The following is a 52024-nucleotide window of genomic DNA, read 5'->3' as shown; positions in this document are numbered from 1 at the left end:
ACCCCCCGGGGCGGCGCCGCCCGCGTCGCCGCCCACCCGCCGCCGCCCCCGCCCGGGGGCCGCGCCCCGCCCGCCCCCCGCGCGCTCGCCCGGGCCGCCGGCCGCGGGCCCGCCCCCCACGGCCCGCAGCAGCCGGCGCAGCGCGCGTTCCGGGGGCACCGCCTCCCGCCGGTCGCTGTGCCCGTGCAGCTCGACGAACAGGCAGCCGTCCGGGTGCTCGCAGCGCAGCGCCCGCGCGGCGCGCACCGCGAGCGCGGTCTTGCCGGCGCCCGCGACCCCGTCCACCGCGGCCACCGCGGGGCCGCCCCGCCCGGTGAGCAGCGCCAGCTCGTCCTCTCGCCCGACGAGCTCCCCGACCTCCGCGGGCAGCTCGTCGGGGACGCGCCGCGCGGAGGGAACCCGCACCCGTCCCTCGTCTCCCGCCTCATCCCGCGGACCGAGGCCCAGGGCCGCGTCGTCACCGCGCAGTACCGCCTGGTGCACGCGCCGGAGCCGGTCGCCCGGCTCCACCCCGAGGTCCTCCACGAGCCGGCGGCGCAGGTGCGAGTACGCGGCCAGCGCGTCGGCCTGGCGGCCGCTCCCGTACAGCGCCCGCATGAGCAGCGAGGCCAGGGCCTCGCTGTGCGGGTGCTTGGGTATCAGGGCGTGCAGCTCGCCGACCGCGTCCACGAACCTGCCGAGCTGGAACTGGCATTCGACCTTCTCCTGGAGAAGGGTGAGTCTGCGCTCCTCCAGCCGCAGGCGTTCCGCCTCCGCGAACGGCCCGGGCAGCCCGGCCAGCGGTTCGCCCTGGAACAGCCCGAGAGCGCCGTCGCAGGCGCTCGCCGCGGCCGCCAGATCGCCGGACCTCCTCGCGGCGGCCGCCTCGTCCGCGGTCTCGTCGAGGCGCATCACGTCGACCGCCGTCCCCCGGCTGACGAAGCGGTAGCCGCCCCGCTCCCGCGCGATCACCGACTCCTGCGCGTCCTCGCCGAGCGTGCCCAGGCAGCGGCGAAGCCGATGGACGTACACCGGCACGATCTTGTCTCCGGAGCCGGGCGGCTCGACGCCCCAGACGCCGTCGAGCAGCTCCCGCCGGCTCACGGTCATGTCCGGGCGCAGCAGGAGCGCGGCCAGGAGGGCCTGCTGCCTGAGCGGGCCGAGGTCGAGCCGGGTCCCGCCGCGCCAGGCCCGGACCGGGCCCAGCACGGTGAATTCGAGCGGGCGGGGGGCCGGGTCCGGCATCGTGCCCGAGGTCATCGCCATCGCCATCATCAGACCGATCTCTTCGAACTGCTGATCAGGGGCGGTCCGCGCGTATGAGGGAGCGTCGCGAACCATGGCATAACTTTGTAATGGGTAGGTTATTCCTATGGGATGACGCGGTGCGGCGATTGGTTCGGACCGTCGGCGTGGCGATCGTCACGTCACCGCGCGGGGCGCGGCCGCCGGCCCCGGCGGAGCGCCGGCCCCCGCGCGACGGCCCCGGCCGTCTCGGCGTCCAGCAGCGCCTGCCCGGCCGAGCGCTCGGCGGCCTCGCGCTCGTCTCCGAGCCCGACCAGCAGATTGATCACATGCGGGCCCAGGACGTGCAGCACGCCGCGGCCCTCCTGGCCGAACACCCCCGTGGTCTCCAGCAGCACGTAGCCGTGGATCATGCACCAGATCTGCCCGGCCACCAGGACCGGGTCGTCCCGGCGGATCCGTCCCGCGTTCATCGCGCGCCGCACCTGCCTGGGAAGCAGGGCGAAGGCGTCGTTCAGCTCGGCGGCGGTCGCCGGGGTGCCCTCGGCGGTGAGGTCGTGCCCGAACGACGGCAGCGCCCCCGGCGAGGCGAGCCCGAACATCAGCCGGTAGCGCTGCGGGCTGGCCGCCGCGAACTCCCGGTAGGCCAGCCCCAGGACCAGCAGGTCGGTCACCGGGTCGTCGGTGTCGGGCACCTGCAGCAGGTGCCGCTCGAAGCGCGCGAACGCCTCCCGGCCGAGCGCCTCGTACATCCCGGTCATGCCGCCGAAGTGCGTGTAGACGGCCATCGTGGACGCCCCGATCTCCGCGGCGAGCCCCCGGGCGTTCAGCGCCTCGGGCCCCCGTTCCTCCAGCAGCCGCATCCCGGCCTCGACCAGCTTCTCGCGCGTCCCCGCCGACGTCTTGGGCATGACAATGTTATAGCGCGCCTGGAACAGTCCAGACTCACCTGAACGGCCATGTCTTTCTGGTGTGGCGGTATCGGCGCTCCCCGCGGGGTCAGGCGGTGCCGGGAACGCCGGCCCGCTCGGTGGGCATGGTCGGGACGACCGTGAGAAAGGCATCGGCGATCTCCTGGTACCCCGCCGCGGTCGCGTGGCCGTCGGCGTCACTGCACTGGTACGTCCACGTGCAGATCCGGGCCACGCCTCGGGGGACGGCGCCGTACGGAGGGGCCGTCACCTCGGTGAGGTCGTGCCCGGCGAAGGCGCCGTTGACGTCCGCGACCCGGAACCCGGCGGCGAGGTAGACGCCGTGCTCGTAGGCGTTGAAGGCGTCGACGACCGGTATGGAGGCGAGGGCGGCGGCCTTGCCGCCCGACACCCAGGACGCCAGGCCGGGGTTGTAGTAGTTCATGGCGGCGTAGGCGGGCCCGCCGCCTCCCGCGAGCCGCACCCGCGTGGTGATCTGCGGCAGGTTGGCGACCAGTGAGCCGACGCCCCGCACCGCGCAACCCGCGTCGACGCTCCCGCCGGGCAGGCAGCCGTTGGTGTCGTTGGCCCCGATGTCGAGAGTGACGTACCGGACGTGGCCGGCGTGCGTCTTCAGAAAGGCCTCGGCGGCCTTCAGTTGGGAGCCCTCCGCGTATCGGCAGATTCCGCCCTGGAGCATCGTCGTGGTGGTCTCCCCGGGACACCCGAGTTTCACCAGTTTCAGCCGGGGATTCCGGGCCTTCAGCGCGGCATGGAGCCGGTCGGTATACCCCTGGCCGGTCGGGCCCGTCCCGGCCTGGACGCCCACGGACAGCGAGTCGCCGAGCGCGAGGTAGTACTCCGGACCGCTCGCCGAGGCGACGGGCCCCACCAGACCCGTCCCCACCACAGCGGCGACCACGACGGCGATCGATCTGACCAGCCCCATCCCCGCTCCAGCGACCTCGGCTTGAGCGCACCCCACCCGGCGCGCGCGTGACCACGCTAACAGACATCAATGTTTATTTGAAGGGAGCCTGGTGCCGTCCGCCGCCGGAGCCGGAACGACCGTCAAGGCTCGGCGAGGCCAGTGATCCTGGTACGGAGGTCGGCGACCAGGGTCGCCGCGTGAGGGCCCGCGGCGTGACGTGCCGAGTCGACGCCGTCCGCGACCGCGGCGAGCGGGTCGGGGTTGGTCGCGCGGTGCAGAGTGAGCAGACCCACGGGTGCTCGCCGCCGTCGAGCTGGGAGCGGCGGGCGCGCAGCTGGGCGTCGGCGGTCAGGGCACGGGCGGCGAGGTCAGTTCCAGAGCACCGAGCAGGCGTTCGACCAGCAACGGCGGCAGCGTGTCGAGCGCCTCACGCACCGGCGATCCGTCCGGGGCGGGCCGGACGCGGAAGTGCGCCCCGCCCGCTGGGTGCGGCCCCGCGCCGTCGGCGACGGTCTTCAGCCGGCCGAGCTCGGCCGCCGGTGCCTCCGGAATCCGACCGACGACCAGCGGCATCGCCGCGGCGATCGGCCCGGCCGCTTCCTCGACCAACGCGTCTGGAAACTCCACCACGACACCTCCGGCGCTCAGGCGTGGAGTGCGGCGGCGAGGCGCTTGGGGGCTGAGAGCCGCCAGGCTTCGGTGACGAGTTCGCGCAGTTCCTCGGAGTCGACGGTGGCCAGCTTGACCTCCACCCATGCGAAGCGCCCGCTGGCCCAGGACGGGGCGAAGGTGCCGGGGTCTTCGGCGACGAGGGCGGCCTGCTCCTCCCGAGTGGCTTTGAGCAGGACGAAGCCTTCGCTCTCGTTGAGGTAGCAGAATCCCTTGCCGCGGACCCGGAAGCCGGTCAGATCCGAGAACGCCTCGCGCTCGGTGACCTCCGGCAAGGCGAGCACCGTACGCAGGAACTCCTCAGCACGCATGCCCGAAGGTGTACCAGCCGGGTAGGACGATTCATCGCCGGAGCTTCATCGGAGAGGCTCGTAGAAGGAGTCGACGGCGGCTTGGCCGGTGTAGTTCGGACCGGCCTGGTCGTCGGCTCCGAGGTAACGGTAGGGGAACCGCACCTGCCCGTACCCGTGGCGGGAGATACGGCGGCGGACGGAGTCGTAGACGAACCCCTGTGCGCGCAACCGGGCCGTGAGGCGACGGCCGGCCGGGGCGCCGTCCTCGCGGCGGACCGAGCGGGCGTCGAAGTTCGCGACGAACCGGCCGTGATCGGTGAGCCACGACGCGGCACGGCGAAGGACGCCGAGCTTGTCGCCCACGTAGTGCAGCCCGTGCACACAGGTGATCAGGTCGAAGCGGCAGTCGGGGACCCATTCGGTCACCGAGCCGCTGACCAGGCGCAGCATCGCGGGGCCGGGGCCCGGGACGAAATGGTCCACGAGGTCGAGACCGGTGATCTCAACCCGTCCGGTCATGCCGCGATCGGTCAGGAGGACGGCCGCCTCGGCGGGCGCCCGTCCGCTCCCGCAGCACAGGTCCAGCCACCGCATGGGCCGCGAGGCCCCGGCGCGGGCGCTGATCTCGGCCAGGACGTCCACGCCGAGTTCTCTGCCGTAACCGTTGGAGCCGCTGAGCGACCGCTCGCGATTCATCGTGCAGTTCGCCACGACCGACGATCTCGCCAGTTCGCCATCATCGAGCAACCGCGTCACACCGGCATTGTGACCCACCGGCGCCCGCCCCGTCCGCGGGCGGACCTCAGCCGCGGCGTCGGTGGGACGTGGCGATGCTCATGTCGTTTCGGGGCTGAGAGCTCTCGCTATCGATCGTCGGGCCGCGATGCGGGCGGGGACGGCCGTGAGCGCGGCCGTCGCGGGCAGGGCGGCGAGCGCGGCGGTGAGCAGCGACCACGTGGGCGGCCACACCGTGTTCGGGGCGCTGAAGGGCAGGCACAGCAAGAGGCCCAGGAGGACGCCCGCGAAGGCGCCGGGCAGGGTCGGCAGCAGCTGCGCCGTGGACAGCCCGGCGGTGATCTGCCCGGGCGTGGCGCCGAGGGTCCGCGCGACGGCCATGGTGTGGCGGGCTTCCTGCGCCGTGGTCCAGGTGACGGTGACGGCGTTGACGGCGGCGAGGACGATCAGCGCGGCGGTGACCCCCAGGATCACGTGGTGCTCCTGGGCGTTCCGCAGATCGTTCGCCATGGAGGAGCCCGGGTAGCCCCATCTGCTCCAGCAGGGCGGCCGCGCGGCGCCGGGCCGCGCGCGGCGAGTGCCCGGCGAGGAGCGCGGGCAGTTCCACGTTCTCCGCCGCGGAAAGCTCCTCCACCAGGTGGAAGGCCTGGAAGACGAAGCCCACCGACCGGCGCCGCAGCCGGGCCAGGGCCCGCTCGCCCAACGCGTCGATCCGCCGCCCGGCCAGCCACGCCTCCCCTCGGGTGGGCCGCTCCAGACCGCCCAGCATGTGCAGGAGTGTGGACTTCCCGCAGCCGCTCGGCCCCGTCACCGCCAGCGCCTGCCCCGCCGGGACGTCCAGGTCGACCTCATCGACCGCCCGGACCAGGCCCCTGTCCGTGCTCCTTGCTGAGGCCGCGGACCCGCAGCACGGCGCCGCACTCGTTCATGCGTCCCCGGATTCGTTCTCGGTTCTCGACCAGACGCGTTCGCAGGCCGCCAGCCAGCGCAGGTCCGCCTGCAGCCGCAGCGCGACCCCTTCGAGCAGCAGGCCGGAGGTCGAGCCGTCCGGCTCGGCCAGCGCCGCGCGCTGCACGTCGCCGAGGCGCCGCAGCAGCTCCCGGCGATGGGCGTCCACCAGCTCCACCGGATCGGCGAGCCGCGCCGCCGCGGCGGCGGCGAGCTTGAGATGGAACTCGGCGAGATTCGGCCTGGGCCAGCTCACCTCGGCCAGCCAGGCGGCCACGCGCCGCTGCCCGTCCGGCGTCAGCGCGTACATCTTGCGGTCCGGCCGGTCCGGCGCCCCGCCCGTCCGTTCGCAGACGACCAGTCCCGCCTTCTCCAGCCGGGCCAGGGTCACGTAGATCTGGCCCGCGTTCATCGACTCGCCGAGCGGCCCGAGCGCCCGCCGCAGCCGCTCGCGCAGGCGGTACCCGTGCGACGGTTCCTTCGCGAGCATCGCCAGCACCGCGTCCTGCACGCATCACCCCTAACGGCTAGCTAATAGATAGCGGTTAGCCGTTGCGAGCGTCAAACGGAGGCCCGCCTGAGGGAGCCTCCTCGGCCGCTACTGGGTCCTCGGGTCGTGCGTGGGATCGGCGTACATCCTTGGGCACCCGCGTCCTGCCGCGTCGGCGCGCAGTTCGTAGTGCCAGGGTTCGTTGGCGTAGACCTGGCACAATCCGTACTGCGCCCCGTGTCTCGACAGCCATTTCGCGGCGTCGGTATGCCCGATGTCGACCGCCTTTCCTTTCACGTGAAGCGATTTCGCCGCCGTGGCCACCCATCGGGCGGCCGCCTCCTCGGATCCGTATTTGGAGACGGCGTCGCGGAGAAGCCGATTCTGGTACGCCGGGGAGCGCCAGCCGCTGTTGACATAGAACGTGGTCCTCTCGCCCGCGGCGTCCGTCGCGGCCCGGCGAAGGGCCTTGAGGAGATCTGGATCCAGCCTGGCCACGGCCGGGAACGCGTCGTTGAAGACCGTCACGCCGTCCGGGACGACGCCGTCGGCCTCACCGATCGCGGCGGGGCGTGCGCGGCGCGTGGGCACCTTGCCGGGCGCGGTTCTCCGGTCACCGCGAGGACCGTCCGGGGATGGGGCGGCGGACGGCGGAAATGACCGGGCAGGGGAGGGCGATGACTTCTGCGACTGATAGCCGAGCGCCGGTGCGATCATGGCTATGGCGACTATCAGGGCGATGCCGATGTACCGGAGAACCGCGCGGGATTCTTTTCGCGTCGAGGGTGGTAGTGATGGCATTCTGCCAGTCAAGGCAGTGAGGCGTTGCCATGCCGTATGGGGTTTTCGATATGCCGACGATATGCGTCGGCGGCTCAGCGTTTCGGGGGGCGGTCCCTCCGGGGCCGAGGCGTCAGAGGAGGTCGGCCACCGCCGCGTGCAGGTCGAGAAGGCCGGGGATCTGTTCGGGCGGGCGTCGGCCCATGCCGCATTCGGTGGCGACGCCGAACGTCTTCACCGCCCCGCGGGCCGCGTCGATCCTCGCGCGGGCGCCTTCGAGTCCGTCCGTGACATGCACGAGCCCGAGGAACAGGGTGGTTTCCGCCGGTAGCGGCAAGGTCGACAGCGGCGCGAAGTACGCCTCGTCGGCGCGGTCGCGTGGCACCGGCATGTGCACCCAGTCCAGGCGCCGCCCGAGGCCCTCGGCGAGGCCCTCGGCGACGGCCGCGAGTTTGGACGTGTCGGCGGGTTCGACGAAATGCTTGTGCTCGAAGTCGCCGTAGCAGAGGTGGTATCCCAGTTCGACCTCGGTCGGCACCGCGTTTCCGAGCCGTACCAGTCGCGTCAGGGTCTCGGTCAGGCGGGACGGATAGTCCGTGCCGTACCAGGCCGGATAGACCCCTTCGAAGACGGCGAACTCGACCGCGGTGTCCCACTGGACGGCCAGGTCCGCGGGCGGGACGACGGCCAGGATCTCCTCCAGCTCGGCCAGCAGCCGGGCCTCGTACGCGACTTCGAGCTCCGCGTGATGCGCACCGATGAACGCGGCGACCACGGCGATCGGTGTCGGCAGGCTGACCTGGAACCGCACGTCCGGCGGGATGACGCCCTCCGCGCGCAGGCGGGTGAAGACCCGCCACGAGTCGAGCGCGGCCGCCGAATACCCGAGCGGACCGAAGGCCACCGACGCCGGGTCGACGCCGGGCTTCGGCTGGACCCGCAGGGAGGGCCCGTACTCCGGGCCGGGAGGCGGCACCGTCTCCAGATCGGGGTGCGCCGAGAGTTTCGCCAACTGCCAGACGACCCAGTTGTCCCGCTCACCCGGTTCGCCGTCCGGGATCCGCCGCACGCGGCCGTTGAGGGTGGTCGCCACCGCGCGGAACACGGTCTCGGAATTGGCCAGCGGCACGCTGCCGCAGAGGTGCACGCTCGATTTCACGGATGTCACTCCAGATGGGGCAGGAGGAGGGTCAGCGAGGGCTTGCGCCGAGGTTGATGGGCAGCGACAGCGGGCCCACGGTGAAGAAGGACGGCGAGTAGGGGATGTCGTCCGGGTCGATCGCCAGGGTGAGGTCCGGCAGCCGCCGGTACAGCGAGGCCAGCGCGAGCCTGCTCTCCAGGCGGGCCAGCGGCGCGCCGATGCAGTACCGGGGGCCATGCCCGAAGCCGAGGCTGTCGCCCTGCTCACGGTCGATGTCGAACCGGTCCGCGCTCTCTCCGTACCGCTCCGGATCGAGGCCGCTCGCCTGGTACACCACGCCGACCGCGCTGCCCTTGGGGATGGCCACGTCCGCGATCACCACGTCGGTGAGCGTGAAGCGGAAGCTGGTCATCATCACCGAGTGGCGGTACCGCAGTGTCTCCTCGACCACGTCGCCCCAGCGGTCCTCGGCCGCGGCCACCGCCAGCTGGTCGGGATGCGCGGACAGCGCGGCGATGGCGTGCCCCAGGAGGTGGACCGTGGTCTCGTGGCCGGCGACCAGCATCAGCCACAGCACGGCGACCAGTTCGTCGGTGGTGAGCCTGTCGTCCCGGTCACGGGCCTGGACCAGGCCGGAGGTGAGGTCGTCACCGGGGTCCAGCCTCTTGCGCTCCGCCAGCTCGTACAGGTACGCCATGAGCGCCTTCTGGGTCTCGAACGCCTCCTCCGGAGGGGTGGTGTGCGCCAGCAGGGCGGCCGTCCACCTGCGCAGCCGGGCCCGTTCCGGCTCCGGCACGCCGAACAGTTCGCAGATCACCGCCATCGGCAGCGCCTCGGTGAAGGCGGGCACCAGGTCGACTCCGTCCCCGGCCGCCACCACGTCGTCCAGCAGCGAGTCGATGAGCTCCTGGATCCGCGGCTCCATCTCCCGCACCCGGCCGGGGGTGAACGCCTTGCCGACCAGGCCCCGCAGCCGCCGGTGATCGTCACCGTCCTTGGTGGACAGGTGGTCGCCCTGGACGATGGCGCGCAGCGGCCAGTCCTCGGGGATCGATCCGTCGTGCAGGGCCGGCCAGTGCTTCGGGTCGCGGGCGAAGGTCCTGTTGTCCCCGGCGAGGATCTCGCGCGCGGCTCTGTGGGTCAGCGCCAGGTAGGCCGGCACGCCGCCGGGGAACGCCACCTCGACCACGGGCGCGATCTCCCGGAGCCGGATGCAGGTGTCGAGCGGGCTCTCGTCGAGAGCAGGGAACGCGGGCAGGCTCATCGTCAACGGATTCCCCTTCGTCTCACACCCGCCGTCAGCGGCCGGGCCCCGAGTATCTCCGGGGCGCGGGTCCACCGGACAGATCCGCAGGCGGATCCTGCCCCGAACCAGAAGTCGGACGGCACGAAAACAGAGGTTCGGCGGGCGCCGTGAGGACTTGACAGCGACCGTGCGGGGACGTTGGGTTACCGGGCATGTGCGGGCTCACAGCGGAGGTAGGCCCATGCAGTTCCACTCCTGGACCACCGACGACACCGACGCCTGGCGCGATCTCAGCGACAGCATCCTGCCGATGGATCACCGCTTCCGGAATCCGGGGAGCTGGCATGCGGACCTCACCGCCCAGGAGAGCGGCGGCTACCGGCTGCTGTACTGGGATCAACGCGGGGATCGGATCGCCGTCCGGACGCCCTCGCACGTCCGCAACGTCCCTGGAGATGAGCAGTACTGGATCGTGATGCCGCGCAGCGGCGTCTACACCGTCAGGCACGGCCGGGACGAGACGCAGGCCCCGCCGGGGCACGCCTCCGTGATGGGCATGGACGAGTCCTGCTGGCTCTCGGTCCCGCAGTCCCAGGCGTACGCGTTCCAGGTCCCGCGCTCCGAACTCGACAACCACATCGGCTCGCCGGCACCGCTGCGGCTCGTCCTCGATCTGAACACCGGCCTCGGCCGTATTCTCAGCAGCCTGATCGAGAGCACGCACGCCGAACAGGACAACCTGTCCGCCCACGAGTTCCACGCGGTGTGCGATCGGATGACCGAGCTGTTCTGCATGATCGCTCTCAGGGACACGCGCCCGCCGGAAGCCCACCTCACCGACGTCGCGCAACTCGTCCGCGAACACGTGCGGAACCATCTCGGCACCGGGAAGCTCCCGCTCACCGCCGTGGCCCGCGCGCTCGGCTGGTCACCGCGCCACCTGCGCAACGCCCTCCACCAGACCGGCACCACCTACCGCGACCTGCGCAACGAGGAAACGCTCCGAGCCGCCCGGGACGCCCTCCAGGACCCGGCCCAAAGCGACATCGGCATCAGCGACATCGCCGCCCGCGCCGGCCTGACGGCCACGTGGTTCTCCTCGGCCTTCAAAAGCCGCTACGGCGAAAGCCCGCGGGAATTCCGCCGCCGCAGACTCGCCGAAATCGCCGCTCAGGAAGGGCTCAGCGACCTCCGGGAGGCGCGGAGTACCGGCAGCGGACCACAACCGGAGCACGCCCGTCGCGGCCGCGCGCTTTAGCGACTCCCTCCTTGGCGCCGGTCACAGGTCGTTGCCGGCGTAGGAGAGGTTGAAGCTCTTGTTGACCAGCGGGAAGTCGGGGACGATCGCGCCGGCGAGCGCGACCGGGAGGGCCGGCCAGTTGAGGAACGACGGGTCGACGATCCGGGCGCGGGTGAGGGTGCCCCCGGGGGCGAGTTCGACGCGGTGGACGATGGTGCCGCGCCATCCTTCGACGATGCCGACACCCGACACGGGCTCGTCCGGCGGGGTGGACGGCGGCCAGTAGGACACCGCGCCGGGGTGCATCCCGAAGGCCAGGTCGTTGATGATCGCGAAAGACGCGGTGATCTCGCGGGCGCGGATCCGGAAGCGGGCCAGCACGTCGCCGGTCGTGGCGGTCGGGACGGTCAGTGCCGGACGCAGGTCGGTGAACGGGTGGTCGCGGCGGGCGTCGGCGTCGATGCCGCAGGCGCGCGCCACGTAGCCGAGGGCGCCCAGGTCGCGGGCGGCCTGCGCGGTCAGGGGCGCGGTTCCGGTGAACCGGTCGGCGATCACGGTGTGGCGGAGCGCCAGCTCGACGAGTTCGGCGATGTCGGCCTCGACGGAGCGCAGCGACCCCGGGGCGGGGACGACGCGCAGGATGGCGCCGCCGAGGACGACTCCGCCGCGCAGCAGCCGGTGGCCGGTGACCAGGGCGTTGAGGCGCAGCAGTTGTTCGCGCACGCGAGCGAACTGGGCGTTGAGGACGGAGTGGCCGACGTCGTTGCAGAGGGCGCCCAGGTCGGTGACGTGGTTGTAGAGGCGTTCCAGTTCGAGCAGGATCGCCCGCATGCGCTGCGCGCCCGGGGAGACCTCCAGGCCGAGGGCGTCTTCGACGGCCAGGCAGAAGGCCAGGGTGTGGCCGACGGTGGTGTCGCCGCTGACGCGTTCGGCGATCGGCACCGCGGCGTCGGGAAGCCGGCTCTGGAAGAGCTTCTCCAGGCCCTTGTGCACGAACCACAGGCGGGCCTTCAGCTTCAGGACGGTCTCGCCGACGACCGAGAACCGGAAGTGGCCGGGTTCGATCAGTCCGGCGTGCACCGGTCCGACCGGGATCTCGTAGACGCCGGGGCCTTCGACCTGGACGAACGGGTAGGGCCCTTCCGGGTCGCCGAACCGGGGCGCCGCTCCGGCGTCGTCGCGCATCGGATACCAGCCGCGGGGCCAGTGGTGGTGGCGGACCAGGCGGCGCGGCAGCGGATGGTCCCTCGGGACGATGCCGTACAGGTCGTGCATCTCGCGTTCGAAGCGCCCCGCGGGGAAGCTGATGCGGGCCAGGCTCGGCAGCACCGGGTCGGACGGGTCGAGCCGGACGTGCAGTTCGGTGCGGCGATCGGGCTCGTCCTCGACGCCCCTGCCCTTGGTGAACAGGTACACCGCGCGCAGGGAGTCGGGGTCCTGGTGCGCGGCGGCGAGGGCCAGCCGGAACCCGTCGTCCAGCAGGGCGGCGGCGCGTCCGGGCAGGTCTTCCGCGTCGAGGTCGGCGGTGGCCCGGTCGGGGCGGGCGGCGGAGGCGCCGGCCGGCGGGTCCGCGGGCGGGTCGGCGGGCACGTCGGGCGGGGGGTTTCCGGACGAGTCCATCAGTGTGCTCCCAGGATGGCGGCCGCGTGGTCCAGAAGGGGGTGCAGCGGCCGGACGGTGACGCCGATCGCGGCGCACGCCACGAGGCCCAGGACGAGAGCCGAGGCGACCGCCGCTGGGGTCCGGGACGGGAAGGTGGCGGCGCCGGGGCCGGTCTTCGGCGCGCCCAGCAGCATCCGCCCGGTCCGGGCGGTCAGGGACGCGGTGACGAGCAGCAGCAGGACCAGCGCGGCGGTGACGGCCCAGCCGAGCCCGGCGGCGAATCCGGCGCGGAAGATGCCGATCTCGCTGGCGAACAGGCTGAACGGCGGGAAGCCCAGCAGCGCGAGGACGGCCGCCCCGAACCCGCCGGCCACCAGCGGGGCGCGGGAGGCGAGCCCGGCGGCGGCGTCGATCCGGCTGCTGCCGACGGCCTGCTGGATCTGCCCGGAGGCCAGGAACGCCGCGGACTTGGCGAGGCCGTGCCCGAGGATGTGCAGCAGCACGGCCGTGACGGCCAGCCGGGAGCCGACCGCGGCGCCGAGCGCGAGCAGACCCATGTGCTCGATGCTGGAGTAGGCGAGCATCCGCTTGTAGTCGCGCTGGGCGAGCAGCAGCAGGGCGGCCAGCGTCAGCGAGGCCAGCGCGACGATGAGCAGCAGCATCCGGGCGAACCCGGCGCCGAGCGCGACATCCGCGATCACTTTCACCCGCAGCACGGCGTAGAAGGCGACCGACAGCAGCACGCCCGACATCAGCGCGGAGACGGGCGCCGGCGCCTGGCTGTGCGCGTCGGGCAGCCAGGCGTGCAGCGGGGCGAGCCCGGCCTTGGCGCCGAAGCCGAGGACGAGCAGCGCGACGGCGATGCGGGTGACGCCGGGGTCCAGCTGCGCGGCGTGCGCGGTGAGCCGCGTCCAGTCCAGCGCGCCGGAGGCGGGCACGTGGGCGTGCCGGGCGGCGAGATGCAGCAGCGCGATGCCGAGGAACGCCAGCGCGATGCCGGTCGAGCAGATCACCACGTACTTCCAGGCGGCCTCGGTGGCGTTGCGGGTGCGGCGGTGGCCGACCAGGAACGCGGTCACGATGGTGGTGGCCTCGACCGCGACCCACAGCACGCCCAGGCTGGCGGCCAGCACCGCCACCGCCATCGCCGCGACGAACGCCTGGGTGAGGACGCCGTACCGGCGAAGGTCGCCTGCCGTGGCGTGCCCGGCGGCCTGTTCGGCGCGCAGGTACGCGGGGCTGGCCAGCATCGCCGGCAGAGCCACCGCGCCGATCACGATCAGCATGAACGCGCTCAGCGCGTCCACGCTCAGCAGCCCGCCGAGGCCGGTGCGCGGCCCGTCCGCGGACCGGACGGCCAGCGCGACGCCCGCGGCGAGCAGCACGGCGGCGGCGACGGCGCCCGACCACGCCGTGCCGCGCCGCCACCCCAGCGCCGCGTAGGCGCCTGCGGCCAGGACCGGCGCCCCGACCGGAACGATCAGCACGAAGGTCATCAGTCCCGCAGCTCCCGTAGATCGTCCAGATCGGTGTCGCCGAACGCGGCCCGGATCCGGGCCGTCAGCAGATGCAGCACCAGCACCGCCAGCAGCACGTCGAGGGAGACGCCGCCCTCCACGATCAGCGGGACGCCCGACGTGGTCAGGAACGCCACGGCGGTGATGCCGTTGTCCACGAGCAGGAACCCGACCACCTGCGACAGCGCGCGCCGCCTGGTCACCAGCACGAAGAAGCCGACGAGGACCACGGTCAGCGCGACCGGCACCGCATGCGCCGCCGGGGAGGGGTCCAGCGCCACCACCGGGCGGGTCACCGCGTAGGCCAGCAGCGCCAGCAGCGCCGCCACCACCAGCGAGGCGGCGACGTTCACCAGCGGCTCGGCCTCCCGGCCGCCGCCGCCCGCGGCCAGGGCGCGCCGCAGCAGCCACGGCAGCACCACGGCGCGCAGCGACCCGACCGCCACCGCGAGGCCGACCACTTCCGCGTCGCTCTCGTGGACGCCCAGTACGGCGACCAGCACGCCCAGCGCCGCCCCCTGGAAGGCGAACAGCCGTACGATCGCGACCAGGTCGCGGCGCCACAGCACCAGGACGCCCGCGAGCAGGAACGCGCCGCATGCCAGGTCCAGGAGCTGGACGTACAGGGTGTCGCTCATGTGCCCACCAGGAAGAAGGAAGCGGCGACGGCCAGCAGGGCCATGACGAAGGAGCCGGCCAGCAGTTCGGGCACCCGGAACATACGCAGCTTGGCCATGAACACCTCGCCGGCGGCCAGCGCGCCGCCCAGCACGGCGACCTTCGCCGCGTACGCCGCCAGCGCGACCGGCAGCATCGTCACCGACGCTCCGGCGATGCCCCAGGGCGCGAACAGGTTGGCGAACAGGCCGAGCAGGAGCGTCAGCCGCATCGCGGACGCCCACTCCACCAGCGCCAGGTCCGGGCCCGCGTACTCCAGCACCATCGCCTCATGGATCATCGTCAGTTCCAGGTGCGTGGCGGGGTTGTCCACCGGGATCCGCCCGGTCTCGGCGATGGTCACCACCGCCAGCGCGATGGCGGCGAGCAGGCTCACCGGGGAGACGACCCGCTGCGGCTCGTCGAGCGTGGAGCTGACGATGGCGCCCAGGTTGGTGGAGCCGACCCGCACCGACAGGGCGAACGTCGCCACCAGGATGGTGGGTTCCGCCAGCGCCATCACGGTCATCCCGCGGCTGGCGCCCATGCCGCCGAACGCGGTGCCGGTGTCCAGGCCGGCCAGCGCGAGCGCGACCGTGCCCAGCGCCAGGAGCGCGGTCACCGCGAAGAGGTCGGCGGCGCCGTCCAGCGGCGACGCCGTGGTCGCGATCGGGATCACCGCGGCGATCACCAGCGCCGTCCCGGCCAGCAGCAGGGGAGCGACCCGGAAGACGGGCCCGGTCCCCTCCGGTGTGATCGGCTGCTTGCGCAGAAGCTTGCGCAGATCCCGCCACGGCTGGAGCACGCCCGGCCCGGCGCGTCCCTCCATCCGGCTCCGCGTCTGCCGCATCAGCCCCACCAGCAGCGGCGCACCCGCCCCCACCAGCACCACCTGCGCCACCGCTCCGGTCGTGCCGGCCACCGTCACGCTCACCGCAGCACCGCGAGAACGAGCAGGACGCCGGTGAAGGCGGAGAAGCCGTATCCGACGTAACGGTGGACGCTGCCGTTGGCCAGTGGCCGGGCCGCCTGTCCCGTCCAGGCCACCGCGGCGAGGACCGGGCGGTACAGCCGATGCTCGATCCGGTCGCCCACCCGGGCCCGGTAGGTGACGCTGTCCACCAGGTACGCCGCTTCGGCGACCGGGGTGACGTCCAGATCGGTCTCGGGCGCCAGCACGTCGTCGAACACCCGTTGCAGCGGCTCCGCGAACGAGGTCGCGGTGTACTCCGTCCGCGCCGGCATCGGCCCCGCGCCGCAGTCCCACGGCCGCGCACGCCGCCGCGCCGGCCGGGAGGAGACGCCGCGCAGCAGGGCGACCAGACCGATCATCACCACCAGCAGCGCACCGGCGATCATCGGCGGGGAGATCGTGCTCGGCAGACCCGCCAGGCGCAGCGCTCCCTGCCCGGTCACCGCTCCGGGCGCGGGGGCCGCCACCGCGACGGCCCGCGACAGCCCCGCGGCCACCGGGCCGGGGACCAGCGCGAGCCCGGCGCAGCAGGCGGCGGCCAGGGCCATTCCGGCCACCATCGACGCGGGGCTCTCGCGGGCCCGCTCCGCCGCGGGCGTGCGCGGCCGGGCCAGGAAACCCGTCCCGAACGCCTTGACGAACGTCGCGATCGCCAGTCCCGCCGACAGGGCCAGCACCGCCACGGCCAGCGGCATCGTGACCGCCGCGAGCGTCCCGCCCGCCGGCAGGGCGTGCACCAGGCTCTGCAGGAGAAGCCACTCGCTGACGAACGCGGTGCCCGGCGGCAGCGCCGACGCCATCAACGCCCCCACACCGAACAGCGCGGTCGTCGCCGGCATGGGCGAACGCAGCCCGCCCAGCGCGTCCAGGTCGCGGCTGCCGGTGGCGCGCAGCACCGACCCGGCCGAAAGGAACAGCAGCGTCTTGAAGCCGGCGTGGTTGACCACGTGCAGCAGCGCGGCGGTCAGGGCCAGCGCCGCGAGACCGCGCGCACCGGAGGAGGCCGACAGGCCGCAGGCCCCGACGCCGATCAGCACCACGCCCATGTTCTCGCAGGTCGAGTACGCCAGCAGCCGCTTCAGGTCGGTGGCCACCGCGGCCTGGAGGATCCCGTACAGCGCCGAGACCGCGCCCGCCGACAGGGCCAGCAGCCACCACCAGGCCGGCCCGCCGCCCAGCAGGTCCAGCCCCACCCGCACGATCCCGTACACGCCCAGATTCACCATCGCCGCGCTCATCAGCGCCGACACGTGGCTCGGCGCCTCGGGATGAGCCCGCGGCAGCCACACGTGCAACGGAACGATGCCCGCCTTGGACGCGAACCCGGCGAACGTCGCCACGAACACCGCGCCGCGAACCGCCGGCGACAGCCCCTCGCCCGCCGCACGCAACCGCGCGAACGTCTCGCCGTGCGCTTCGGCCGCGAACCCGGCCAGCCCGGCGAGGACGGCCACCAGGCCCAGATGCGTCATCACCGCGTACCAGAGCCCGGCCTCGGCCACCGCCGCCCGCCGCCGATGCTCGGCCACCACCAGCAGCAGCGAGGTGAGCGCCATCAACTCCCACGCCACGAGGAACGTGCTCACACTCGCCGCCGCCGGCACCAGCAGCATCGCCGCCACGAACAGCGGCACCATCGCCTGGGTGATCCGGCCGTCCAGCCCGTGGCTCTCGAGCTCGGGACGCGCGTACCCCACTCCGTACACCGCCGCGCACACCGCGACCGCGCCGGTGACCGCCAGGAAGACCCCGCTCAACGGGTCGATCGCCAACCAGACCCCCGCCAGCGGCAGGACGTCCGGCAGCCGCTCTTCCCAGGGGTGGCCGGCCATCGCCGCCACGCCCGCCACGGTCGCGGCGACCCCCGCGGCGCCGGTGCCCGCGCCCACCACCGGACGGCGGACCCGCCGCGACAGCGTGGTCCCCGCGGCGGCGGCGAACGCACTGGATCCCAAAGCCGCTGTGAAGGCGGCGCCCGTCAGGCTCATCGGCCGGTGAGACCCCGCAGCGCCGCCACGACCGCCTCCGGCTCCGGCGGGCATCCGCGGACCTCGACATCGACGGGGACCACGTCGCCCACCGCGCCGACCACCCCGTACGCCTCGGCGAAAACCCCGCAGTTGCGAGCGCAGTCGCCGACGGCCACGACGACCTTCGGTTCCGGCACGGCCTCGTACGTGCGGCGCAGCGCCATCTCCATGTTGCGCGTCACCGGCCCGGTCACCATGAGCGCGTCGGCGTGCCGCGGGGACGCCACCAGCCGCGCCCCGTACCGCTCGGCGTCGTACACCGGTCCGAACGCCGAAGCGATCTCGACCTCGCACCCGTTGCAGGAGCCCGCGTCCACGTGCCGGACCTGCACCGAACCGTCCAGCGCCCTCGCGGACGCCGGTGCGGCGGCCTCAGGACGCTCGGGCGCGTCCTCGGCCACCCGCCCGGTCTTGCGGATCTTGCGCAGCAGATCTTTCACGAGGTTCCTCTGTGTGAGAGCCCGGAGGGCATCGGCCCGCAGAGAGGTTTACCTCCTGCGCAATTGCCAACTTTAGCAACTCCTTAGCATGCGAACGCACGGGCCGGGGGACGAGACCCCGCTCCTGAGCCGGTCGCGGTCGGTGTCCCCCCGGCGCCCGGGCTAGCCGTGCGGGGACTCCTCGGCGCCGACACCCGCCGCGCGCAGGCCGTCCAGCAACTCCGCCTGCCCCGACAGCACCCCGGTCAGGATCGCCCGAGCGACCGCCAGCAGCTCCGCCACCCGGGGACTGGTCAACGAATAGATCACCGTCGACCCCTCCTTGCGCGACACCACCAGGCCGGCCCGCCGCAGCACCGCCAACTGCTGCGACAGATGCGCCGGCTCGATCCCCACCTCGGGCAGCATCTCGGACACGGCATGGTCGCGCTCGCTGAGCAGCTCCAGCACCCGGATCCTGGCCGGATGCCCCAGCGTCTTGAAGAACTCCGCCTTCAACTGGTACAGCGGCGCGCTCACAGTGCCCATCTCCCTTCGCCGGCCTCGGTCCGGCAGCATCATCAGGCGGCCGGATACGGCACGCTTGCCGCACCCCGCCGACGCGCGGCCGTCGGGGCGCCCAAGGTGACCACATTAGCAATTGCTAATGTCAGCAAGACGTTCAGGTCGCCATGGACCGCTGCGCGAGGCCGCCGGCCGACGCCGCCGGGGACGTGCGCGAACGCGGGCCGAGGGGCGGGGCGCCCGGTTCAGGTCACCAGGCCTCGGCGGTAGGCATAGACGACCGCTTGGACGCGGTCGCGCAGGTCGAGCTTGGTGAGAATGCGGGAGACGTACGTCTTGACGGTCTCCTGGCTGAGCACGAGAGTCGCGGCGATCTCGCTGTTGGACATGCCGTCGGCCATGAGGCGCAGCACCTCCATCTCGCGGGGGGTGAGGGCGTCGTCCGCCGGCGTTCCCTCGACGGGACGGATCCGCGCCGCATACCTGCCGACCAGCTGCCGCGTCACCTCGGGGGCCAGCAGCGCGGCGCCGGCCGCGACGGTCCTGATGCCGTGCAGCAACTGCGCCGGCGGGGCGTCCTTGAGCAGGAAGCCGCTCGCCCCCGCGCGCAGCGCCTGGTACACGTACTCGTCCAGGTTGAACGTGGTCACCACGAGCACCTTGACGGGGTCGGCCACCCCGGCACCGGCCAGCATGCGGGTCGCCTCGATGCCGTCGAGGACCGGCATCCGGACGTCCATCACCACCATGTCCGGGACGAGCCGGCGGGCGAGGTCGACGGCGGCGCGGCCGTCGCCGCACTCGCCCACCACCTCAAGGTCGGGCTGCGCGTCGATGATGGTCGCGAACCCGGTGCGGATCAGCGCCTGGTCGTCGGCGACCAGGACCCGGACCGGCGTGCTCACGAAGGACTCCCCGAAGGGATGCGGGCCCGCACGACGAAGCCGCCGTCCGGCCGCGGGTCCGCGGTGAAGTCGCCGCCGAGGGCGCCGACCCGGTCGCGGAGCCCGGCGAGCCCCCGCCCGCTCCCGCCCGGGGGCGCGGCCGGCGCCCCGGAAGGGTCGGTGCCGACCTCCACGCTGATCTCCTTGTCGCGGTAGTGCACCCGGACCACGGTACGGCTGCCGCGGGCGTACTTGAGGGCGTTCGTCAGGGACTCCTGAACGACCCGGTAGGCCACGACCTCGGCGCTGCCGGACGTCTCCGCCGGCTCGCCCGCCGCGGTGAACTCGATCGGCTGCCCGGCTCGGCGCGTCTGCTCCACGAGCGCGGGAAGCTCCCCGACGGACGGCATCCTGGCGTCCGTCCCGTGGTCGGGGTTGAGCAGGTCGAGCAGATGCCGCAGGTCGGCGATGGCCCGCCTGCCGGTGTCGCTGACGGCGCTCAGCGTCTCGTCGAGGCGGTCGGGGGCGGCGGTCAGGTACTTCGCCGCCTCCACCTGGACGACCATCGCCGTCACGTGGTGGGTCACGACGTCGTGGAGCTCGCGGGCGATGCGGGTGCGTTCGGCCGCGCGGGTGGCCTCGGCGACGCGGCGGCGGCGTTCCGACTCGACGGCCCGGGTGGAGCGCAGCCACGCCCCGACGCCCCACGCGAAGACGGCCCCCAGGTAGAACGTGACGAAGCCGTCCAGGCCTTCGGGGGAGCCGATCCGGTCGAGCGCCACCGCCAGCGGCACGTACGCCGCGGAGAGGCCGGCCGCGACGGCGTACCGGCGGCGCTCCAGGTGGGCGCCCGCGCTCACCAGCGCGAACGCCAGGGCGCTGCCCGCGAACAGGTGGTAGGCGCGGAGCTGGTCGGCGGCGAACCCGAGCGACACGAGGACGACGCTGACGGCCGGCCAGCGCCGGCGCACGGCGAGCGGGAGGCAGGTCAGGAGCATCACCGGGACGGCCAGCGCGTCGAACGGGCGGGCCGGGAGATCGCCGACCTGCGTCCCGTGGGCCTGGAGGGCCGGGACGAACGACCCGGCCGCCAGCAGCAGCGGGAACGGGAGGTCCCGCGCCGTGACGTCCAGCCGCCGCCACAGGTCCCGGCCCCGCCGGATGTCGATCACTGGGCGAGCGTAGCGGCGGCGGGGGCCCGGGAGGCCCGGTTCCGGCGGACGATGGTGCCGCGCCGGCGCGCCAGCCACATGAACACGATCGTCAGGACCGCTCCCGCGCCGACCGCGTACAGGCTCCCCTCCGGGCCGAACTCGCCGCCGCTGAGGAGGGTCGGGCCCGAGGTCGCGCCGTCGAGCAGCCCGTCCGGGGCGTCCTTGCCGGAGACGTCGGTGCCGAAGATCCCGGCCCCGGCGAAGTTCCAGGCGAAGTGCAGGCCGATCGGCACCCAGAGGTTGCGGGTGGCCACGTAGGCGGCGGCGAGCATGCCGCCGGCCTCGATGGCGATGGCGAGCGCGCTCCACAGATCGGCGTTCGGGTTGGGCAGGTGCATCAGGCCGAACGCCAGGCCGGTCAGCGCCAGCGCCGCCCAGGTGCCGGTGCGCTCCTCGATGATCCGGAACAGGACGCCGCGGAACATCACCTCCTCGGACACCGCCGCGGCGGCCATGAAGCCGAGCAGAGCGACCGGGCCGGTCGCCGAGCCGAACCCGTCGATCCGGTAGTGGCCGAGGAACGCGATGTTCACGATGACGGCGCCGAACATCGCGAAACCGATCAGCATCCCGCGGGTGAGGGCGCCGGCGGCGCCCTTCAACGCCAGCTCGTCCGGTTCGCGGCGCTCGGTCCGCCGCACCACCCAGCGGTACGTGTACAGGCTGACCAGCGCGGCCGAGGCGCCGAGGACGAGCGTGAGGGCCGGGTTCCACAGCACGCCGTTGACGCCCGCGCCGCCGGCGGCGGCGACCACCACGACGACCACGAGCTGCTTCAGCAGTCGCATGTTGACTCCTTCAGGGGGTTCCGCGGCCATCGCGCCGCGGCGTCGCCCGAAACGCTAGGGATCCGCCCCCTGCCGGATCTTCACCGTGCGGTGGACACCTGCGGGTAGCTCGCACGGGGGACAAGCGCCGCCGAACGCCGGGGCGGTCGCGACGTGGACGCGGCCCGCGTCAGCGGACGTCGTCCTTATGTAAAGGTCATCGATGTTCCCGCGGACGCCGCTGTTTCTGAAATCACGTGATCGTTTTGAGTGCCGACAAAATGCGTTCGCTTTGCGCCGACCATCTGGGGCAGCATGGATGCGCGGCGGCGTGGAGGGCGGGGTGGCAGTGCTACGAGGTGGGTCCAGAGGCGGCAAGTCGGCCCGGCAACGCGCGGTTCTGCTGGCCCTGCGCTTTTACGGCGATGTACTGCGCCGCCAGTGGCGCATCTCGCTTCCGGCGCTGACTTTGCCCGCGCTGGGCAATACCTGCCTGTTCTACCTGACCCCCCTGATGGTGGCCGCCCTGGTGGGCCACCTGGCCGAAGGCGGGGAAAGCGATCTCGCCGCCCTCCTGCCCTACGTCCTCGGATTCGCCGGCCTGATGTTCGCGGGCGAGGCGCTGTGGAGGGTGGGGCTGCACTTCCTCAACCGGACGAACAGCCGGGGCATCGAATGGCTGGCCAACGCCGGCATGGACGAGTTGCTCGCCAAAGACGCCGCGTTTTTCCATGACAACTTCGCCGGGTCGCTGACCAAACGGATACTGAGCTTCTGCGGCGGTTTCGAAAATTTCGCCGACACCCTCACTTTCTCGGTCGTGGCCAACGTGATCCCGTTGTCCTTCGCCTCGGTGATCCTCTGGCGGTATCACCCGCTCCTGGTCGTCGTCCTCCTGGGTCTCATCGTCTTCACCGGCTTCCTCGTCGTCCCGTTCATCCGCCGCAGGCAGGCGCTGGTGGACAGGCGCGAGGCGGCGAAGGTGAGGGTCTCAGGCCACATCGCCGACGTGCTGACCAACATGGAGACGGTCCGTGCGTTCGCCGCCGAGGAGCGGGAGGCCGTCGAGTTCCGCGGCCGGGTCGCCGAGCAGAACCGCCTGGCACTGCGCTCCTGGGACTACGCCAACCTGCGGGTCGACACGATCGTCGCTCCGATGTCGATCCTGACCAGCGCCCTGGGGCTGCTCGTCGCGGTGGCGCTCCGCGGCGGCCTCGGGGTGGAGGCCATCGTGGTGACGTTCTCCTACTACACCAACGCGACGCGGATCATGTTCGAGTTCAACCAGATCTACCGGCGGATGGAGAGCACGCTCACCGAGAGCGCCCAGTTCACCGAGCTGCTCCTGACGCCGCCGACCGTCGTGGACCCGCCCGACCCGCAGCCGCTGCGTCCGGTCGACGCCTCGGTCCGCTTCGAGCGGGTGCGCTTCGCCCACGGCGGCGGCGCGCCCCTGTTCGAGGGCCTGGATCTGGAGATCCCCAGCGGCGCCAAGATCGGCTTGGTGGGCCGGTCCGGCGGTGGCAAGACCACCCTCTCCCGGCTGCTGCTGCGCCTCATGGACGTCGACGGCGGCCGCATCCTCATCGGCGGCCAGGACATCGCGCGGCTGCGCCAGCGCGATCTGCGCGACATGATCGCGTACGTCCCCCAGGAGCCCGCGATGTTCCACCGGTCGGTGCGCGAGAACATCGCCTTCGCCCGGCCGGGCGCCACCGAGACCGAGATCCTCCGAGCCGCGCGGGCGGCGCACGTCACCGAGTTCGTCGAGAGCCTTCCGGACGGGTTCGACACGCTGGTCGGCGAGCGGGGCGTCAAGCTCTCCGGCGGCCAGCGGCAGCGCATCGCCCTCGCCCGCGCCATCCTGCGAGACACCCCGATCCTCCTCCTGGACGAGGCGACCAGTGCGCTGGACTCCGAAAGCGAACTCCTCATCCAGGAAGCCCTGTGGCACCTGATGCGCGACCGCACCGCACTGGTCGTCGCACACCGTCTGAGCACGGTCGTCCGCATGGACCGCCTGGTCGTGCTCGACCGCGGCCGCGTCCTCGAAGAGGGGTCCCACCGGGAACTCCTCCAGTCCGAGGGCGCTTACGCCCGCCTCTGGCACCACCAGTCCGGCGGCTTCCTCACCGCCGAAGCCACCCCGGAGACCTTGCCCGCAGCCCACCGAGACCAGAACTCCCAACCGGTGACCGGCTGAGCGGGACCGTCCCGGCGATTGACCTTGGAGTCGACGCGCGGGCCTAGCCGGTCTCCTCGACGCCGAGCGCTTGCACGATTCCCTTGGCCACCATCGTGATGATCCCGGGGTAGTAGAAGACGACCGCGATCACGATGCTGAGCACGATGAACTGAACGAACCGCGTGATCTCCCGGGTGAACAGGAAGAACAGGGCCACGATCCCGATGATGACCAGGAACAGCGGCCCGAAGATATTGCGCAGCCAGTCGGCGAGCTGCTGGGTGTTCGGGTCGTTCGGCCCGGCCAGTACCACGGCCGCCTTCACGCCTTGCATCATGTCGTCTCTGCTCCCTGCCCGGCTCCTGTGATCGCTACCATCTCACGCGGCCAGGGGTCCCACCGCGCAACCGGGTCCGCGTTGACCTCGGTGCTCGACGGGGCCTCGCCGCACGGCCGCCAGGCGGGGTCTCGAGCCGCGATCGGGTGCTCATGATGACGCGTTCGCTCGCGTCCCCGGCGACCGTGCCGAGCGGCGGTGGCGCCTACCGCGCCCGCACCATCGGGTCGTTTCGCCACCGTCGAGCCATTGTCCGATCCTCTCGCGTGTCCCGGACCCATTGTGCGCCGTTGGCCGTTTCCGGCAAAGCGCTTCGGGGCCCGGCGTCGGCGGCCGGTCGTACGTCGCATCATGTCGGCACGTGAACCGGATGAGGTCCACCCATCAGTCGGTAACACTAGTCCCGATCGGCGCGGATCTGCTCGGCCAAATCCGCCACAGGGCGGTTCATCCCCGGCACGCTGCGGCGATGCCCGCCACATCATCGAACGCCCGCCCGCCAGAAGAACCTGTGGAGGACGAGACGGCAGTCGGTAGGGTCATGTGATCATGATCTTTGGCCCGGCCGTCGACGTTCGTCCGCTGTTCCCGCGCGAGCGGCAGGCCCTGCTCGGCCTGCTCCGCACCCTGAGCCCGGCCGAGTGGGCCACGCCCACCGTCTGTCCCGGCTGGGACGTGCACGACGTCGTCGCTCACGTGCTCAACGACTACATGCGGCGCCTGTCGGGCAGCCGCGACGGGTACGGCGGCGCGATATTCGCCGATGACGAGACGCTTCCTTCCTACCTGGCACGCACCAACGAGGAGTTCGTCAGGGCGTCCCGCCAGCTCAGTCCCCAACTGCTGATCGAACTGCTGGATCACCTGGGGCCGCGTCTCGACGCCGTATGGGCGGCGCAAGACCTCCAGGCCCCCGCCGACCTGAACGTCTCCTGGGCCGCCACAGACATCGACAGCCCCGCCTGGCTGGACATCGGACGCGACTTCACCGAGTTCTGGGTCCACCAGCAGCAGGTGCGCGACGCCGTCTCCGTCCCGGGCGCCGAAGAACCCGACCTCATGGCCCCGGTCCTGGACGTCTTCGCGCGCGGCCTGCCGCACGCCTTGCGGATGCACGACCGTCCCGAAGGCCACACCGCTCGGCTGGAAGTGCTCGGCCCGGCAGGCGGCCGGTGGGACGCGGTCCGGCAGGACGGACGATGGCAGATGGCTCGGCCCCACGGGGAGCCGACCGCATGCGTCGTGATGGACCAGGACACCTTCTGGCGCCTGGCGACCAGAGGCATCACCGTGGAGGAGGCCCGTCAGCGATCGACGACGAGCGGCGACGCGGAACTCACCCAGGCCATCACAGCCCTCCTCGCCGTCGTCGCCTGACCCCAGCGCCACGCCGCTCGACAGCGAGGACGATGGCCCAGCCACCGGGCTGGACCATCGCTGGTGGGGCGTGTCAGCGCCCGGCTGCGTCGAGCAGACGGGCGGTGATCGCTGCCGGGCCGGACTTGGTCTCGGGCGTGACGGTGACCTCCGCACCCCTGTAGACCAACGTCACGGGCTCGTTGGACGCTTCGGCCTCTTCGAGCGCGTCGTGCGCGACATCGTCGAGGTGCACTTTCGGGTCATCCGGCACTTCGATTCGTTTCGGCATATGCCTTCCGTCCTCCATCTGGTTTTCCGTGGCGCCCTTTCTGATGTTCCGGGCGCGCTCCGCGGTTGACCGTCCGAGCCGGGCGGGAGGGGGCAAGGTACTCACGAGGCGGTTGCGCCGCACGTGCATGCTGCTCCGCCACCGCGGCCGCCTGCGGACCCGGGGGGCAAGGCCCTGAATATGGTGGGCGTGTGGCCTTCGAGGAGCGGTTGGAAGCGCACCGGGTCGACCTGACCGGCTTCTGCTATCGCATGCTCGCCTGCGCCGCCGAGGCCGAGGACGCCGTTCAGGAGACCCTGTTCCGCGCCTGGAAGAACGCCGATCGCTTCGATGAGAGCAGAGCCGGTCTGCGCACCTGGCTGCACAGGATCGCCACCAACGTCTGCCTCGACATGACCCGTAGCGTCCAGCGGCGCGCGCTCGCGATGGATCTCGGCCCGTCCTCACCCGCCGGCGCTTCCCTCGGCGCGCCGTTGGGAGCCGCTGCCTTCGTGCGACCGATCCCCGACCGGCTCGCGCTGCCCTCTGACGGCGATCCGGCCGAGCTGGCCGCGGGCCGCGAGACGATCCGGCTGGCGTTCGTCGCCGCCCTGCAAGTTCTGCCGCCGCGCCAGCGGGCCGTCCTCATCCTGCGTGAGGTGCTCTGCTGGTCGGCGGAGGAGGTGGCCGGGCTGCTCGACAGCAGCCCCGCCGCGGTCAACAGTGCCCTGCAGCGAGCGCGTGCAGCCATGTCCGCGCGTCGCACGCCGGGCGGGAGCGGCGAGATCGACGAGGACCTGCTCGGACGGTACGTCAAAGCGTTCACCTCCTACGACGTCGACGGCCTGGTGTCGCTCCTCCGCGAGGACGCCACCATGTCGATGCCGCCGTTCGCCTGGTGGCTCAAGGGCCGGGAGGCGATCCGGGCCGCCCTGGCGGGTGCGGCCGGTGCCTGCGCCGATGACCGGCTGATCCGCACGGCGGCCAACGGATCGCCGGCGTTCGCGCAGTACCGGGACGGGAAGGCGTTCGGCCTGGCCGTCATCGACTTTCGCGACGGACTGATCACCAGCACGACGACCTACCTGGATCCGTCCCTGTTCGCGTTGTTCGGATTGCCGATGACTCCTGAGCCGCCGTCCCGTATGTAGTGCATGACCGACATCGTTCCCATGTGGCATGATCAGCGCGGCAAGGGAGACCCCGTGGTGCTCCTGCACGGCGGGCTGACCGACGGCCGCTCCTTCACCGGCAATCTCGACGGGCTCGCCGACACGTTCGAGATCTACCTGCCCGACCGCCGCGGACACGGCCGCACACCCGACGCCCCCGGTCCGATCACCATGGAGCTCATGGCGCGGGACACGATCGCGTTCCTGGAGCGGGTGGTCGGCGGCCCGGCCCGGCTGGTGGGCTACAGCGCCGGCGGGACGGTGGCGCTGTGGGTGGCGATGCGCCGCCCTGACCTGGTCGAGCGCCTCGTCCTCATCAGCACGGCCTACGACCTGGACGGACTGATCTTCAAGCCGTCGGCGGACGGCGAGATGCCCGCCGAGCTCGTCGACGCCTACGCCGAGGTGTCGCCCGACGGCCGTGACCACTTCCCGGTCGTCCTCGGCAAGATCGCGCACGCGGCCGCGACCGAGCCGAGGCCGGACCCGGCCGAGCTGCGCGCGGTGACGGCCAGGACCCTCGTCCTGTCCGGCGACGACGATCTGGTCACCCTCGACCACACGGTGGCGCTCTACCGCGCGCTGCCCACCGCCGAACTGGCCGTGCTGCCCAACGCCAGCCACCTGCTGCTGATGGAGCACGCCGAAGCGGTGCGCGCCATGGTCCTGGCGTTCCTGACCACTGACGCATCTCCGACGTACATGCCCATCGCACGAACCCACCGCAGCGCCCCCGAAGCGGGGTAGCCACAGAAGGTGACGGAGTGGAGCCAGGGCATACCTGGCTCCACTCCGTTGTGCGCCTCTCCCTTATGGCAGGTCAGGCGCGACTCCAGAGCTGGTTGCTGCCGTTCCAGCAGGAGTAGAGCTGGATCGGGGTGCCGTTGGCGCTGCCGGCGGCGTCCAGACACAGGCCGGACTGGACGCCGACGATCGATCCGTCGGAGTTGAGACGCCACTTCTGGTTGTCGCCGCCCCAGCAGCTGTAGATCTGGACCTTGGCGCCGTTGCCGGTCCCGGCGGCGTCCAGGCACTTGTCGCCGTAGACCCTGAGCTCGCCCGCGTCGGTGGAGGTCCACTGCTGGTTGGTTCCGCTGTGGCAGTCCCACAGCTGGAGCTGGGTGCCGTCGGTCGTGCTCGCGTTCGGCACGTCCAGGCAACGGCCCGAACCGACACCCTTGATCGTCTTGCCGGAGCCGGTGGGGGGAGACGAGGTGCCGTTGAGGGCGTTGAGGACCGAGGTGTAGGCGGCCTTCTTGTTGCCGTTGCCGTCGAACAGCAGCGGCGTCTGCTCCGAGCGCCACGAGTCGGTGTCGCGCACGCCCCAGACGGTGATGCCGAGGCAGCGCGAGACGGCCAGGCAGTCGTTGGTGACGTTGGCGTAGGTCGTGGCCGAGGCCCCCTGGATGTCCAGTTCGGTGATGGCCACATCGACGCCGAGGGCGGCGAAGTTCTGCAGGGTGGTGCGGAAGTTGCTGTTGTAGGGGCTTCCGCTGTTGAAGTGGGACTGGAAGCCGACGCAGTCGATGGGCACACCGCGCTGCTTGAAGTCGCGGACCATCGCGTACACGCCCTGGGTCTTGGCCCAGGTCCAGTTCTCGATGTTGTAGTCGTTGTAGCAGAGCTTGGCGGCCGGGTCGGCGGCGCGCGCGGTGCGGAAGGCGACCTCGATCCAGTCGTTGCCGGTGCGCTGCAGGTTGGAGTCGCGGCGGCCTCCCGAGCCGTCGTCGGCGAAGGCCTCGTTCACGACGTCCCACTGGGCGATCTTGCCCTTGTAGTGGGCCATGACTCCGTTGATGTGGTCGATCATCGCCTGGCGCAGCGTGCCGCCGCTGAGGCTCTGCATCCAGCCGGGCTGCTGGGAGTGCCAGGCCAGGGTGTGGCCGCGCACCCGCTTGCCGTTCTGGACGGCCCAGTTGTAGACGCGGTCGCCGGAGCTGAAGTTGAACTGGCCCCGCTGGGGCTCGGTGGCGTCGATCTTCATCTCGTTCTCGGCGGTGACCATGTTGAACTCGCGGGATGCGATCGTGGTGTACGCCGAGTCGTTGAGCCTGCCGGAGGCGATGGCGGTGCCGAAGTAGCGGCCGCTCTGCGCCGCCGCGGCGCCCAGCGTGCTCTCCGCGGCGACGGCCGGCGAAGGCGCCACCAGAGCGGCGGCCGCACTGAGCACCCCGAGGGCGCCTGCGAAGAGGGCCCGCTTGCGGATCCCGGACCTGGGCATGGCATTCGTACGCACGTCTGTTCCTCCATGAATGAACGAGGGGTGGGAGCACGGAACACAGCCGTGTAAAAGACGCCGCGCTCCATCACAGGAACGCACACACCACCAGGGCGTCGCGGACTCAGTGTGTGAGTCCCCGCAGATTCCGTCAATAGTTTCCATATCTTTCACGGCGCCGTATGCGTGATCTTTCGGCCGGGCAGGCGCTCGAAACTTTTCGAAGTTCCCGGGCCCTTGACGATGCCTTTCCGCCTGTTATTTACTCCGGCCACCGCCACCCCCCGACCGCCGATGGAGAGAAGGTCCCGCCCGACAGAAATTGTTAGCGCTAACATCCACGCCCGACGAAAGGAAGAAGGCCATGTTGAGGACCGGTGCGGTGCTGGCATCGCTCCTGCTTTCGGTGCTCATGTGCGTGACGAACCCACAGCCCGCCCAGGCCGCGACAGTGGATGTGAACAAGTGGTACGTCCTGGTCAACCGCAACAGCGGCAAGGCTCTGGACGTCTACAACCTGGCGACCGGCGACGGCGCCCGCATCACCCAGTGGACGAGAAACGATCAGAACCAGCAGCAGTGGCAGTTCGTCGACTCCGGCGACGGTTACTACCGCATCAGGTCCCGCCACTCCGGCAAGGTGCTGGACGTCTACAACTTCTCCACCGCCAACGGCGGCTCGATCGTCCAGTGGTCCGACCTGAACGGTGCCAACCAGCAGTGGCGGCTGGCCGACAGCCCGGGCGGCTACGTGAGGTTCGTGTCGCGCCACAGCGGCAAGGCCCTCGAAGTGCAGGGCGGCTCCACCGCCGACAATGCGAACATCGTCCAGTACGACGACTGGGGCGGCGACAACCAGCAGTGGCAGCTCGTCCCGGTCGGCGGCGACTCCACTCCGGCGTGCGATCTCCCGTCGGCGTACCGCTGGACGTCAACGGGCCCGCTCGCGCAGCCCAAGTCGGGGTGGGTCTCGCTCAAGGACTTCACCGTCGCCCCCTACAACGGCCGGCATCTCGTCTATGCGACGACGCACGACACGGGGACGAGGTGGGGTTCGATGAACTTCGGCCTGTTCACCAACTGGTCGGAGATGGCCTCGGCCAGCCAGAACACGATGTCGAATTCCACCGTCGCGCCCACGCTCTTCTACTTCGCGCCGAAGAACATCTGGGTGCTCGCCTACCAGTGGGGTGGAACCGCCTTCTCCTACCGGACGTCGAGCGACCCCACCAACCCGAATGGCTGGTCGTCACAGCAGGTGCTCTTCTCCGGAAGCATCACCGGCTCCGGAACAGGCCCAATCGATCAGACGCTTATCGGCGACGGCACGAACATGTACCTTTTCTTCGCCGGTGACAACGGCAAGATCTATCGGGCCGGCATGCCGATCGGGAACTTCCCGGGCAGTTTCGGCACGACCTCGACAGTGGTCATGAGTGACTCGACCAACAACCTGTTCGAGGCCGTCCAGGTCTACAAGCTCCAGGGCCAGAGCCGCTACCTCATGATCGTCGAGGCGATCGGCTCGCAGGGGCGCTACTTCCGCTCGTTCACGGCCACCAGCCTGAACGGTTCGTGGACCCCGCAGGCCGCGACCGAGGGTAACCCCTTCGCCGGCAAGGCCAACAGCGGCGCGACCTGGACCAACGACATCAGCCACGGCGAACTGATCCGCACCAGCGCCGACCAGACCTTCACCGTCGATCCCTGCAACCTGCAGTTGCTCTACCAAGGGCGCAGCCCCAACTCCGGTGGCGACTACGGCCTCCTGCCCTACCGGCCGGGTCTGCTGACACTCCAGCGCTGACGCACGGGTGGGGACCCGGTGTGGCGGGCTCGGTGAAAGGCCGAGCCCGCCCCCGGTCGCAGGACGCCCCTCAACGGATGATCAGGACGCTCCCAGATAGCGCAGGACGGCCAGGACACGGCGGTGGTCGGCGCCCGTGGGCGCGAGGCCGAGCTTGGTGAAGATGTTCGCGATGTGCTTCTCCACGGCCCGTTCGGTGACCACGAGGGACGCGGCGATCGCCGCGTTCGTCCGGCCCTCCGCCATCAGGCCGAGGACCTCCCGCTCGCGCGGGGTGAGGGACGCGAGCCCGTCGTCGCGCCGGGCGGCGCCGAGCAGGTGCGCCACGACCTCCGGATCGAGCGCGGTGCCGCCGGCGGCGACGCGTTTCAGCGCGTCCACGAAGTCGTCGAGGTCGGACACCCGCTCCTTCAGCAGGTAGCCGACGCCCGCGGGCGAGCCCGCCAGCAGCTCGGCCGCGTACCGCGTCTCCACGTACTGCGAGAACAGCAGGATGCCGAGCCCGGGACGGACGCGGCGCAGCTCGATCGCGGCGTGCAGCCCCTCGTCGGTGTGCGTCGGCGGCATCCGGATGTCGACCACGGCGACGTCCGGCCCGTGCTCGGCCACGGCCGCGTGCAGCGCGGGCGCGTCGCCGACCGCCGCGACCACCGTGTGGCCGCGCAGCCCGAGCAGGTGGGCGAGGCCGTCCCGCAGGATCGCCGCGTCCTCGGCGATCACCACGCGCAGACCGGTCATGAGGTGGTGAGGGGGAGCGTGACGGTCACGGTGGTCGGTCCTCCCTGCGGGCTCTGCACGGACAGCTCGCCGTCAACCGTACGCACCCGCTCCGCCAGCCCGGCGAGCCCGCCGCCGGGACGGGGCCGCGCGCCCCCCTTCCCGTCGTCGGTGACCGACAGCCGCAGCGTGCCGTCCCCCGGCTGGACGGCGGACACGGCGACCCGGCGGGCCGCCGCGTGCCGTCCCGCGTTGGCCAGCAGCTCGGCGGTGCAGAAGTAGGCGATCGACTCGATCGCCGCGGACGGCCGGACCGGCAGGTCCGTCTCCAGCTCCGCCGGGACGGGGCTGCGGGCGGCGAGCGTCGCCAGCGCCGCGTCCAGCCCCTGGTCCAGGACGGGCGGGTGGATGCCGCGGACCAGTTCGCGCAGCTCGGCGATCGCCTCCCGCGCGCCGGTGCGCGCGGCGGCGACCAGCTCGCGGGCGGGCTCGGGGGTGTCGTCCGGGAGGGTCTCCTGCAGCGCGGCCAGGGTCATGGTCAGCGAGACGAGCCGCACCTGCGCGCCGTCGTGCAGGTCCCGCTCGATCCGGCGGAGCGTCGCCGCCGCGTCCTCGACCGCGTACGACCGGCTCCGCTCCAGGTCGCGGATGCGCGCGTCGTCCGGCCGCGGGCCGAGCAGCGACCGCAGCACCGCCAGGTCGAGACGGACGGCCAGCCGCACGGCCCGCGGCGCCAGCGCCAGAAGGACGGCGCCGGCCAGCGCCACCAGCAGGCTGCGCTGCCACGTGTCGAAGTAGAACCCGCCGACGACCAGGCCGTGCCGGACCCCGCCGCCCGGGTCGCGGGTGGTGATCTCGTTGAGGTGCAGGGGGAGCTGGATCGGATAGGTGAGCAGGAGGAATCCGTACACCCAGGTCACGAGCACCACGGCGACGCCGAGGACGGCCAGCGGGAACCGGACGAGCAGATGCAGGAACGCGCGGTAGCCGGTGGCGTCGTGCGCGTCCCGCACCCAGGCCCGCAGCCCGGCCCGCGCCCGCGGCGTGCCGGGCGCTGGCACTCGCTCGTCCAGCAGGACGGCCGCGAGCCGGCGGTGCAGCTCCCCGAAGCGGCAGGCGCCGCGCAGCACCGCCGCCGTCGCGGCCGCCCCCAGCCGCGTGACCGACAGGACGATGCCGAACGCGCCCGAGAACACCGCGTAGTAAACCCCGGCCAGGGCGACCGGGGCGCCGGCGAGCAGGTAGAGCGCCTCCGTCCAGGCCCGGTGGACGGCCGGGGCCCTCAGCACCTGTGTCATCGCCCCATTGTCCCGTCCGCCTTGCCGAGGACGCGGAGCATCAGGCGGGCCTGGAGCGTGGTGATGCCCTGCATCAGGACGGGCATCAGCAGCAGCATCACCAGCCCGCCCGCCGCGTGGACGGCCCAGGCGCCGGCGAGCGTCGGGCCGCCCCAGGCGTCCTTCAGCGAACCGCCCATCCCGATGAGCCAGCGGGCCGGGTAGAGCAGGTTGAGCAGGACGATCCCCCACCCGTAAGCGGCCGCCAGGAGCGACAGGACGCCGAGCGGCAGCGAGAGGAGGGCGTGCAGGATCGTTCGGAACCGTCCGGGACGCGCGGACGGCACGTCCAGCAGGCGGTGCGCGAGTGCCGGCTGCGCTCGCGCCCCCGTGAGCGAGGCGAGCCCCGCGGGCAGGGCCGCGAGCGCGTACGCGGAACGCCGCCAGAACGGCGAGCCGAAGCGGGACCGGCGCGTGACGCGGGAAACGAGAATCGCCATGAGACACCTTCCGAACTGCGTGAACGGATGTCTCCAGGCTCGTCCGGGGGCGTCCTCGGGTCGATCGTGGAAGCAGGCGGATCGAGGTTCGGTTAACCACACCCCTGCCCGGCGCACGGAGGACCTGTCATTCGGTCAAGGAGCGTAGGTAGGCCATGAGGGTCTTGCCGCGCGGAGTGAGGCGGTAACCGGTCTCCAGGCTTTCGGTGAGGCCCAGGGCTTTGAGGCGGCGGACGTCGGCCTTGAAAGGGAGTCTGTCGCGGTTCAGGCGTTCGGCCAGGTCCAGGGCGCGCAGGCCGGGATGTTCCTCGATGAGGCGGAGGACTTCGCGGGTCCAGGGGCCGCGGCGGCTACGGGTGTCGATGGCGTCGAGAGCGGCTTTGAGGTCGGCCAGTTCCTGGTCGGTCAGGTCGGCGTTCCCGGCCAGCTCCGCTCGGGGGTCGGGCCCGCCCAGACGGAGCATGACGCGGTGGTAACCGCCCTGTTTGGTGCTCTTGGACAGGGCGGTGAGCAGCTCCGCGCGGCTGTCGAAGCCCGAACGCAGCGCGTCCTCCTCAGTGATCTCCTCGGGGGTGACGGCCGCGACCGAGTCGATGACGATGATCCCCGCCCAGGTGCGCTGGGTGCTTCCCGCGCGGACCGGGGGCTTGGCCCACACCCGGAACACCCGGTCGATCCGCCCGCCCGCGATCCCCTCAAGGACCTCCCGCCTGAACAGCATCGTTCCTCCCGGGTGCTACGCCTCTCCTACCGCCATCTTCCTCGGAAGCACCTCCGGCAGGCCACCGGGAGGACGCGGGAGGGTCGTCGCGGTTGCGACCGGCCCCCGCGCACGCACTGTCACCTCTTGAAGCTGTCCTTAATGTAAGGCCCCAGGTGAGACAGGAGTAAGAGGTGTCGAACGCGGGCCAGCCGCCGAAGATTCGATTGCACATGGTGACGGGCGTCGCCGTCCTCGGAGCGCTCGTCGCGGGATGCGGCACCAGCGACGCCGGCGGGGACGAGCGGAAGGTCCCGGCCTCGCCGAGCCGGCCGGCCGCGGCCGCCTCGGTGACCGAGGCGCAGGCGAAGGCCGTCTTCGCCCGCTACCAGAAGGTCAACAACCAGGCGAACGCGCAGGTCTCCGACGAGATTCTGAGCTCCAACGAGACCGGCCCCATGCTCGAAGCCGACCTGGCCGGCAACCAGCGCATCCGTGCCAAGGCCGACAAGAAGATCAACGCGTTCTCCTACCGGGATCCCCAGTTCTACATCCCGCACACCACGGGCCCCGCCTGGTTCGCCGTCACGGCGTCGGAGACCAAGGGGGGCAACACCGAACTGCTCGTGTTCGCGGACACCGGAGGCGGGGCCTACAAGTCGGCCGTCGGCGTGTGGCTGGCGAAGGGCAAGAAGTTCCCGGCGATCGCCCGGGGCGCCGACGGATCGGCGACGGCCGTGACGGACGGGGCCGCCCTCGGAGTCGGCACCCAGATCTCCGAGTACCTGACCACCGCCGCGCGCGGGAGGCGGCCCGCCGCCAAGCTGGCCCCGGGCCCGCTCACCTCGGAGCTCGGCAGGGACTTCGCCAAGGGCGTCATCAAGATCAACGACGGGCGACGCTGGGCGGGCGCCGCGACCTGGAAGGCCAGGCCCGAGCCGGTCTACGCGCTCAGGACGGCCGATGGTGGAACGCTGGTCCTGAACGTCTCCGTCCTGACGCAGACCTACACGGCGCTCCGTGACAACGTCTGGTACCAGCCCGACGAGGTCTACTTCGGGCTGGGCCCCAAGCGCTACTACAAGCGTTTCTCCGGTCAACGCCTGTGGCAGTTCGCCACCCACGTCCCGCCCAACGGGCCCGCGGACGTCGTCGCCCGCGCCACCCAGGCGATCTCGGCGACCGGCTCGTGACATGGTGACGATCTTCGGACCGCCCGTCGACGTCCGTCCGCTGTTCCCGCGCGAGCGGCAGGCCATGCTCGACCTCCTCCGCGCGGCTTCGGCCGGAACGCCGACTCGGACGACACCATCGGCATGATCGACGAGAACACCAGGGCCGTCTTCGGACGCTCCTACGCGGCCGAACCGGACGTCCTGGTCAGCAGCTCGCCGAGGACGAGGCCGTCCAGGCCGCGGACACGCTCATGCTCACCGTCCCCAGCCAGCTCGGTGTCGACCACAACGCCCACGTCCTGGAGAACCTCCTGACCCACGTGGCGCCCGAACTCGGCTGGCGCTGAGCTCCCCGGCCCGTCGCCGGCGGGTCCCGGGGCTCGGTCAGAGCTCCCGAAGTTCGCGGTGAGCTCGGGGGCCGCGAAGCTCGGTCCGCGGCCGGAACTGGTCCTCGTTCGAGGGCTTGGTCAAGTTTCGATGAGAGGACCATTGACGGGTGCCGGGCACGTCATGGACTTTGGGACGAGTCGTGTCCCGTCCCGAGAGGTCCGTGCCGTGGCAATCCTGCGATACGACAACGACGACGTAGCGCCCGAGCACCGTTTCGCCGAATGGCAGGAGAAGAACGCGCGGGCGCCGATGGCCTGCCAGGTCACCAGCGCCCACACGGCCGACTTCCGGACGGTCCGCCGGGCGGTGGACCTCGGGACGGTGACGGTCTCCGCGATCACGTCCCCGGTCTGCGGAACGGCTCGCACCAGCAGGCAGGTGAAACGGGCCGATCCCGGCATCTACCGGTTGAACGTGGTCGTGGACGGCGCCTGCCAGTTCGTCCACGACCAGGTGGAGGGCTCCCACCCGGCGGGCGGGTTCTTCCTGGAGAACTCCAGCGTCCCCTGCCGGGACCGGCTGCTGACCACCTCCACGCAGGTGACCTACATGGGCATGCAGGTGCCCCGTGCGCTGCTGCCGCTACCGGAGAGGAAGGTGGACGCGCTGGCGGGGGTCCCCTTCGACGGGAGCGGTATGGGCGGCCTCCTGGTGCGGCACATGTCAAGCCTGTTCTCGGCGGCCAAGGACACCACGCCGATCCACGACGCCATGCTCGGGCCGGTGACGGTCGACCTGCTCGCGGCGGTGCTCGCCGGCCGCCTGGGCGAGGAGGAGCTGGCGGCCGGGTCGAAGCACCGCACCCTGCGCGTCCGGATCGAGGCGTTCATCGAGGCCCACCTGGCCGACGGAAAGCTGACACCGCAACTGATCGCCGACGCCCACCATGTCTCGCTGCGCCACCTGCACAAGGTCTTCTCCGGCAGCGGATCGACGGTGGCGGCGCACATCCGCCGCCGGCGGCTGGAACGAGCCAGGCGCGACCTCGCGGACCCCGCCCTCGCCGCGCTGCCGGTCCAGCAGATCGCGGCCCGCTGCGGCCTCACCGACCCGTCCCACTTCCGCAGGCTGTTCCGCGGCGAGTTCGGCATGACACCGGCCGACTACCGTCGCGACCACGCCGAGCGGTAACCGTTTCGGACGTCCGGGCGTGCACGCATCTCCCCCCGGATGTGCGCGAATGTCTCTGTCTCCCCCGCGAGCAAGATCGCAGCATGGGCGGTGCGGTCGAACAGGCCGCCGACCCAAGTTCCCAGGGAGACCCATGACCAGGAAACTCCTCACCCCCGTCATCCTCCTGCTCAGCGTGATGACTTCGCTCGCGCTCACCACGCTCCCCGCCTCCGCCGCGACGTTCCAGGTCAAGCACGGCAGTAACGTCGCGGTCGCCTCGCTGGAGGGCCGGGAGGTCACGCTGTGCGACGGCGAGGACGACGGAAACGCCGTCCAGGTCCAGTACGTCCGCGCCTCCGGGCAGGAGGGCGCCTTCTGGGAGAAGCGAGGAGTGGGCGCCTGCGCGACCTCCGGAACCGGCACGGTCATCGTCCGGATGAAGGTCTGCGAGCAGCGCACCGGAGCCGACAGCTGCACCGGTTGGAAGAACAACCCCAACCTGCGCGGCGCCGCCCCGCGCGTCACCGCGCAGGACCTGCGGGCCGAGGCCGCCGCCCCCGCCGGCGGGATCCCGGTCCGGCCCGCCGCCCTGGCGGCGCCGGCGGGCTGCAAGGTCAGCGACAACTACGGTGCGATCGCCGATGACTACATCTCCCGCTGCCGCAAGGCGGTGGTCCGCGGCGAGTTCCCCAGTGAGTACCTGGACCTGACCCTTGCCGTGATCAAGGTGGACCGCACCACCGCGGGCCGCAAGGCCTGGAAGCTGCTGACCGACAAGAGGTGGGCCAAGCCGTAAGTTCCCTGCCCGCGACTCGGCCGCGCCGGAAGCCCCCTTCCGGCGCGGCTGAGACCATGGACGGCCACTGTCGAGAAGAGGATCGCGCGTGGACGAACAAGAAGAGCAGCAGCTCTACATCGCGGCCCTGGTGTTCTCTGTCGTGGTCGAGGGCGGCTACCGTCCGGCGCGGTACAGCGAGGACGTCGTCCTGATCAACGCGGGCTCCGAGGACGAGGCGCGGCTGGCGGCCGAGAGGGCCGGCGAACGCGAGCAGACGAGCTACCTGAACCAGTTCGGCGACACCGTCCGATGGACCTTCCTCGGAGTCGCCGACCTCCAGATGAGCGACCTTCCTGCCGCGGAACCAGGCGTCAGCCTCTACTCCCGAAGCTTCGACGACCTGGACCATTACCGCCGGCTCTTCAACATCCCGACCGACCAACTGCAACGACCCGATCCCCAGGATCCGCCCCGTGACTCCACCCTCGGAGGTGGAGACAACGGGTAAGGGAGATCGCCGCCAATCAACGGGTCGAAGTCAAAGAAGGGATCGCCGCCCTGTGAAGGGGTTCGTGGTCGCGAGAGAGGTTCCTCTCGGGCGGGCGGAACCGGTGGCTCGTCGTGTACTCGGAAGGTGCCCTGGCCGATCTGGTCGGATACCCTTCGGACGGCCTCGGCCATCTCGGCGTCCGGCCATCTCGTCGCGGAGTCCCAGGTGCACTGAGCGAAGTGCCGGAATACGTAGCTCGGGTCGATCGATCCGGAAATGCAGTGCAGGCGGGCGCCGGTGAGATCCGTTCCGGTGAGGTCGGCGCCGGTGAACACGGCTCCCACTAGGTGGGCGGCGACGAGCAAACACGCGACCACCGTGCGGGGATCGGTGCATCCCGAGGAGCCCGGAACCCGAACCACGCCGGCGGCTCCTCGATACCCTCCGCGCCCACCGCTTACTCTCCCGCACCCCCGGCAACTGATTCGGCGGAGTTCTCCACCGCACCGGGAGTGTGCTTCCGTTCAGGCCGCGCGCAGGGGAGCGAGGGCCCCGCTCCAGGCGATGACCTCGGTCAGCATCTGGTGGAGGGTCGCGGTGTGGCGGTCGGTGGGGACGAAGGTGGTGAAGGACTCGAAATCGTTGATCAGGGAGAGGTTGAGCTGGGTGCGGACCGTCGCGATCTGCAGGCCCGCGGCGATGAGGCGCAGGTGCTCGACGGCGCGGGCGCCGCTGACGTTGCTGCCGTAGGCGACGAAGCCGGCGGCCTTGTTGGTCCACTCGGCGTAGAGGTAGTCGATGGCGTTCTTCAGCGCGGACGGGATCGAGCGGTTGTACTCCGGGGTGACGAACACGAAACCGTCGAGCTCGGCGATCTTCGCGCTCCACTTCCGCGTGTGCGGATGCTCGTAGTCGCCCATGAGCGGAGAGCGCGGCTCGTCGAACAGGGGCAGGTCGTAGTCGGCGATGTCCACGGTCTCGAACTCGGTGCCGGCGTGCTCGCGCGCCGTCCGCTCGACCCAGTCCGCCACCTGCGGGCCGACCCGCCCCGGGCGCGTGGTGCCGAGGACGATCCCAATTCTGGTCATGGTGTGCTCCTGCGGTCGAGGGGGCAAGCGAAAGCCATTATTGCTATGGAAAGAGCGAATTATTGGCCTTCCTCCATAGGGAAGGTCGCGCACTTTGAAGTCAGTTGCGAACATGGGCGGAGGAATTGAATGGACCGGGCCGCTCCGGCGGCTGGAGCGCCACCGCGAGGCCGGTCAGGCGAAGCGCCGTCGCGCCGCGCAGGTGCGGAAGGTCCGCGGAGCCGTCGCCCGTGCGCGTCAGGAAGGCGACCTGTTCGGTCCAGGTCAGGTCGGTCGATCCGGCGTCGCCGGCCAGCTGGACCGTCACGAGGGAAGTCCAGCGCAGCAGGTCGTTGACCGTGGATTCGTAGACGTAGACGATGCGCCGCTCCGGCACGATGTCGAGGTAGCGCGACCGGTAGTCGAGATGCTCCGGCGGCGCGTCGAGGACGGTGAAGGTGCTCTGAGCGGTCTCGCCGCCACCGACGCGGAACTCGTGGTGGTATGTCGCCCCCGACCCGGGGAGCTTGACCCAGCGCCGTCGGACCGCGTCGTCGGCGAAGGCGGCGAAGACCGCGGACGGGGGCGCGTCCAGGCGCCGGGAGAGCGTGAAGGTGTCGTGGCGGACGTCGGTTCCGCCGTCCGTCCGCCGCGGTCCGGTGTCCTGGTCGCTCATCCCGCGTCCTCCGTTCGCTGGCCGCCGCAGCGGGCCTCCACGCTTACGATCGGTAGGAATCGCGGCCCGGCAGGTATTAATCCCCCTCGCCAGTACGCACTTTGAAGTAAGCAACGCACGCGAAAGGCCGAATCGCATGGACGTCGCGTTCCGCGCCGAACTGACGGCGCGGGGGATCGCTCCCGACTGCGTCGAGACCATCGGACTCGTCCGGGACATCCTGGCCCGCGTCGGCGACAGGTGGACCGTCCTGATCGTCACGGAGCTGGCGTCCGGCCCGATGCGCTACACCGCCCTGCACGAGAAGATCAGCGGCATCTCCCAGCGGATGCTCGGCCACACCCTGCGCGCCCTGCACCGCGACGGCCTGATCACCCGGACCGCCTACCCCGAGGTCCCGCCGCGAGTCGAGTACGAACTCACCGCGCTCGGCCGCTCGCTCGCGCAGGCCGTCGACCACCTCGTCCTCTGGGTACGGGACCACCAGCCCGCCATCGCCGCCAACCGCGAAGCCTTCGACACAGCCGGCTGACCACCTCCACCGCAGCGTAAGGACGGGTCAGGTCCGCCTGGACGACTCGCAGACTGCGGCAGATCCTCAGCGACGATTGGGCCGGTCTGTAACGGACCCAGGGCTCATCACCTCACCGTCCCCGGCCCGCTCACGGTTCGCGTTCAAGCGACAGGCAGACTGAGCGAGCGCCGGCCGCCGGGCCGCTCCGTCATCGCCGGCCGGGGCCGCGCCAGTACTGTTGCCTGCCCCTGTCGCGTATGACGATGCCGATCCGTGCCAGCTCGCGGCGCAGTTCCTTGACGGAGTCGCCGGAATCCGAGGACTTCATGGCGTCCGCGCGGGCCGCGAGCAGTGCGTTCGCCAGTTCGGGCAGTTCCGGGGTCTTGGGAAACCAGATCCGGAACTCGTCCTCATACGGGTCACCGGCCACCCATGCGTAGCCGTGCTCGGTGAAGGCCGCGGCCAGGCGCCGGGCGCTGAGGTCGCACTTCTCCCGGGCGATCTCCTCGCCCTTGAGGCCGAGCAGCACCAGCCGGTCATTCTCCCGGAAGACGTGACCGACCTGCTGGCGGGCGATCTCCTGGAAGTGGCCCGTCCGCTCCAGGATCACCCGCTCGCCGGACACGGTGACCGAGGTCTGCTCCAGGGAGTCGAAGAAGATCAGGGCCGTTCCCCCGAGCGCCCCCAGGGCGACCAGGCCGATGGTGAGCCACGGCTCGGGGATGGACACCAGAAGCTCGGCGGGGCCCCGCATCGGTGCCCGCTCCAAGCCCACCAGCCAGTTCGCGAGCGGATTGAGCAGCCAGGCGACGCCGGCCAGCAGCACCGCCGCCGCTGCGTACAGCGTTCCCTGGGCCCAGGCCGACCGGGCGAGCGTGGTGGGGGCATCCGGGTGCGATCGCATGTTCAGGACCTCCGTGGCGGCGCGACGGTCGCCTTGGAACGGCGCAGGTGATGGTCGATGCGGGCCAGGAGGAGCAGCACGGCTCCCACATCCACGATCTCGAACCTAGAAGTCCGTCTCCGCGCCGACAGCCGTCCAAAGACGACCGTCGGCCGCTCAAAGGTCGGTACTTCGCCAGGCTTTGGTCGGTCGGACGCGTCTACGGCCGCCAGGTGCCTTGGGTGAGGGGTTCGCGCGGTCGGTTCGGGCCGGTAGAGGGCAGGCACCTGGCAGCCTCGACGACCTCGATCGCGGCGGCTGCCGTCGAGGGGACGGAGGTCCCGCGGCGAGCCGGGAACTGAGCGGGCTCTGATCCGAACGGGGATCAGAGCCCGGGGCGTGGTTCGGGGCGGTGGCGGGCGCGGGGCGTCCGTGTCGGGATCGGGTCCGTCAGCGGAGGGGAGGTACGGCTCGCTGGGCGAGGCCCAGGGCGTACTCGGGCCACCAGGCGCCGGCCGCGGGATCGACCACGCCGTACTCGGGGTCCTCCGGGCCGGCGGTGCCGCGGGTGCACTGGCCGTCGGATTCGCCGGGACGCTTGATCCAGAGGAAGGCGTCGACCAGGGGATCACCGGTGCGGGCCGAGGGCCGGGCGCCCAGGCCGCGGCCGGGCGGGTTGCACCAGACCTGGGGGTCGGTGTACTTGTCCGCCGGAGGCGTCCACGGTCCCTGGCCGTTGCGGCTGGTGTCCAGGACGAAGTGTGTGAGCCTGCGCGGATCGTCGGGGACGGTGGCCAAGTCGGTGTCGGAGCAGCCGGTCGCGCCTGTCTCCTGGCGGAAGCGCAGGCACTTGGACAGTCGGGTGCCGTACGAGACCAACTCGTCGGTACTGCGGTAGTTGGAGACGTTCAGCGCGAAGCCGTCGGCCTTGGCGATGCCGCCCTTCAGCAGGCGGCCGGCCATGCCAAGCTGGGCGCGCGGTTCGCCGTATCCGGCGTCGTAGTCGTTGAGGGGCTGCCAGTCCGAGTGTCCGGAGTCCAGGTAGACGCCGGTGCGCGGCAGCCGCTGCAGGGCGCTGACCGCATAGTTGATCTCGCGGAAGCGTTCGTCGACGCGGGCGGTGTCCTCCGGCGTTCCGGTGGTACCGCCACCGCCCTCGTTGCACCACGGCTCGCTGGACAGCAGCGCCAGCCCGTCGGGCTCCACGATCACCACGGCCCGGCCACCGCCGATTCCCTTGGCGATGGCGTCGATCCAGGCGCGGTAGGCGGCCTCGGTCGGAGCGCCGCCCGCTGAGTACTGCGAGCAATCCCGGCCCGGTACGTAGTACGCGACCAGCACCGGAACGGCGTGCTGCTTGGCGGCTCCGACCATCGTCTGCCGCACTGCCGTCCGCACCTCGGCGGGGGTGCCGCCGGTGAACCAGACCGCCTGCGAGACCTTGGACAGGGCCCGCATGTGCGCCGCGTCGGCATCGCGTCCCGCGGCCGCCCAAATGTCAGCCTGTCGCCCGGCGTTCGTCGTTGGCTCGACGTAGAACCTGGCCTTCCCTGCCAGCGGATCGTCGTGCTCCAACGCCTGCGCCGGCGGGGCGAGAAGCGCGACGATGCTCGTCGCGGCCGCGGCGAGGAACCCGATGCCTCGTCTCATCCGGTACTCCAGACTCTCGGGGTGGTGGAGGAGGCGCACCCATGAGAACCGTTGAGCGATCCGGCCATGGCGGGACGGGTGAGCCGGATATGTGGGAGCGCTCCCATGCAGGAGTCTGAGCATCCTCCAAAGATCCGTCAAGACCCAACATCGATCGTCCATGCGTGGTCGCGCTGCGAGTGCGTCAGCGTCAAACGTCCAAGCCCATACCCGCGCGGCCCGGACGGGGGCTGCCGTCGACGCAATGACGGTGGACGTGCCGCCGGCGAATCCGCTTCAGGTGGTATCGAATCCAGCCATGCGGTACGACTGCCAATCAGCGGCCGAAGTCGAAGAAGGGGTCGCCCTCTGGAGGGGGTGGTGGTTGCGGGAGGGGTTCCTGTCGTACGGATGAAATTGGTGGCTCTTCGTGTACTCGAAAGGTGTCCTGGTCGATGGGGTCGGATACCCGGCGGACGGCCTCGGCCATCTCGGCGTCCGGCCATCTCGTCGTGGAGTCCCACGTGCACTGAGCGAAGCGCGACAGTATGTAGTTCGGGTCAATCGATCCCGAAAAGTAGTGTAGGCGGGCGCCGGTGAAATCCGTTCCGGTGAGGTCGGCGCCGGTGAAATAGGCTCCCACCAGGTGGGCGTCGATGAACTTGGTCCGCACGAGCCTGGCGTCAATGAAGGACGAGGTGCCGGTCTCGGGGGCGCCGCCGAAGTAGGCGCCGGTCATGTCGGCGTCGGTCATGTCGGCGCCGGTGAAATAGCCGACGATGCCGAAGTCGGCGTCGCGTAGATCCGCGCCGATGAGTTTGGCGCCGTCGAACGCGGCTCCCAGTCCCGGGCTCGGGCCCGGTTCGGCCCAGGAGAGATCGGCATGGCGCAGATCGGCTCCGCTGAGGTCGGCGCCTGTCAGGTCGGTGCCCTTGGGGAACCGGACGCCCCGCAGGTCGGCCCCACGCAAGTCCTTGCCGGCGAGCCGGGCGACGGCCTCGGCACTGCTGTCATCGATCAGTGCCGCCAGGTTCTCCGGTAAGCCGGACGGCCGACCGGCCCCTGTCCGCTCGCCGCTGAGGGTTTCGTCGGGGACGACCCTTCCGTGCAGCGCGTACAGGTGGAAACCGTCGCGGTAGCGCAGTGCCGGACCTGTGCGGCAGTGCAGCACCAAAGGGTCTTCCCCGGGCCTTGGCGCGTTGGCGAGACGGATCTGAGCGGGCCGCTCGCACACCAGGCAGATCTTCTCGAAGGGCCACCAGCCGCCGCAGGACTCGATGAGCTCTTTCCACAGCGCCAGCCTCCGTTTCCAGACCGCCCGCCGCCGTTTACGGAAAAACCATCCGCCCCTCTTGCCCCGATGACCGCTGAGCAGGGTCAGGAGGAACTCGCCCGGTTCCGGCACACCGTGGGCGGCCGCGATCGCCTGGGGCTTCGGCGTGCCGAACTCACTCCAGTTCCAATCGGGATCCCCGCGGGGCGAGTCGATCCACACCAGCTGAGGCTGCGGTGCGCCGACCAGTTCATACAACCCGCGGATGGCCGCCTCGGCGGCAGGCCGGTCGGCCGGCTCAGTGGCTTGCCGTCCCGCCCAATCAGGCAGGCGAGCGGCCAGTTGCGTGACCTCCAGGCCGGCAATGTCCGGGTGGACATAGATCTCGGTGTTGAACGGGCGAGGTAGCGCCATAATCGCTCCCTATCACGGGAAGCGTCACGCATCCAGGGCCCGAGACATGGCCGGCAACGCCAGGCGTGGCTCGGGAAGCTCATCCGCCTGGACCGGACTTGGGGGCCCATCGTCACGGGCCACACGTCCTCCTCGAACTGGATGAAGGCTGACACGAATACGCCCGTCCCACGTCAAGCCCCCTGTCCCGCCTGTTGCCGCACAACACCCTCACGGCGTATCGCGGAGCGCATCCGATCTGCGTCGCTCCTGGAGACGCCATCCGGGACACGCGGGAATAGGCCGTCGTCTTGTATCTGCTTCAGCTCACGTGGCGAACATCGTGGATATCTCACGGGCAGACGACGTCGAGACCTCCTCCCCGGAACCGGCGTGGGAGATGTCGGGCATGGACCATGTCCAACTGCCGGCGGGCGCGGTGCTCACCGAACCGCCGGTCCCGCTGTGGGCGCTGGTGCTGGAGGGCGAACTCACGCTTGAGGTGGCGTTCGAGGCGCAGTCGCTCGCCGAGGGGGACGCCGTCCTCATCGACGCCCGCACCGCTTACCGGCTCACCGCGTCGAAGCGGCACGAGGAGTCCGCCTTGGTTGTAGCGGACCTGCGCATGGCCGTCCCGGTACGTCGGCTGCCCAGCCCGCTGGTGGTTCGCGGCTTCGGCGCCCGGCATGGCGGCGTCATGGCGCTCGTCACGCAGTGCCCGCTCGAACGTGCGTCCCGGCCGACCCTGTTCGCCGCCAGCTACGGCAACCTGATCGGCGCGGCGATGACCACCTCTTGGCAGGAGGACGAGGGCGGCGACGCCGGACCTCCCGACGAGGCCGTCACCGCGGTGGTGGCCGCCGTGACCGCCCGCCCGGCCGAGCCGTGGACCGTCGAGGGGATGGCCCGCCTGGTCCACCTGTCGCGTTCCGCCCTGGGCGAGCGGTTCCGCCGCGCACTCGGCCGCGGACCCGCGGAGGTGCTCCGGGAGATCCGGATGCGGGAGGCGCGCCGGCTGCTCGCGGACCCCTCGCGTCCGGTGGAGTACATCGCGTCCGCCGTCGGGTACGGCTCCACCGCTGCCTTCAGCCGGGCGTTCTCGTCCCACCACGGCGTCGCGCCGCAGGCCTGGCGGGAGCCGTCACCCGCGCGGGACGCGCAGCGCGGCGAAGAGCAGCCCGGCCGCCGCGGCGAACCCCGTCCCGAGCAGGAAGGCCGCCTGCATGCCGCGGGCGTCCAGGAGCGCGCCTCCTGACGCCGACCCCAGCGTGATCGCCACCTGGAACGCGGTGACCTGCAACGAAAGGGCCGACTCGGCGCGTTCGGGCTCGACGCGGGTCACCCATAGCTGGGTGGCGACCGGGACCATGTTGAAGGCCAGGCCCCACACGACGACCCCCGCGGCCAGCACCGGCAGGGACGGCGCGGTCGCCGTGACCAGCAGGCCGCCGGCCAGCAGAAGCGGGGCCGCGGCGACCACAGCGCGCAGCCGTCCCGCGAACCGCCCGGCGGCGAGGTTGCCCGCCATCCCGCCCACGCCCCAGGCCAGCAGCAGCCATACCGTGGCGCCCGCGTCGATGTCCTCGATCGCGACCCGGATGTAGGGGTAGGCGGCGAAGTTGCCGAACGCGACCAGGACCACGCCCAGCACCCCGGCCATCAGCCACCGGTTGGCGAGCGCCGCCCGCAGCATCGCCATTCCGGCGGCCGGGTGCGGGGGTACCGGCGGCAACGTCAGGGCCACGGCCAGGGCAGCGGCGATGCCGAGGGCCGCCGCTACGCCGAACACCAACCGCCAGCCGACCGCGTCGCCGAGCAGGGACGCCAACGGGACACCGCCGATCGTCGCGAGGGTGACGCCCAACGCGATGGACGTTGAGACCACGCTGTCGCGTCCCGGCACGGCGCGGGTTCCGGCGCCGAACGCGAACGACCAGTACCCGGCGATGGCAACGCCGAGGACGAGCCGGCCGAGGAGAAGTACGGCGAAACCAGGGGCGACCGCCACCGCCAGGTTCGAGACGGCCGCCGCGACCAGCAACCCGGTCAGGACCGTGCGCCGGTCGGTCCGCGGCAGCAACACCGCGATGCTGGGGGCGGTGACCGCGCCCGCGACCGCGGTCGCCGCGACCGCCAGCCCGGCGGTGCCCTCGCTGACCCCGAGGTCGCCGGCCATCGCGGGCAGCACGCTCGCCGGCAGGAACTCGCTACCGACGAGCACCGCGATCCCGGCAGCGAGCGCGACGATCGGTGACCAGTTCGTCGAGCCGCCGGACCGTGCCGAGGACTCGGACGGCGAAGTGTCTGTGGACGGCGGCGAGGACTGAGGCGTGGACATGCCTTCCAGTCTCGCCTCCTCCGCGCCGCCGCAGTTGATCGCGTGACGCGCACAGTTGACCGTCTGACCGGTCTGCGACCGGCCAGGCTCTCGGTGGAGTCGTGTTCGCCGCGGGGGTGGATGACGAGGGTGCGGTCGTGCCCTGCGGTTGCGAAGGTGTCCGAGCCGGGACGCCAGGTCACGGCCTCACGAACGTCGCTGCTGGGAATCCGTCCACCGGAGATGGCACCAGGTGAGGTTTCGTCCAGCCTCCACAGGCCGATCGTCCGGTCGCTGGAGCAGGAGAGCAGCATCGTGTGGCCTTCAATGCTGGTCCAGACGAGATCGTGGACGGTGTCCTGGTGGTCAGTGACCAGAGCGTGGAGGTGCCGTAGGCGCGTCCCAGATACGGACCGTCGCGTCGTCACCAGCGGTGGCGATCAACCGTCCGGCGCTGCTGGGTTCAGGGAAGCGTGTTGCCAGGACGTCGGCGAAGGTGTCGCGGACGCGGGCTGCCAGGGTGCCCGGGCCGGTGATGGTCTGGACGCCGCCCAGACGGGCGCTTTCCTCGACCTCATCGCGGAGGAGCGGTTGTATGCCCCCTTCCACCTGGTCGCATTTCGCGGGTCGCGTCGTGCCGAGGTCGCGGAACTGGCCTGGGCGGACACCCTCCAGGGGCAGGCACGCTGACCGTCCGCGAGACACGTCCTGGTTCCGAGAGCCAGGCCGACGAGTACGACGACACCAAGTCCGAGGCCGGCGAGCGCACCGTAGCGCTGGACGAGGCCAGCATCCCTATCGCCCGGGGACGAAAGCACTTCGCCGACATCCCGTGCACACCAGGGCAGGAGAAACGGACATCTGGAACGCGACAGGGACTTCGCTCAAGATCGCAATCTTGGACGAAGTCCCTGGTCAGAGTGGCGGAGGATCGGGGATTTGAACCCCGGATGGGCTTGCACCCAAACCGCATTAGCAGTTCCATATTTGGCGTGTTATGGGGTGATTCACGGTCCTCGTAAGTCCACACTTCCGCAGGTCAGCGGATTGCACCGTACCGCCTCATCCCCCGTGATCCATTACAGTTCGTGCGCACCCTGTGCTCACCAGCCGGCAGGGCGGTCCAAGATAGTCGCGCGTCACGCGAGTACTCACTGTATTCACCGGTACGACTCTGCTGCCAATCAAGACCAGTCTGCGTTGGGCTCCCCAACAACCGTTCCACGGCAGCCTCATGTGATCTTGTGATGTGCGGTGGTGTCGCTGAGAAGCGAGTGCTGGTGCGCGTTTGTGGCGGCAACGGCCAAGCGTTGGTTGAAGGCGCCGCCTTCGCGCCCCCGCGTGACTCGGTCGTGGCAGTTGGCGCACAACGCCAATGCGGCGGACGGGTGGTCCCGACCACCGGAGGCGAGTGCGTTGGTTGCTCCGGAGGAGTCAGAGAGACGTCGGCTCGCGCTGGGGGCCGACCGGCGGAACCGCCTCGACCTCATCGCACGGACCACCGAACGCCTGATGGCCCGGATGGACGCGGCCGCCGGCACCGTCGGCGGCAAGGTGCAGATCCATCCGGCCAAGGCCCAGGCCGTGGTGCAGTCGAACGACCACATCTCGATCGCCATCGTCGACTTCCACGAGCTGCTCGGGATCGAGCGCGGGCGCGAGGACGACGAACGCACTGAGGAAGACTGAGCAGGTGCGGGCCTTCGGCCGTGCGCACCCGGCAGCGCAAACCGCCGTCCACGCCCTGCTGGCTCAGGGCCCGTCAGATCGCCGATGAGCTGTGTAAAGCTGCTGTACAGTACGGTGCCGGTTCCGGCCAGGTGTCGAATCACTTGCGGGCGAGTGCCGAAGCCAGGCGATGAGCGCACCGCTTCGTCCTTGCTCGGTTCCGGTCGGAGCGCGAACGTAGGCAACCTCGCCGGCGCCCCTCGCGCACCGGCCTGGAAAGTCACCTACCGACCGGGTAGTCGGGTCAGTCCCGAGAGCGCGGCCGCTGACAACCGTCTTGAGCACGCTACGGACTCGCCGTGACCGTCCAGGGCACGCCTCGAGCCGTGGCGGCAAGGTCGTAAATGGATCGGTGGCGTCTCCGGAGGCCGCCCCCGCACGCCCGCCGGAAAGCCAGTCCGACACGTACATCGACGGGCGGTGCGTGCGGATGATGCACTGCGGCCCCTACGTGGACGAGCCTGCTCCCCTCGCGCGCAGGGCCGCACTGATGAAGGTGCAGGATGTTACGCACCACGACCTGGACCACGAGATCTACCTATCCGATCCTCGCGAGACCGCACCGAGAAGATGCGCACGATCCTCCGCCAGGCCGTCCGCTAGGACCGGCGGGCGGTGGGCCCCGACCCGCCGCCGGACTGCTCCACCCCCCGCGGGCTCGGGTTCAGTAGCCCCCGAAGTCGGAGTACGCGCCGTACAAGCCGGACCGGTAAGGCACTTCGGGAAGCGGATCACTGACCCGCGGCTTCGGAATGCTGATCTCGATGGATACCGGCGGCTCCCACGTGTGGGTTTCGAAGATCGTCCGGAGTTCGTGGTCGGCGATGCCCGGGGCGCCGGTGGCCGCGACGCGGGACAGGGCGCCCTGCGACAGCCCCCGGTCGAGCGCACGGCGCAGCCGCCGGGCCCGCCGGACCCGGCCCCACTGCCACAGCGCACGGACGCGGGAGCCCGGCAGCAGCCGCTCCGCCCGAAGCCGCCGGCCGACTTCCTCGACCGCTGGGGAGGCCGCGATCATCAGCACGGTCAGGCCGAGCACCCTGCCGACCTTCGGCACGACCTTCAGCGCGGCGGCCTCGACGGGATCGCGGGGTTCGCGCCGTTCCGCGTACACCCGGTGCCGATCCGGCGAGACCCTGATCTGACCGTCTCCGGCCAACCTGACCAGCACGGTCATCGCGACACGCTCGGGGCCGCCACACAGGTAGGCGATCTCGTAAGGGCCGACTTCGGTGTGATCGCGCATCAGTTCCACTTCCAACCGAGGTCGTGACAGTTCGAACGCTTTCCGGTAAGACGCACTGTGCTCCGCGGATGTTCCGGCGTCCCTGCCCGCCGCGCAGGGGCCACGGCCGGCAGCGCGAAGAGGAGAGCGCCACTGAATCTTTTCCACCAGCGCCTGGGGTGGGGATCACAGCATGATCGCAGGCGGTGTGGCGGGCCCCGAAACTTGAAGAAGCCCTGGTAGGACAGGTGATCTCTCACAACCCTCCACCCCATCAGAGGCTTCATATGCTTTTCTATCGTTCTTTGTTGCCGTTGTCGCGTCAGACCCTGCAGTACGTCACCGGCGTGGTCGGCCGCCACCGCAAGCAGACCCGGAGCAAGGGCCGGGCACTGCCGGCGGGCATGCAGGCGTTGATGACCCCGGCCTACCTGAAGAACGGGGAGACGTTCGCGCAGCTCGGCGTCGGGTTCGGCATCGGAACCACCACCGCCTGCGCTGCGTCAACGAGACGGTGGCACTGCTGTCGGCCCGATCCCCCAAGCTCAGCCGGGCATTGACCAAGGCCAAGAAGGACGGCCTGCTCTACCTGGTCGTGGACGGCACGCTCGTCCCGATCGACCGGGTGAAGGCCGACCGGCCCTTCCACTCCGGGAAACACCAGAAGCACGGCATGAACCTGCAGGTCATCGCTTCCCCGGACGGAACCATCGTGTGGGTGTCGGGGCCGCTGGCCGGCTCCGTCTACGACCTCAAGGTTGCCCGGATCTGGGGACTGGTCCGTGAACTGGCCGCCGCCGGACTCCTGGTGCTGGCCGACAAGGGCTACGTCGGCGCCAGCCCGCACGTCAAGACGCCTTACAAGGGCAAGAACAAGCCCGGGTCCTGCAAGGGCGCCAACCGCTCCCATGCCAAGCTCCGCGGACCGGACCAACGCGCCAACGCCCAACTCAAGCACTGGAAGATCCTGACCAAGCTACGCTGCTGCCGGTCACCTGACCAAGGCCATCCACGTCCCCCAGAACCGCGAGCTCAACGCACGTTAAAAAGGCTCAGTCCACCGGTTCGCCGGGGCTGCCGATCCCGGGCTGCTTTTGGTCCACAACGGCGCCGGTAAGCGCACCAGAGATCTCGAGGCATACGACGCCTACCTGCGGCATCGCTAGAGTCAGGGAGGTGCCAACGCGCGGCGGTGCCACGAAGAACTGGCCGCGCTCGGCTACAGCGGCGTCGTCCATCAGGCTCCGCCAATACCTCCAGCCCTGGCGGCCTTCCTGCATCGGACGCCCGTGTCCTCTCACGAAAGAAATGTCAGGGCTCTGTGGCATGGTCGGCTCGCGGTTCCGTCGAGGGAGGGCGTCCATGGGCCAGCGGTACGCGATTGACCTGATCGACGACGAAATCCTGATCTACTTCCCGTACAACAGAGAGAACAACAGTGCGCTGCGCGAGTACACCAGGGCCACTGATCTACGGTGGGACCGGCGACGTAGGGCTTACTGCCTGAGCGCCGCCGCCGCGGATTCCCCTGAGGTGTGCCACAACCTGCGGGGGTTCGCAAGCCGCCGTGGACTCCGGCTAGATAACGGGGTGGGGGCGCGCCTCGGCGCCATCATCACCAGTTCGACGGCCCATCGGGTTCGTGCGGAGATCGACGCGATCGAGAGGAAGCTGAGCACGCAACTCTTTCCCAATCCCGCCGTGGACGGTGAAGGCGACCTTGGCGGCCTGAATGCCCGTCTCAGGGAGCTGGAAGCCATGATGAAATGGCCGGGCTTCGTCCGCCGTCCGAGTACCTGCCGTTTCGCCTCTCCCGGCCGCCTCTTCCACGTCCGTTACGGCGGCGGCGATGAAGGCACCCTCGTCATCTCCGCCGTGGACATCGACGGCTACGACCGCGTCTCGCCGAACAAGCCGGTCGGCAGGGCCTTGGAAACGGGCCGGATCGGCGATCGCTTCCCCCTCCGCGAAGGTCGTGGCTCGATGACGATCCTTGACATCACGGACTGACGCGCCTCCGGGGAAGGCCGCCCGGGCCCGTTCCCGCGCCCCTACCGCAAGTGGGTGGCCCCTTGATGTCGACAGAATCGGACATACATCCACAGATGGACATCAATCTGGCTCTGGGAAAACCCAAACAACGTGCTCGACGAGCACTGCGGCCCTAGCCTCCTACTGTTCTCGTGTCGGGCGGGGATGACCGCCCGCCGCACCGGAACCCGCGCGACCGTCCGCCGGCTTCGCGCGCCCAGTAGAGATGGAGCCGCAGATGGAGCGAGTACTCATCGTGGTCGTGGTGATCCTGGTGGCGCTGATCGCGGCGCTGCTGGCCGCATTCCTGAAGTGGATCGACGGTGGCCGGGTCATCGGGTCCATCGCAGCCGGGGCCGCTGCTTTCGCCGCCGCGGTGCCGGTGGTCGTCCTGCTCGTGAAAACGGGCGGCATCGCGTGAGCAAGGACGCGGGGACAGCACGCACGGCCACCAAAAGGAGTGGAGATGCCGCCTGAAATGCGAATCCCAGTGCGTGACTTGGGGGGCCTTCTGCAGTTTCACGACGCCTGCCGCGTCGTGGCCGGACTCATGACTCTCAGGGACCAGGCACGAAACAATCCGCAGAGCGACCAGCATTCCTTGTG

General features: G+C 70.9%; 52 protein-coding genes and 2 pseudogenes. 16 read left to right on the top strand and 38 right to left on the bottom strand.

Annotated elements, in window-relative coordinates; all coding sequences use genetic code 11:
* From AB0K37_RS12740 to AB0K37_RS12680, 13 genes and pseudogenes are all read right to left on the bottom strand, one after another.
* A partial coding sequence (locus AB0K37_RS12740) for an AfsR/SARP family transcriptional regulator (protein ID WP_363979075.1) occupies positions 1–1320 on the bottom strand: 1320 nt, incomplete at its 3' end.
* 86 nt (positions 1321–1406) lie between these two features.
* Positions 1407–2135, bottom strand: a complete 729-nt coding sequence (locus AB0K37_RS12735) for a TetR/AcrR family transcriptional regulator (protein ID WP_363979072.1) — start codon at positions 2133–2135, stop codon at positions 1407–1409.
* A gap of 88 nt (positions 2136–2223) precedes the next feature.
* Positions 2224–3084 carry an SGNH/GDSL hydrolase family protein gene (locus AB0K37_RS12730; protein WP_363979069.1) on the bottom strand — a complete coding sequence of 287 codons (861 nt, stop codon included), beginning with the start codon at positions 3082–3084 and terminating at the stop codon, positions 2224–2226.
* Between the two features lie 122 nt (positions 3085–3206).
* On the bottom strand, positions 3207–3359 hold the full coding sequence (locus tag AB0K37_RS12725; protein ID WP_363979066.1) for a hypothetical protein: 153 nt from the start codon (positions 3357–3359) through the stop codon (positions 3207–3209).
* A gap of 55 nt (positions 3360–3414) precedes the next feature.
* On the bottom strand, positions 3415–3696 hold the full coding sequence (locus AB0K37_RS12720) for a hypothetical protein (RefSeq protein WP_363979063.1): 282 nt from the start codon (positions 3694–3696) through the stop codon (positions 3415–3417).
* 14 nt (positions 3697–3710) lie between these two features.
* A complete protein-coding gene (locus tag AB0K37_RS12715; RefSeq protein ID WP_363979060.1) occupies positions 3711–4046 on the bottom strand; it encodes an MmcQ/YjbR family DNA-binding protein in 336 nt (111 codons plus the stop codon).
* A gap of 45 nt (positions 4047–4091) precedes the next feature.
* On the bottom strand, positions 4092–4784 hold the full coding sequence (locus AB0K37_RS12710; RefSeq protein WP_363979057.1) for a methyltransferase domain-containing protein: 693 nt from the start codon (positions 4782–4784) through the stop codon (positions 4092–4094).
* Positions 4785–4862: 78 nt separating this feature from the next.
* Positions 4863–5273 (bottom strand): FtsX-like permease family protein, encoded by a 411-nt coding sequence (locus tag AB0K37_RS12705; RefSeq protein ID WP_363979054.1) that lies wholly within the window; start codon positions 5271–5273, stop codon positions 4863–4865.
* A gap of 64 nt (positions 5274–5337) precedes the next feature.
* Positions 5338–5574, bottom strand: a pseudogene (locus AB0K37_RS12700) (ATP-binding cassette domain-containing protein); the annotation flags it as partial.
* Between the two features lie 114 nt (positions 5575–5688).
* Positions 5689–6222, bottom strand: coding sequence for a PadR family transcriptional regulator (locus AB0K37_RS12695; protein ID WP_363979051.1), 534 nt, complete (start codon positions 6220–6222; stop codon positions 5689–5691).
* 87 nt (positions 6223–6309) lie between these two features.
* A complete protein-coding gene (locus tag AB0K37_RS12690) occupies positions 6310–6918 on the bottom strand; it encodes a M15 family metallopeptidase (RefSeq protein WP_363979048.1) in 609 nt (202 codons plus the stop codon).
* 196 nt (positions 6919–7114) lie between these two features.
* Positions 7115–8140, bottom strand: a complete 1026-nt coding sequence (locus tag AB0K37_RS12685) for a hypothetical protein (RefSeq protein ID WP_363979046.1) — start codon at positions 8138–8140, stop codon at positions 7115–7117.
* A 31-nt stretch (positions 8141–8171) separates the two neighbouring features.
* A complete protein-coding gene (locus tag AB0K37_RS12680; protein ID WP_363979090.1) occupies positions 8172–9386 on the bottom strand; it encodes a cytochrome P450 in 1215 nt (404 codons plus the stop codon).
* A gap of 223 nt (positions 9387–9609) precedes the next feature.
* On the opposite strand from AB0K37_RS12680, the gene AB0K37_RS12675 reads away from it, so the two are divergent.
* Positions 9610–10626 (top strand): AraC family transcriptional regulator, encoded by a 1017-nt coding sequence (locus AB0K37_RS12675; RefSeq protein ID WP_363979043.1) that lies wholly within the window; start codon positions 9610–9612, stop codon positions 10624–10626.
* A 21-nt stretch (positions 10627–10647) separates the two neighbouring features.
* Here the strand turns inward: AB0K37_RS12675 and AB0K37_RS12670 are convergent, their stop codons facing one another.
* The 10 genes from AB0K37_RS12670 to AB0K37_RS12625 all read right to left on the bottom strand — a co-directional run bounded on the left by AB0K37_RS12670 (position 10648) and on the right by AB0K37_RS12625 (position 21217).
* Positions 10648–12228 (bottom strand): NADH-quinone oxidoreductase subunit C, encoded by a 1581-nt coding sequence (locus tag AB0K37_RS12670; protein ID WP_363979040.1) that lies wholly within the window; start codon positions 12226–12228, stop codon positions 10648–10650.
* The gene (locus AB0K37_RS12665; protein ID WP_363979037.1) at positions 12228–13706 is read right to left on the bottom strand and encodes a proton-conducting transporter membrane subunit; all 1479 of its coding nucleotides are present in this window, start codon (positions 13704–13706) and stop codon (positions 12228–12230) included. Before AB0K37_RS12665 ends, AB0K37_RS12670 begins: the two co-directional genes overlap by 1 nt.
* Positions 13706–14365 carry a hypothetical protein gene (locus tag AB0K37_RS12660; protein WP_363979034.1) on the bottom strand — a complete coding sequence of 220 codons (660 nt, stop codon included), beginning with the start codon at positions 14363–14365 and terminating at the stop codon, positions 13706–13708. Before AB0K37_RS12660 ends, AB0K37_RS12665 begins: the two co-directional genes overlap by 1 nt.
* Complete coding sequence (locus AB0K37_RS12655; RefSeq protein ID WP_363979031.1) at positions 14362–15318, bottom strand: respiratory chain complex I subunit 1 family protein; 957 nt, start codon at positions 15316–15318, stop codon at positions 14362–14364. Before AB0K37_RS12655 ends, AB0K37_RS12660 begins: the two co-directional genes overlap by 4 nt.
* A complete protein-coding gene (locus AB0K37_RS12650) occupies positions 15315–17312 on the bottom strand; it encodes a proton-conducting transporter membrane subunit (protein WP_363979028.1) in 1998 nt (665 codons plus the stop codon). Before AB0K37_RS12650 ends, AB0K37_RS12655 begins: the two co-directional genes overlap by 4 nt.
* 29 nt (positions 17313–17341) lie before the next feature.
* A complete protein-coding gene (nuoB, locus tag AB0K37_RS12645; RefSeq protein WP_363979025.1) occupies positions 17342–17827 on the bottom strand; it encodes an NADH-quinone oxidoreductase subunit NuoB in 486 nt (161 codons plus the stop codon).
* A 162-nt stretch (positions 17828–17989) separates the two neighbouring features.
* On the bottom strand, positions 17990–18346 hold the full coding sequence (locus AB0K37_RS12640) for a metalloregulator ArsR/SmtB family transcription factor (RefSeq protein ID WP_363979087.1): 357 nt from the start codon (positions 18344–18346) through the stop codon (positions 17990–17992).
* Positions 18347–18576: 230 nt separating this feature from the next.
* Positions 18577–19236, bottom strand: a complete 660-nt coding sequence (locus AB0K37_RS12635; RefSeq protein ID WP_363979022.1) for a response regulator transcription factor — start codon at positions 19234–19236, stop codon at positions 18577–18579.
* Positions 19233–20387 (bottom strand): histidine kinase, encoded by a 1155-nt coding sequence (locus AB0K37_RS12630; RefSeq protein WP_363979019.1) that lies wholly within the window; start codon positions 20385–20387, stop codon positions 19233–19235. Before AB0K37_RS12630 ends, AB0K37_RS12635 begins: the two co-directional genes overlap by 4 nt.
* Positions 20384–21217 carry a CPBP family intramembrane glutamic endopeptidase gene (locus AB0K37_RS12625; protein WP_363979016.1) on the bottom strand — a complete coding sequence of 278 codons (834 nt, stop codon included), beginning with the start codon at positions 21215–21217 and terminating at the stop codon, positions 20384–20386. The genes AB0K37_RS12630 and AB0K37_RS12625 overlap by 4 nt, the downstream gene beginning before the upstream one ends.
* A gap of 202 nt (positions 21218–21419) precedes the next feature.
* Between AB0K37_RS12625 and AB0K37_RS12620 the strand changes: the two genes are divergently transcribed.
* Positions 21420–23399, top strand: a complete 1980-nt coding sequence (locus AB0K37_RS12620; RefSeq protein WP_363979012.1) for an ABC transporter ATP-binding protein — start codon at positions 21420–21422, stop codon at positions 23397–23399.
* 43 nt (positions 23400–23442) lie between these two features.
* Here the strand turns inward: AB0K37_RS12620 and AB0K37_RS12615 are convergent, their stop codons facing one another.
* A complete protein-coding gene (locus tag AB0K37_RS12615) occupies positions 23443–23715 on the bottom strand; it encodes a hypothetical protein (protein WP_363979084.1) in 273 nt (90 codons plus the stop codon).
* Positions 23716–24267: 552 nt separating this feature from the next.
* Here AB0K37_RS12615 and AB0K37_RS12610 point away from each other — a divergent pair.
* Positions 24268–25095: a maleylpyruvate isomerase family mycothiol-dependent enzyme gene (locus tag AB0K37_RS12610; protein WP_363979009.1), complete on the top strand. Its 828-nt coding sequence runs from the start codon at positions 24268–24270 to the stop codon at positions 25093–25095.
* Positions 25096–25168: 73 nt separating this feature from the next.
* Here AB0K37_RS12610 and AB0K37_RS12605 read toward each other — a convergent pair whose 3' ends face one another.
* A complete protein-coding gene (locus AB0K37_RS12605; RefSeq protein ID WP_363979006.1) occupies positions 25169–25495 on the bottom strand; it encodes a hypothetical protein in 327 nt (108 codons plus the stop codon).
* A 62-nt stretch (positions 25496–25557) separates the two neighbouring features.
* On the opposite strand from AB0K37_RS12605, the gene AB0K37_RS12600 reads away from it, so the two are divergent.
* Positions 25558–26496, top strand: a complete 939-nt coding sequence (locus tag AB0K37_RS12600) for an RNA polymerase subunit sigma-70 (protein WP_363979003.1) — start codon at positions 25558–25560, stop codon at positions 26494–26496.
* A gap of 3 nt (positions 26497–26499) precedes the next feature.
* Positions 26500–27264, top strand: coding sequence for an alpha/beta hydrolase (locus tag AB0K37_RS12595; RefSeq protein ID WP_363979000.1), 765 nt, complete (start codon positions 26500–26502; stop codon positions 27262–27264).
* A 73-nt stretch (positions 27265–27337) separates the two neighbouring features.
* Here the strand turns inward: AB0K37_RS12595 and AB0K37_RS12590 are convergent, their stop codons facing one another.
* Positions 27338–28753: an endo-1,4-beta-xylanase gene (locus tag AB0K37_RS12590; RefSeq protein ID WP_363978998.1), complete on the bottom strand. Its 1416-nt coding sequence runs from the start codon at positions 28751–28753 to the stop codon at positions 27338–27340.
* A gap of 346 nt (positions 28754–29099) precedes the next feature.
* On the opposite strand from AB0K37_RS12590, the gene AB0K37_RS12585 reads away from it, so the two are divergent.
* Positions 29100–30542 carry a non-reducing end alpha-L-arabinofuranosidase family hydrolase gene (locus AB0K37_RS12585; protein WP_363978995.1) on the top strand — a complete coding sequence of 481 codons (1443 nt, stop codon included), beginning with the start codon at positions 29100–29102 and terminating at the stop codon, positions 30540–30542.
* An 81-nt stretch (positions 30543–30623) separates the two neighbouring features.
* Here the strand turns inward: AB0K37_RS12585 and AB0K37_RS12580 are convergent, their stop codons facing one another.
* The 4 genes from AB0K37_RS12580 to AB0K37_RS12565 form a co-directional block, all read right to left on the bottom strand.
* Positions 30624–31271, bottom strand: a complete 648-nt coding sequence (locus AB0K37_RS12580; protein WP_363979081.1) for a response regulator transcription factor — start codon at positions 31269–31271, stop codon at positions 30624–30626.
* 5 nt (positions 31272–31276) lie between these two features.
* Complete coding sequence (locus AB0K37_RS12575) at positions 31277–32557, bottom strand: sensor domain-containing protein (protein WP_363978992.1); 1281 nt, start codon at positions 32555–32557, stop codon at positions 31277–31279.
* The gene (locus AB0K37_RS12570) at positions 32554–33036 is read right to left on the bottom strand and encodes a hypothetical protein (protein WP_363978989.1); all 483 of its coding nucleotides are present in this window, start codon (positions 33034–33036) and stop codon (positions 32554–32556) included. The genes AB0K37_RS12575 and AB0K37_RS12570 overlap by 4 nt, the downstream gene beginning before the upstream one ends.
* A gap of 127 nt (positions 33037–33163) precedes the next feature.
* On the bottom strand, positions 33164–33757 hold the full coding sequence (locus tag AB0K37_RS12565) for a hypothetical protein (protein WP_363978986.1): 594 nt from the start codon (positions 33755–33757) through the stop codon (positions 33164–33166).
* Between the two features lie 173 nt (positions 33758–33930).
* Here AB0K37_RS12565 and AB0K37_RS12560 point away from each other — a divergent pair, with 173 nt between their 5' ends.
* From AB0K37_RS12560 to AB0K37_RS12545, 4 genes are all read left to right on the top strand, one after another.
* Positions 33931–34929, top strand: a complete 999-nt coding sequence (locus AB0K37_RS12560; protein ID WP_363978983.1) for a hypothetical protein — start codon at positions 33931–33933, stop codon at positions 34927–34929.
* A gap of 537 nt (positions 34930–35466) precedes the next feature.
* On the top strand, positions 35467–36432 hold the full coding sequence (locus tag AB0K37_RS12555) for an AraC family transcriptional regulator (RefSeq protein WP_363978980.1): 966 nt from the start codon (positions 35467–35469) through the stop codon (positions 36430–36432).
* Between the two features lie 133 nt (positions 36433–36565).
* The gene (locus AB0K37_RS12550; RefSeq protein ID WP_363978977.1) at positions 36566–37210 is read left to right on the top strand and encodes a hypothetical protein; all 645 of its coding nucleotides are present in this window, start codon (positions 36566–36568) and stop codon (positions 37208–37210) included.
* An 88-nt stretch (positions 37211–37298) separates the two neighbouring features.
* Positions 37299–37700, top strand: a complete 402-nt coding sequence (locus tag AB0K37_RS12545) for a DUF4288 domain-containing protein (RefSeq protein WP_363978975.1) — start codon at positions 37299–37301, stop codon at positions 37698–37700.
* Here AB0K37_RS12545 and AB0K37_RS12540 read toward each other — a convergent pair.
* The 3 genes from AB0K37_RS12540 to AB0K37_RS12530 all read right to left on the bottom strand — a co-directional run bounded on the left by AB0K37_RS12540 (position 37601) and on the right by AB0K37_RS12530 (position 39425).
* Positions 37601–38059, bottom strand: a complete 459-nt coding sequence (locus AB0K37_RS12540; RefSeq protein ID WP_363979078.1) for a pentapeptide repeat-containing protein — start codon at positions 38057–38059, stop codon at positions 37601–37603. The genes AB0K37_RS12545 and AB0K37_RS12540 overlap by 100 nt on opposite strands.
* Before the next feature lie 147 nt (positions 38060–38206).
* Complete coding sequence (locus AB0K37_RS12535) at positions 38207–38770, bottom strand: NAD(P)H-dependent oxidoreductase (RefSeq protein WP_363978973.1); 564 nt, start codon at positions 38768–38770, stop codon at positions 38207–38209.
* Positions 38771–38870: 100 nt separating this feature from the next.
* Complete coding sequence (locus AB0K37_RS12530) at positions 38871–39425, bottom strand: SRPBCC domain-containing protein (protein WP_363978971.1); 555 nt, start codon at positions 39423–39425, stop codon at positions 38871–38873.
* Between the two features lie 136 nt (positions 39426–39561).
* Here AB0K37_RS12530 and AB0K37_RS12525 point away from each other — a divergent pair, with 136 nt between their 5' ends.
* Positions 39562–39957: a helix-turn-helix domain-containing protein gene (locus tag AB0K37_RS12525; RefSeq protein WP_363978968.1), complete on the top strand. Its 396-nt coding sequence runs from the start codon at positions 39562–39564 to the stop codon at positions 39955–39957.
* 190 nt (positions 39958–40147) lie between these two features.
* Here AB0K37_RS12525 and AB0K37_RS12520 read toward each other — a convergent pair whose 3' ends face one another.
* The 3 genes from AB0K37_RS12520 to AB0K37_RS12510 form a co-directional block, all read right to left on the bottom strand.
* Positions 40148–40843: a hypothetical protein gene (locus AB0K37_RS12520; RefSeq protein WP_363978965.1), complete on the bottom strand. Its 696-nt coding sequence runs from the start codon at positions 40841–40843 to the stop codon at positions 40148–40150.
* Positions 40844–41272: 429 nt separating this feature from the next.
* A complete protein-coding gene (locus AB0K37_RS12515; RefSeq protein WP_363978962.1) occupies positions 41273–42472 on the bottom strand; it encodes a glycoside hydrolase family 6 protein in 1200 nt (399 codons plus the stop codon).
* A 316-nt stretch (positions 42473–42788) separates the two neighbouring features.
* Positions 42789–44138: a pentapeptide repeat-containing protein gene (locus tag AB0K37_RS12510; RefSeq protein ID WP_363978959.1), complete on the bottom strand. Its 1350-nt coding sequence runs from the start codon at positions 44136–44138 to the stop codon at positions 42789–42791.
* 388 nt (positions 44139–44526) lie between these two features.
* Here AB0K37_RS12510 and AB0K37_RS12505 point away from each other — a divergent pair, with 388 nt between their 5' ends.
* The gene (locus AB0K37_RS12505; RefSeq protein WP_363978956.1) at positions 44527–45372 is read left to right on the top strand and encodes an AraC family transcriptional regulator; all 846 of its coding nucleotides are present in this window, start codon (positions 44527–44529) and stop codon (positions 45370–45372) included.
* Here AB0K37_RS12505 and AB0K37_RS12500 read toward each other — a convergent pair.
* The gene (locus tag AB0K37_RS12500) at positions 45259–46455 is read right to left on the bottom strand and encodes an MFS transporter (protein ID WP_363978953.1); all 1197 of its coding nucleotides are present in this window, start codon (positions 46453–46455) and stop codon (positions 45259–45261) included. The genes AB0K37_RS12505 and AB0K37_RS12500 overlap by 114 nt on opposite strands.
* Positions 46456–47793: 1338 nt before the next feature.
* On the opposite strand from AB0K37_RS12500, the gene AB0K37_RS12495 reads away from it, so the two are divergent.
* Positions 47794–48123, top strand: coding sequence for a hypothetical protein (locus AB0K37_RS12495; RefSeq protein WP_363978951.1), 330 nt, complete (start codon positions 47794–47796; stop codon positions 48121–48123).
* 703 nt (positions 48124–48826) lie between these two features.
* On the opposite strand, the gene AB0K37_RS12490 is transcribed toward AB0K37_RS12495, so the two are convergent.
* Entirely contained in the window at positions 48827–49408 is a 582-nt protein-coding gene (locus AB0K37_RS12490) for a TIGR04222 domain-containing membrane protein (RefSeq protein WP_363978949.1), read from the bottom strand.
* A 266-nt stretch (positions 49409–49674) separates the two neighbouring features.
* On the opposite strand from AB0K37_RS12490, the pseudogene AB0K37_RS12485 reads away from it, so the two are divergent.
* The 3 genes and pseudogenes from AB0K37_RS12485 (at position 49675) to AB0K37_RS12475 (ending at position 51839) form a co-directional block, all read left to right on the top strand.
* A pseudogene (locus tag AB0K37_RS12485) lies at positions 49675–50433 on the top strand (transposase family protein).
* 316 nt (positions 50434–50749) lie between these two features.
* The gene (locus AB0K37_RS12480; protein ID WP_363978946.1) at positions 50750–51397 is read left to right on the top strand and encodes a hypothetical protein; all 648 of its coding nucleotides are present in this window, start codon (positions 50750–50752) and stop codon (positions 51395–51397) included.
* 247 nt (positions 51398–51644) lie between these two features.
* Positions 51645–51839, top strand: a complete 195-nt coding sequence (locus AB0K37_RS12475) for a hypothetical protein (protein ID WP_363978943.1) — start codon at positions 51645–51647, stop codon at positions 51837–51839.
* Positions 51840–52024: the final 185 nt, after the last annotated feature.

The organism is Actinomadura sp. NPDC049753 (genome assembly GCF_040674655.1).
GTDB lineage: Bacteria > Actinomycetota > Actinomycetes > Streptosporangiales > Streptosporangiaceae > Spirillospora > Spirillospora verrucosospora.
The sequence above is the reverse complement of the archived record's forward strand: the minus strand, read 5'-3'. Positions and strand labels throughout refer to the sequence as shown.

What these genes read in the sequence shown, in the direction of transcription:
- AB0K37_RS12625 (WP_363979016.1), bottom strand. Translation starts at nt 21,217, where the DNA reads ATGCGACTGCTGAAGCAGCTCGTGGTCGTCGTGGTGGTCGCCGCCGCC.
- AB0K37_RS12505 (WP_363978956.1), top strand. Translation starts at nt 44,527, where the DNA reads ATGGACCATGTCCAACTGCCGGCGGGCGCGGTGCTCACCGAACCGCCG.
- AB0K37_RS12515 (WP_363978962.1), bottom strand. Translation starts at nt 42,472, where the DNA reads ATGAGACGAGGCATCGGGTTCCTCGCCGCGGCCGCGACGAGCATCGTC.
- AB0K37_RS12675 (WP_363979043.1), top strand. Translation starts at nt 9,610, where the DNA reads ATGCAGTTCCACTCCTGGACCACCGACGACACCGACGCCTGGCGCGAT.
- AB0K37_RS12610 (WP_363979009.1), top strand. Translation starts at nt 24,268, where the DNA reads ATGATCTTTGGCCCGGCCGTCGACGTTCGTCCGCTGTTCCCGCGCGAG.
- AB0K37_RS12585 (WP_363978995.1), top strand. Translation starts at nt 29,100, where the DNA reads ATGTTGAGGACCGGTGCGGTGCTGGCATCGCTCCTGCTTTCGGTGCTC.
- AB0K37_RS12575 (WP_363978992.1), bottom strand. Translation starts at nt 32,557, where the DNA reads ATGACACAGGTGCTGAGGGCCCCGGCCGTCCACCGGGCCTGGACGGAG.
- AB0K37_RS12660 (WP_363979034.1), bottom strand. Translation starts at nt 14,365, where the DNA reads ATGAGCGACACCCTGTACGTCCAGCTCCTGGACCTGGCATGCGGCGCG.
- AB0K37_RS12615 (WP_363979084.1), bottom strand. Translation starts at nt 23,715, where the DNA reads ATGCAAGGCGTGAAGGCGGCCGTGGTACTGGCCGGGCCGAACGACCCG.
- AB0K37_RS12570 (WP_363978989.1), bottom strand. Translation starts at nt 33,036, where the DNA reads ATGGCGATTCTCGTTTCCCGCGTCACGCGCCGGTCCCGCTTCGGCTCG.
- AB0K37_RS12475 (WP_363978943.1), top strand. Translation starts at nt 51,645, where the DNA reads ATGGAGCCGCAGATGGAGCGAGTACTCATCGTGGTCGTGGTGATCCTG.
- AB0K37_RS12690 (WP_363979048.1), bottom strand. Translation starts at nt 6,918, where the DNA reads ATGATCGCACCGGCGCTCGGCTATCAGTCGCAGAAGTCATCGCCCTCC.
- AB0K37_RS12530 (WP_363978971.1), bottom strand. Translation starts at nt 39,425, where the DNA reads ATGAGCGACCAGGACACCGGACCGCGGCGGACGGACGGCGGAACCGAC.
- AB0K37_RS12735 (WP_363979072.1), bottom strand. Translation starts at nt 2,135, where the DNA reads ATGCCCAAGACGTCGGCGGGGACGCGCGAGAAGCTGGTCGAGGCCGGG.
- AB0K37_RS12565 (WP_363978986.1), bottom strand. Translation starts at nt 33,757, where the DNA reads ATGCTGTTCAGGCGGGAGGTCCTTGAGGGGATCGCGGGCGGGCGGATC.
- AB0K37_RS12535 (WP_363978973.1), bottom strand. Translation starts at nt 38,770, where the DNA reads ATGACCAGAATTGGGATCGTCCTCGGCACCACGCGCCCGGGGCGGGTC.
- AB0K37_RS12490 (WP_363978949.1), bottom strand. Translation starts at nt 49,408, where the DNA reads ATGCGCGATCACACCGAAGTCGGCCCTTACGAGATCGCCTACCTGTGT.
- AB0K37_RS12550 (WP_363978977.1), top strand. Translation starts at nt 36,566, where the DNA reads ATGACCAGGAAACTCCTCACCCCCGTCATCCTCCTGCTCAGCGTGATG.
- AB0K37_RS12525 (WP_363978968.1), top strand. Translation starts at nt 39,562, where the DNA reads ATGGACGTCGCGTTCCGCGCCGAACTGACGGCGCGGGGGATCGCTCCC.
- AB0K37_RS12730 (WP_363979069.1), bottom strand. Translation starts at nt 3,084, where the DNA reads ATGGGGCTGGTCAGATCGATCGCCGTCGTGGTCGCCGCTGTGGTGGGG.
- AB0K37_RS12705 (WP_363979054.1), bottom strand. Translation starts at nt 5,273, where the DNA reads ATGGCGAACGATCTGCGGAACGCCCAGGAGCACCACGTGATCCTGGGG.
- AB0K37_RS12510 (WP_363978959.1), bottom strand. Translation starts at nt 44,138, where the DNA reads ATGGCGCTACCTCGCCCGTTCAACACCGAGATCTATGTCCACCCGGAC.
- AB0K37_RS12480 (WP_363978946.1), top strand. Translation starts at nt 50,750, where the DNA reads ATGGGCCAGCGGTACGCGATTGACCTGATCGACGACGAAATCCTGATC.
- AB0K37_RS12715 (WP_363979060.1), bottom strand. Translation starts at nt 4,046, where the DNA reads ATGCGTGCTGAGGAGTTCCTGCGTACGGTGCTCGCCTTGCCGGAGGTC.
- AB0K37_RS12620 (WP_363979012.1), top strand. Translation starts at nt 21,420, where the DNA reads ATGTTCCCGCGGACGCCGCTGTTTCTGAAATCACGTGATCGTTTTGAG.
- AB0K37_RS12670 (WP_363979040.1), bottom strand. Translation starts at nt 12,228, where the DNA reads ATGGACTCGTCCGGAAACCCCCCGCCCGACGTGCCCGCCGACCCGCCC.
- AB0K37_RS12595 (WP_363979000.1), top strand. Translation starts at nt 26,500, where the DNA reads ATGACCGACATCGTTCCCATGTGGCATGATCAGCGCGGCAAGGGAGAC.
- AB0K37_RS12665 (WP_363979037.1), bottom strand. Translation starts at nt 13,706, where the DNA reads ATGACCTTCGTGCTGATCGTTCCGGTCGGGGCGCCGGTCCTGGCCGCA.
- AB0K37_RS12500 (WP_363978953.1), bottom strand. Translation starts at nt 46,455, where the DNA reads ATGTCCACGCCTCAGTCCTCGCCGCCGTCCACAGACACTTCGCCGTCC.
- AB0K37_RS12605 (WP_363979006.1), bottom strand. Translation starts at nt 25,495, where the DNA reads ATGCACGTGCGGCGCAACCGCCTCGTGAGTACCTTGCCCCCTCCCGCC.
- AB0K37_RS12680 (WP_363979090.1), bottom strand. Translation starts at nt 9,386, where the DNA reads ATGAGCCTGCCCGCGTTCCCTGCTCTCGACGAGAGCCCGCTCGACACC.
- AB0K37_RS12520 (WP_363978965.1), bottom strand. Translation starts at nt 40,843, where the DNA reads ATGCGATCGCACCCGGATGCCCCCACCACGCTCGCCCGGTCGGCCTGG.